General features: G+C 40.8%; 45 protein-coding genes (2 of these 45 running past the window's edge). 15 read left to right on the top strand and 30 right to left on the bottom strand.

From position 1 onward, the window contains the following. Nucleotides 1-500, bottom strand: partial view of an alpha/beta fold hydrolase gene (locus N480_RS03485; protein WP_063371129.1) — the 5' portion only. 403 nt of this gene lie to the left of the window's left edge; 500 of the gene's 903 nt are visible here — the first part of the coding sequence; it begins with the start codon at nucleotides 498-500; the stop codon falls past the left edge of the window. 121 nt (nucleotides 501-621) lie between these two features. Between N480_RS03485 and rlmF the strand changes: the two genes are divergently transcribed. Next, a complete protein-coding gene (rlmF, locus tag N480_RS03490) occupies nucleotides 622-1,494 on the top strand; it encodes a 23S rRNA (adenine(1618)-N(6))-methyltransferase RlmF (protein WP_063371130.1) in 873 nt (290 codons plus the stop codon). A gap of 35 nt (nucleotides 1,495-1,529) precedes the next feature. Here rlmF and N480_RS03495 read toward each other — a convergent pair whose 3' ends face one another. The 5 genes from N480_RS03495 to N480_RS03515 form a co-directional block, all read right to left on the bottom strand. Continuing rightward, nucleotides 1,530-2,858: an ATP-binding protein gene (locus tag N480_RS03495; protein WP_063371131.1), complete on the bottom strand. Its 1,329-nt coding sequence runs from the start codon at nucleotides 2,856-2,858 to the stop codon at nucleotides 1,530-1,532. Between the two features lie 51 nt (nucleotides 2,859-2,909). Further along, nucleotides 2,910-3,491: a thymidine kinase gene (locus tag N480_RS03500; RefSeq protein ID WP_063371132.1), complete on the bottom strand. Its 582-nt coding sequence runs from the start codon at nucleotides 3,489-3,491 to the stop codon at nucleotides 2,910-2,912. Nucleotides 3,492-3,554: 63 nt separating this feature from the next. Continuing rightward, entirely contained in the window at nucleotides 3,555-4,340 is a 786-nt protein-coding gene (locus tag N480_RS03505) for a hypothetical protein (protein ID WP_063371133.1), read from the bottom strand. 205 nt (nucleotides 4,341-4,545) lie between these two features. Next, nucleotides 4,546-5,160 carry a superoxide dismutase gene (locus tag N480_RS03510; protein WP_063371134.1) on the bottom strand — a complete coding sequence of 205 codons (615 nt, stop codon included), beginning with the start codon at nucleotides 5,158-5,160 and terminating at the stop codon, nucleotides 4,546-4,548. A gap of 18 nt (nucleotides 5,161-5,178) precedes the next feature. After that, a complete protein-coding gene (locus N480_RS03515; protein WP_063371135.1) occupies nucleotides 5,179-5,685 on the bottom strand; it encodes a hypothetical protein in 507 nt (168 codons plus the stop codon). Between the two features lie 280 nt (nucleotides 5,686-5,965). Between N480_RS03515 and bfr (N480_RS03520) the strand changes: the two genes are divergently transcribed. Together bfr (N480_RS03520) and bfr (N480_RS03525) are read left to right on the top strand one after the other, a co-directional pair. Next, nucleotides 5,966-6,436 carry a bacterioferritin gene (gene bfr, locus N480_RS03520; protein WP_063371136.1) on the top strand — a complete coding sequence of 157 codons (471 nt, stop codon included), beginning with the start codon at nucleotides 5,966-5,968 and terminating at the stop codon, nucleotides 6,434-6,436. A gap of 12 nt (nucleotides 6,437-6,448) precedes the next feature. After that, nucleotides 6,449-6,913 carry a bacterioferritin gene (gene bfr, locus N480_RS03525; RefSeq protein WP_063371137.1) on the top strand — a complete coding sequence of 155 codons (465 nt, stop codon included), beginning with the start codon at nucleotides 6,449-6,451 and terminating at the stop codon, nucleotides 6,911-6,913. Between the two features lie 51 nt (nucleotides 6,914-6,964). Here bfr (N480_RS03525) and N480_RS03530 read toward each other — a convergent pair whose 3' ends face one another. From N480_RS03530 to N480_RS03555, 6 genes are all read right to left on the bottom strand, one after another. Then, nucleotides 6,965-7,159: a (2Fe-2S)-binding protein gene (locus tag N480_RS03530; protein WP_063371138.1), complete on the bottom strand. Its 195-nt coding sequence runs from the start codon at nucleotides 7,157-7,159 to the stop codon at nucleotides 6,965-6,967. Between the two features lie 178 nt (nucleotides 7,160-7,337). Beyond that, on the bottom strand, nucleotides 7,338-10,097 hold the full coding sequence (locus tag N480_RS03535) for an ATP-binding protein (RefSeq protein WP_081231724.1): 2,760 nt from the start codon (nucleotides 10,095-10,097) through the stop codon (nucleotides 7,338-7,340). A gap of 57 nt (nucleotides 10,098-10,154) precedes the next feature. Then, complete coding sequence (locus tag N480_RS03540; protein ID WP_063371139.1) at nucleotides 10,155-11,045, bottom strand: cation diffusion facilitator family transporter; 891 nt, start codon at nucleotides 11,043-11,045, stop codon at nucleotides 10,155-10,157. 143 nt (nucleotides 11,046-11,188) lie between these two features. Then, nucleotides 11,189-12,388, bottom strand: a complete 1,200-nt coding sequence (locus tag N480_RS03545; RefSeq protein WP_063371140.1) for an NERD domain-containing protein — start codon at nucleotides 12,386-12,388, stop codon at nucleotides 11,189-11,191. Between the two features lie 71 nt (nucleotides 12,389-12,459). Next, entirely contained in the window at nucleotides 12,460-13,446 is a 987-nt protein-coding gene (locus N480_RS03550; protein WP_231102218.1) for a hypothetical protein, read from the bottom strand. A 144-nt stretch (nucleotides 13,447-13,590) separates the two neighbouring features. Then, nucleotides 13,591-14,589 carry a hypothetical protein gene (locus N480_RS03555; RefSeq protein WP_063371141.1) on the bottom strand — a complete coding sequence of 333 codons (999 nt, stop codon included), beginning with the start codon at nucleotides 14,587-14,589 and terminating at the stop codon, nucleotides 13,591-13,593. Nucleotides 14,590-14,893: 304 nt separating this feature from the next. On the opposite strand from N480_RS03555, the gene N480_RS03560 reads away from it, so the two are divergent. Next, a complete protein-coding gene (locus tag N480_RS03560) occupies nucleotides 14,894-15,127 on the top strand; it encodes a hypothetical protein (protein WP_155730455.1) in 234 nt (77 codons plus the stop codon). Nucleotides 15,128-15,379: 252 nt separating this feature from the next. Further along, nucleotides 15,380-16,735, top strand: coding sequence for a hypothetical protein (locus tag N480_RS03565; RefSeq protein WP_063371143.1), 1,356 nt, complete (start codon nucleotides 15,380-15,382; stop codon nucleotides 16,733-16,735). A 98-nt stretch (nucleotides 16,736-16,833) separates the two neighbouring features. Here N480_RS03565 and N480_RS03570 read toward each other — a convergent pair whose 3' ends face one another. From N480_RS03570 to N480_RS03580, 3 genes are all read right to left on the bottom strand, one after another. Beyond that, on the bottom strand, nucleotides 16,834-18,321 hold the full coding sequence (locus tag N480_RS03570; RefSeq protein WP_063371144.1) for a trehalase family glycosidase: 1,488 nt from the start codon (nucleotides 18,319-18,321) through the stop codon (nucleotides 16,834-16,836). Nucleotides 18,322-18,334: 13 nt separating this feature from the next. Then, nucleotides 18,335-19,570 carry an MFS transporter gene (locus N480_RS03575; RefSeq protein ID WP_063371145.1) on the bottom strand — a complete coding sequence of 412 codons (1,236 nt, stop codon included), beginning with the start codon at nucleotides 19,568-19,570 and terminating at the stop codon, nucleotides 18,335-18,337. A 151-nt stretch (nucleotides 19,571-19,721) separates the two neighbouring features. Continuing rightward, nucleotides 19,722-20,729, bottom strand: a complete 1,008-nt coding sequence (locus tag N480_RS03580; protein WP_063371146.1) for a LacI family DNA-binding transcriptional regulator — start codon at nucleotides 20,727-20,729, stop codon at nucleotides 19,722-19,724. Between the two features lie 425 nt (nucleotides 20,730-21,154). On the opposite strand from N480_RS03580, the gene N480_RS03585 reads away from it, so the two are divergent. Together N480_RS03585 and N480_RS03590 are read left to right on the top strand one after the other, a co-directional pair. Further along, nucleotides 21,155-23,416: a TonB-dependent receptor gene (locus tag N480_RS03585; RefSeq protein ID WP_063371241.1), complete on the top strand. Its 2,262-nt coding sequence runs from the start codon at nucleotides 21,155-21,157 to the stop codon at nucleotides 23,414-23,416. Nucleotides 23,417-23,622: 206 nt separating this feature from the next. Next, entirely contained in the window at nucleotides 23,623-23,814 is a 192-nt protein-coding gene (locus N480_RS03590) for a hypothetical protein (RefSeq protein WP_063371147.1), read from the top strand. 55 nt (nucleotides 23,815-23,869) lie between these two features. Here the strand turns inward: N480_RS03590 and N480_RS03595 are convergent, their stop codons facing one another. From N480_RS03595 to N480_RS03605, 3 genes are all read right to left on the bottom strand, one after another. Further along, complete coding sequence (locus N480_RS03595) at nucleotides 23,870-25,564, bottom strand: hypothetical protein (RefSeq protein ID WP_063371148.1); 1,695 nt, start codon at nucleotides 25,562-25,564, stop codon at nucleotides 23,870-23,872. A 145-nt stretch (nucleotides 25,565-25,709) separates the two neighbouring features. Beyond that, complete coding sequence (locus N480_RS03600) at nucleotides 25,710-26,402, bottom strand: aspartate/glutamate racemase family protein (RefSeq protein ID WP_063371149.1); 693 nt, start codon at nucleotides 26,400-26,402, stop codon at nucleotides 25,710-25,712. 248 nt (nucleotides 26,403-26,650) lie between these two features. Then, complete coding sequence (locus N480_RS03605; protein ID WP_063371150.1) at nucleotides 26,651-27,241, bottom strand: hypothetical protein; 591 nt, start codon at nucleotides 27,239-27,241, stop codon at nucleotides 26,651-26,653. Nucleotides 27,242-28,030: 789 nt separating this feature from the next. Here N480_RS03605 and N480_RS25565 point away from each other — a divergent pair. Both N480_RS25565 and N480_RS03615 read left to right on the top strand, forming a co-directional pair. Then, entirely contained in the window at nucleotides 28,031-29,212 is a 1,182-nt protein-coding gene (locus N480_RS25565; RefSeq protein WP_063371151.1) for a hypothetical protein, read from the top strand. 100 nt (nucleotides 29,213-29,312) lie between these two features. Then, on the top strand, nucleotides 29,313-30,146 hold the full coding sequence (locus N480_RS03615; RefSeq protein ID WP_063371152.1) for a hypothetical protein: 834 nt from the start codon (nucleotides 29,313-29,315) through the stop codon (nucleotides 30,144-30,146). Between the two features lie 325 nt (nucleotides 30,147-30,471). On the opposite strand, the gene N480_RS03620 is transcribed toward N480_RS03615, so the two are convergent. From N480_RS03620 to N480_RS03645, 6 genes are all read right to left on the bottom strand, one after another. Further along, nucleotides 30,472-30,930, bottom strand: a complete 459-nt coding sequence (locus N480_RS03620) for a hypothetical protein (RefSeq protein WP_063371153.1) — start codon at nucleotides 30,928-30,930, stop codon at nucleotides 30,472-30,474. Between the two features lies 1 nt (nucleotide 30,931). Continuing rightward, on the bottom strand, nucleotides 30,932-37,909 hold the full coding sequence (locus tag N480_RS03625) for a SpvB/TcaC N-terminal domain-containing protein (protein WP_063371154.1): 6,978 nt from the start codon (nucleotides 37,907-37,909) through the stop codon (nucleotides 30,932-30,934). A gap of 351 nt (nucleotides 37,910-38,260) precedes the next feature. Then, nucleotides 38,261-39,277: a low-specificity L-threonine aldolase gene (gene ltaE, locus N480_RS03630; protein ID WP_063371155.1), complete on the bottom strand. Its 1,017-nt coding sequence runs from the start codon at nucleotides 39,275-39,277 to the stop codon at nucleotides 38,261-38,263. 108 nt (nucleotides 39,278-39,385) lie between these two features. Beyond that, nucleotides 39,386-39,853 (bottom strand): cupin domain-containing protein, encoded by a 468-nt coding sequence (locus N480_RS03635; protein WP_063371156.1) that lies wholly within the window; start codon nucleotides 39,851-39,853, stop codon nucleotides 39,386-39,388. Nucleotides 39,854-39,864: 11 nt separating this feature from the next. Then, nucleotides 39,865-40,377 (bottom strand): DUF2938 family protein, encoded by a 513-nt coding sequence (locus N480_RS03640; protein ID WP_063371157.1) that lies wholly within the window; start codon nucleotides 40,375-40,377, stop codon nucleotides 39,865-39,867. Nucleotides 40,378-40,522: 145 nt separating this feature from the next. Then, nucleotides 40,523-42,772: a response regulator gene (locus N480_RS03645; RefSeq protein WP_063371158.1), complete on the bottom strand. Its 2,250-nt coding sequence runs from the start codon at nucleotides 42,770-42,772 to the stop codon at nucleotides 40,523-40,525. A gap of 308 nt (nucleotides 42,773-43,080) precedes the next feature. Here N480_RS03645 and N480_RS03650 point away from each other — a divergent pair, with 308 nt between their 5' ends. Then, entirely contained in the window at nucleotides 43,081-43,512 is a 432-nt protein-coding gene (locus N480_RS03650) for a BLUF domain-containing protein (protein ID WP_063371159.1), read from the top strand. Nucleotides 43,513-43,696: 184 nt separating this feature from the next. Beyond that, on the top strand, nucleotides 43,697-45,112 hold the full coding sequence (locus N480_RS03655) for an EAL domain-containing protein (protein WP_063371160.1): 1,416 nt from the start codon (nucleotides 43,697-43,699) through the stop codon (nucleotides 45,110-45,112). A 40-nt stretch (nucleotides 45,113-45,152) separates the two neighbouring features. On the opposite strand, the gene N480_RS03660 is transcribed toward N480_RS03655, so the two are convergent. After that, nucleotides 45,153-46,301 (bottom strand): hypothetical protein, encoded by a 1,149-nt coding sequence (locus N480_RS03660; RefSeq protein WP_155732749.1) that lies wholly within the window; start codon nucleotides 46,299-46,301, stop codon nucleotides 45,153-45,155. Between the two features lie 586 nt (nucleotides 46,302-46,887). Next, nucleotides 46,888-49,698, bottom strand: a complete 2,811-nt coding sequence (locus N480_RS03665; protein WP_063371162.1) for a tetratricopeptide repeat protein — start codon at nucleotides 49,696-49,698, stop codon at nucleotides 46,888-46,890. A gap of 184 nt (nucleotides 49,699-49,882) precedes the next feature. Here N480_RS03665 and dgt point away from each other — a divergent pair, with 184 nt between their 5' ends. Further along, complete coding sequence (gene dgt / locus N480_RS03670; RefSeq protein ID WP_063371163.1) at nucleotides 49,883-51,355, top strand: dGTPase; 1,473 nt, start codon at nucleotides 49,883-49,885, stop codon at nucleotides 51,353-51,355. Between the two features lie 245 nt (nucleotides 51,356-51,600). After that, the gene (locus tag N480_RS03675) at nucleotides 51,601-53,511 is read left to right on the top strand and encodes an alpha/beta hydrolase family protein (protein ID WP_063371164.1); all 1,911 of its coding nucleotides are present in this window, start codon (nucleotides 51,601-51,603) and stop codon (nucleotides 53,509-53,511) included. 42 nt (nucleotides 53,512-53,553) lie between these two features. Here N480_RS03675 and N480_RS03680 read toward each other — a convergent pair whose 3' ends face one another. Continuing rightward, nucleotides 53,554-54,444 (bottom strand): LysR substrate-binding domain-containing protein, encoded by an 891-nt coding sequence (locus tag N480_RS03680; RefSeq protein ID WP_063371165.1) that lies wholly within the window; start codon nucleotides 54,442-54,444, stop codon nucleotides 53,554-53,556. Nucleotides 54,445-54,555: 111 nt separating this feature from the next. Here N480_RS03680 and N480_RS03685 point away from each other — a divergent pair, with 111 nt between their 5' ends. Further along, complete coding sequence (locus tag N480_RS03685; RefSeq protein WP_063371166.1) at nucleotides 54,556-54,861, top strand: hypothetical protein; 306 nt, start codon at nucleotides 54,556-54,558, stop codon at nucleotides 54,859-54,861. 407 nt (nucleotides 54,862-55,268) lie between these two features. Here the strand turns inward: N480_RS03685 and N480_RS25205 are convergent, their stop codons facing one another. Next, entirely contained in the window at nucleotides 55,269-55,409 is a 141-nt protein-coding gene (locus N480_RS25205; RefSeq protein WP_155732750.1) for a hypothetical protein, read from the bottom strand. A 230-nt stretch (nucleotides 55,410-55,639) separates the two neighbouring features. Between N480_RS25205 and N480_RS25210 the strand changes: the two genes are divergently transcribed. Continuing rightward, on the top strand, nucleotides 55,640-55,792 hold the full coding sequence (locus N480_RS25210; protein WP_155732751.1) for a hypothetical protein: 153 nt from the start codon (nucleotides 55,640-55,642) through the stop codon (nucleotides 55,790-55,792). Between the two features lie 65 nt (nucleotides 55,793-55,857). Here the strand turns inward: N480_RS25210 and N480_RS03690 are convergent, their stop codons facing one another. Continuing rightward, on the bottom strand, nucleotides 55,858-56,277 hold the full coding sequence (locus tag N480_RS03690) for a LodA/GoxA family CTQ-dependent oxidase (RefSeq protein ID WP_063371167.1): 420 nt from the start codon (nucleotides 56,275-56,277) through the stop codon (nucleotides 55,858-55,860). A 330-nt stretch (nucleotides 56,278-56,607) separates the two neighbouring features. Then, nucleotides 56,608-57,671, bottom strand: partial view of a DUF1570 domain-containing protein gene (locus N480_RS03695; RefSeq protein WP_063371168.1) — the 3' portion only. Its footprint extends 85 nt past the window's final position; only the last 1,064 of its 1,149 coding nucleotides appear in the window; its start codon lies off the right edge, out of view; it ends in the stop codon at nucleotides 56,608-56,610.

The following is a 57,671-nucleotide window of genomic DNA, read 5'->3' on the forward strand; positions in this document are numbered from 1 at the left end:
AACCAGTACCATAAAAGATTCGCTTTAAGTAGTTTTTCTGGGTGGTTGTTGTAAAGGCTCCGCTTCGAACCGAAATAAACACACGCATCAACATTTTCAATCTCATCGGGAAAGCGTGCAAAAACGCTGTTCATAATTACTCCCCCCCAAGAATGAGCAACCCAAAACTGTGGCTTTTTGCCCGTAAATTGATTTATAAACGCAAGCGCCGCGGGGACATCCTCTAGAATGGATTCTGTCTGACCATAGTCATGCCCTGCCCCTATGATTGGAAGACTGCCTCCTCGTCCCCGCAAATCTAACACAAAGCATCTAAAGCCATTTAGTGCCATATAAGGCGCAAGACCTTTATTGCTCTCAGTGTAAAAAATCTTGCCATTTTCAATTGCACCATGCAAAAACAAAACAATCGGACCCGCCTTTTGCTCATGATAAATGTGTCGTAAGTGCAATGAAGTTCCTTCAGCCAAAGGAACCGATAAAGATTCTTGTATGATCATGACTGTTCAAAGTTATTTTTTCACTCATCGTACCAGTTAAACTAACAGAAAGTAAACCTCATAGTTGTGTCGCCTAATTTAAGGTATAATAAGCACCATTATTTCGCGCCAATTTTTATATATGCACCCTAGAAACAAACATCTATCCGGCTACGACTTTCCTTTGCTGATAACGCATGTACCCGAATTAAAAAAATACATAGTTGAAAAAGAAAACGGAGAAAGCACATTAAATTTTGCGGACAAATCTGCAGTGCTTCTGCTCAACAAAGCACTGCTGCTAGCGCACTACGGCATTAAGTTTTGGGACTTACCAGAGCAGTTTTTATGCCCCCCGGTTCCAGGAAGAGCTGATTACATTCATGCACTGGCCGATCTGTTAGCGGATGATAATAAAGGCAAGATCCCAACAGGAAAGTCAGTTCGTTGTCTAGATATCGGTACCGGCGCGAATTTGATCTATCCAATATTAGGACAATCATTATATAAGTGGCGATTTGTTGGGTCAGATATAAATAAAGTTGCCGTTAAAATTGCTCAAAATATTTCAATGGCAAATAGGCTAGATATTAAAATAAAACACCAAAAACAGGCTAATGCGATATTTTCCAATATCATCGATAAAACCGACTATTTTGATATTACGATGTGTAACCCTCCCTTTCACGCAAGTGCAGAGGAAGCTCAACAAGGCACACAGAGAAAGTGGAAAAACCTTGGCCTAGAAAAGGTAAAAGGTAAAAATGCTTTGAATTTTGGCGGGCATGCACCAGAGCTTTGGTGTGAAGGCGGTGAACTTGGTTTTATCAAAAATATGATTGTAGAAAGTGCTTCTTTCAAAGAACAGGTAGGCTGGTTTACGTGTTTAGTTTCTAAGAAGGAAAACATCAACCTTCTAACGAAAGTACTCAAGCAATACAAAGTAAAAGATTTTAAAACGGTGAAAATGCTGCAAGGAAACAAACAAAGCCGCTTTCTAGCATGGCAATATTAAACTGAACTGTTAATAGGGCAAGCAGGATGCTTGCTCTAGCCTTCCTTTGGAATACAAACCTCAAATGAACTTCCTAAACCCTGTTCAGACTCCACTTTAATTTCCCCATTATGGTGCTTAGTTAGTACAAGAGCGATAGTGAGTCCTAAGCCTAAGTTCTGACCAACGGGTTTGGTTGTGTAAAATGGGTCAAATACACGGTTAAGATTGGATTGTTCAATCCCCTCTCCTTTATCTTTTACTGATAACCTAATACTGTTCTGACAAGACATAACGTCGAGCTCAATTTCATTGATATCAGACCCTGCCTCCACCGCATTTTTGTGTAGAATACCCACAATTTGCAGTATCTGGCCCGGACAACATAACACTTCCCAGCAAACTCCTTCTTCGAGCAAAAATTTAACCGATAAAGGTAACTTTAAGTCAGCTGCATATTGTTCAATGACCTTTTTGAGGTTGATAGTGGCCCTTTTTTCACCTGATAAGCCATTAAAAATAGACAGCGCTTTGACTATTTTTTCAATTCGACTCAAATCCACACGGGTATCGTCCAATATCTCTGTGATTTCCGCTATATCTAAATCCACATCGCTAGTACCAAGTCGAGTTAAGTTTTCCTTGAAGTCACGGATATAATCACTCAAAACGTCAAAGTTGCACTTTATCGCACCCAATGGATTATTAATTTCGTGCGCTACGCCAGCGGCCAACTGACCAACTGAAGCCATTTTCTCAGATTGTAAAAGAGATTGCTGCTGCGCGATTATTTGTTGCTTAGCTTGGATCAACTCGAGGTTTGCCAGTTGCAACTCTGATGTTCTTTCAGCGACTCGCTCTTCTAAATTATCATTCAAGTCTTCAAGTGCAGAAATAAGTGCCGCCTTTCTCTCAATATCTTCGAATGCTCGTAGGGCACTGGTCATGACGATATACAAGCGAGATTTGGTCAAATCAACCTTATTTTTATAATCATTAATATCGTATTTGAGCATGACTTCATGCTCTGGAATAGTGCTTGGTTGACCGGTTCTCAAAATTATTCTTACATCTTTGTTATTCAGCGAGTGCCTTATCTCCCTCACACAATCCAAGCCCGCCGTATCAGTTTCCATGATCACATCGAGCAAAATAACGCTGATCCCCTCAATTTCTTTGAGAATTTCTATTGCTTGCACTTTAGAATATGCATGATGGAACTCTAATGCCCTATCGTCGTAGGTGAACCGAGACAAGGCCATTTTAGTTACTTGATGTATTTCGGGCTCATCGTCAACGAGGAGAATTTTCCAAGGTGCTTTCTTGGGGTTATCTAACGTATGCCCTGATTCGCTGGCTAGAAATGAGAAAGAAGAGTTAGACATGGCTACCAATTATTTTGACTGATAGCCTAAGCATGGCCAAAAACCGCAGAATTACAACTTATTAAGCTCTGATTTATAATGTTTTCTACACACTGAAACGTACTTATCGTTACCGCCAATTTCAACTTGATTACCACCAGAAATGGCATTTCCATGTTCGTCTAAGCGCAGAACATGATTTGCTTTGCGGCCACAATGACAAACAGTTTTCAGTTCAATAAGTTTATCCGCCCAAGCTAGGAGGTACTGCGCTCCCTCAAACAGCTCCCCCATAAAGTCTGTTCTTAGACCATAACATAGTACAGGAACCCCTAAACTATCCACAACATCTGTGAGTTGAGAGACTTGCTCTTTACTCAAGAATTGGCTTTCGTCCACTAAGATACAGTCTAACTTTTGCTCACTGTGATGCTTATTAACTAACTCAAATACATCCGACTTTGGCTCAAACGTATGGGCATCAGCCTCTAATCCGATCCTTGAAGCCACTTTACCAACCCCCGAGCGGTTATCTATCGCAGCGGTCAAAATAAATGGCGTCATTCCCCTTTCACGGTAGTTAAATGCGGATTGTAACAAGGTGGTGGATTTTCCAGCATTCATCGCTGAATAGTAAAAGTAAAGTTGTGCCATAACAGACTCATGGAGTGTAACGATGCGCGTTAGTCTACATAAAGAAAGCTTATATGACCACAATCAATATCTTGGCAGTTTATGATTTGTCGGGTTATTTACATAGTCAAGGTAGAACTGGTGCAGCGGCATGCTGCCAAGCTTATCCCAAAGTGTTTGTGCTACCAATGGGTTTTGCGCCATAAAATCTTTTGAAAGTGCCAAGTAGCCGTAACTAACATCAATGGGAGGAAATATGGCTTGTAGCTTGTCACTATGAGGAAAGCCTGCGACTTGTTCATCATAAACTTTACAAAGCCCTAACGAGCCATCGACCAGGCTTTTTAACACTAGCTGATACGCATCTTCTTGCGAGTCCGTTAAAATCACTCGGTATAAGTCTTCTTGCAGAGTACTCAGCACAGCGTACCCTCTCGGTACGGCTAAACTTACAGGAAAATTTCTGTTCGCCACGTCTATGGCTAGCCCTTGCTGCCCAACCAAGCATGTTCCCAGCATACTGATTGCAAGAGATAAGTTTATGCTACCATCTAAGTTCTTAGGAAATCTCAGGAATTCGCTCCGCTCCGAGCGATAAGATGCGATAACCGCATCAACTTTATTTTCTTTAATATTTTTCAAACAACGTTGCCACGGTTTGCGGACAAACACAAAACGAACCGTTGAAACTTGCTTCTCTAAGCTTTTTAAAATCTCGATTGTTGCACCTGGCCGCTCTTTAGGTACGTCAAAGCCACTTCCTAGAAAAAATGGCGGAGCGTTCTTATCTTCGTAGCATACCGTGATAAAAGTAGTGGCCGAAGCAAACGAAGAAAAAACTACAAAACAAAAAGTGGCGATAAGGCGCATACTATCCACGTCAAGAAATTAAATTTAGCATTTTACTACAAAAGCTTAAATGCCAATGGCTAACCTATACTATAGCGCACAGTTTTAGTGACGTCTCTTTAAACAGTTTAATATTTACCAGATGCATCGGAAGGATTTTACGCTCATTGCCTATGACGTTAAAAGCACTGTATAACCTTAGACTACACAGTGCTCAACATGTAGGTTAGTTGGCTAGTGCTGCTTGATAGCGCTTTTCAACTTCTGCCCAGTTGATTACATTGTAAAATGCAGCAATGTACTCAGGGCGACGGTTTTGATATTTCAGGTAGTATGCGTGCTCCCAAACATCTAAACCTAAAATAGGCGTTTGGTTATCCATTAATGGACTGTCTTGGTTTAGTGAACTCGTTACTTTCAACGTGCCATTCGCATCAACTACGAGCCAAGCCCAACCACTACCGAAACGACTTACAGCAGCCGCCGTAAATAGCTCTTTAAACTTGTCAAAATTGCCAAACGTTTCATTAATCGCAGTCGCAAGCGGACCTTCGTGCAGTGTACCACCATCTGAAGACATAATGGTCCAAAACAAACTGTGATTATGATGACCACCGACATGGTCACGAACAGCGCCTTTCAAATTTTCTGGCAAACTGTCTATGTTTCTCAATAGATCTTCAAGATCGCGGTTTGCATGCTCAGTGCCTTCCAAAGCAGCATTCGCCTTGCTGACGTATGTCTGATGGTGCAAAGTGTGATGGATCTCCATTGTTCTAGTGTCAATGTGTGGTTCCAAAGCATCATACGCGTACGGTAGCTGTGGCAATGTAAAAGCCATGGTTTTTCCTCATTTACTTTAGTGGACTATATGTGGACGGTTAAAACCACCTTCCATTGCTGCATTGACTTTCTCAATTAACTCCGGAAGGTGGGGATGACAAGAAGCAAAGTTAATCAGCTCTTGTCTTGTTCTGTGTAAGTGGTGACAAGCAATCTCAACTATTTCTACCGAAGCATGCTGTACTAAACTGAGCATTGCACTATGCACTTCTATTAATTGCTCGCAGGCTCTTTCTGGATTTGACAAAGCGATGAAGCAATCAGCTAAATTGTGAGCTGCTACAACTAATGCAGGGCAACAATGCTCAATGGCAACTAGCTGTTCGTCACAAACTTCGCTGTTCACAAACCGTTCTAGCAAGTGACCTGCGAGGTTTAAAGCACTCTGGTATCGATCTCTTGCAGAGTTAAACTCGCCATGTTGGAAAGCTTGGTTTCCAGATTTTATCGCGTATTGCCACGGCGCAAGCGCATACTCCAAAGGAGTGTCAACAGAAGTTTCTATTTGCTCAATTAGGGCCATTATGCTCCCCTTAGATTGCTTTACACTCGACAACTATAAACAAAACCAACACCTTAATGCAAATTGTTTTTATTTGCATTATTGGGATCATTTCTATTTATAGCGATATCTGAGCAAAAAAGTATGTAACCTAAAAGCACAAAAGTAAGCTAATAGCATAAATAACAACGAAAATGAGAATAAGAATCAATTGATAAACTATTGATTTATAAGGAATTTATTGACTTTACAATCTACATGGATAAAATAGCCACATCAGTCAGAGTTTGAGGAAAGACCTATGAAAGGTAAACAAAAGATCATTGATGCATTTAATGCGCTACTGGCAAATGAGTTGGCAGCAATAGACCAGTATTTCATCCATTCTCGAATGTATGAGGACTTTGGGCTTGATAAGTTGTATGAACGTCTTAACCACGAAATGGAAGAAGAAACAACGCACGCAGATTGGTTAATCAAACGTATTCTGTTTTTAGAAGGCGTGCCAAATATGACTAAGCGCCGCGACCTGCTTATTGGTCATGACGTAAAATCAATGATGGAAAATGACCTCAAACTTGAATTAGAAGTTGTGGCTTGTGTTAAAGATGCAATCAAAGCGTGTGAAGAAGAGCAAGACTATCAATCACGTGCGGTTCTAGAAAAGCTACTATTTGATACTGAAGAAGATCACGTTTATTGGCTTGAGCAACAACTTGGCCTCATTGAAAAAATTGGCATTCAAAACTATCTACAATCTCAACTAGGTTAAGGAGTATTCTCAATGAAAGGTGAAAGAGAAGTAATCGTAGCATTGAACAAAGTACTCGCAAACGAGCTAGTTGGTATCAACCAGTATTTTTTGCATGCCCGCATGTTCAAAGACTTTGGGTTTACCAAATTAGATAAAGCTGATTACAAAGTGTCGATTCAAAAAATGAAGAATGCAGACAGACTGATTGAGCGTATTCTGTTCTTAGAAGGACTACCAAATCTACAAGACTTGGGCAGGCTTAATATTGGCGAAAATGTACCAGAGATGATCAGTGCAAACATGCAATTTGAAGAAACATCTCTAGTCGACCTTCAACACGCCGTCGCGTTGTGTGAAGAAAAACAAGACTACATTAGTAGAGAAGCACTAGAGAATATTCAAAGTGAACAAGAAGAGCAAATTGACTGGCTTGAAACACAGTTGCAACTGCTTAAAACAACTGGCACAGAGAATTATCTACAGTCTCAGATGTAAGTATTAAATAATAAAAAAGGGCCTTAAGGCCCTTTTTTATTATTTAAACTTTTACGCGACTTGCTCTGTCACATCTACAATCTCAATAAGCTTTTCATTCAGTATTTTCTTTGTGCAATTACAACACTTGCCGCACTGAGTACCAACCCCAAGATCTTTACTTAGATCTCTCATGGATCTTGCACCCTCATCGATTGCTTGTGCGATTTTTTTGTCAGTAACTCCGTGACAAATACAAATATACATGAATGAAAACCAATCTCAATTACATCAACTGGGACTAAGTTTAATCTAAACAAAAATAGTTATCAACAAGCATAAGCATAAAAATGAGAATAATTACTAATAGCATTGATCAATAAGGAGTTTTATTTTCCTTCAGTGCTTCGATGCTGTCGATTTTCGCAATAAAGCAACGCTACTTTTATCGTCCCCAACTTTTAAGGCACGAGTATAATGCTTTAGACTCAATTGGCTTCGCTACAAAATCATCCATGCCAGCTTTGAGGCACTTTTCTTTATCTTCTGCAAAAGCATTGGCCGTAATTGCAATAATATAGGGTTGTCCATAGATATCTGGGTTTTGGCGAATAGTGCGTGTACACTCAAAGCCATCCATATTTGGCATTTGGCAGTCCATTAAAATGATATCGAAATCCTGACCCTTGAGAGCTTTAAGCGCTTCAATGCCATCCATTGCTTTTGAGATAAGCCCACCGGTTTTTTCCAAAAACTGAGTCGCTACAATCTGGTTAATCGGGTTATCCTCAACCAATAGCAGTCTCACATTTTCAAGATTCGGAATCTCCGCACTAATCGATTTTGGTTTTGGTGCATCGCCACGCTTTACGGGGATCTCCACAATAAACTCACTGCCAACGTTTTCTGTGGAGTGAAAGGTCAATTGTCCACCCATTAAAGCGACTAAGCGTTTACAAATTGTCAGACCAAGTCCTGTGCCACCATACTTTCTTGTCGTGGACAAATCAGCTTGCGTGAACTCATCAAATAAATCTTTTTGAGCGCTTTTTGCAATACCAATCCCAGTATCTTTGACCTTGAGTCTAAGGAAGCCTTCACTGTAATCCACCGTAAAGTCTATTTTGCCCTGTTCGGTGAATTTGCCTGCATTACTAAGTAGATTGTTAATAACTTGACTAAGTCTAAGGTCATCAAGTACTAAAACTGTAGGCACCTGCTCATCTAACACATGATTAAACTCTACGTTCGGCTTAGATAGAGACTTTTCGAAAGCAGTAGAAATGGCGATAACAAAATCGGATACATCCGTATCGTGCAGAGAAAGCTCCAATGCACCCGCCTCTATTTTTGAGTAGTCTAAAATATCGTTAAGGATCAATAACAGTTTATGTGCAGACTGGTGAATAATATCAAGTTGTGTTTTGGAGTTTGCTTCAAGCTCATTGCTAATTAATTCTTCAGACATACCTATAATGCCGTTTAGAGGTGTGCGAATTTCATGACTCATGTTAGCTAAAAACTGGCTTTTAGCTGAGCTGGCTTTATTCGCTTGATCTAAAGCTTTAATAAGCTCTTCCGTTTTTTCGCTGACCTCGATCTCCAGGTGTTCATTAAAATCTTTTAGCTTTCGGTTGAGCTGTGCGTTTTCCTCGTTTGCACTATTTAATTTTGCGAAGCTCGTTGATAGTTTAAACGCCAATTGGGAAAATTGTTGCTGCAAAGTAATGACCTCTAAGCAACTTCCCTCTTGAGTGTTACTGACTTCAGACATTTTTTTACTGGGGTCGAACGAGTTAATACTGTGGCTCAAATCAACAATCGGCTTGGTAAATACCCTCGTCATTCGGTTCACTAAAAAACTACTAATCGCAATGATAAACAAAGCTAAAACAAAAGACTGTATCCAAGCCGAAGCGACTGCCAAGTTTACGTGCTTACGCTCTATTAGGCTTATAACACGCCAATTAAAAATGTCCGATTGTACGCTTTGTCGATAGTACACATCTCGGTTATTGCTAATATAAACTTGGTCTGTCGATTCAGTAAGTGCAACTAGCTGTTCATTAGCTACATTATCCAGAATGTTAAAATCAGATTTCAAAGAACTAAATACGATATTGTTTTCATGATCAACAATTAGCAGGTGCCCTTTTTGCGCGAGTACTTTGGGAATAAACTGCTCAAATGATTCGAAGAATAAAGAGCTCTCTACTATCCCTTTAAACTCCCCGTCTTCATACAGAGGTGCAGACACCGCAACGACCGGATCATTACCAAACCCCCTGCCTTGAAATATCCCAGATACATAGCCGTTAGGATAGTAAGGTGCTTGAATAAAATACTCTCTGTCTGCAACGGAAGGAACCTCACCCACAAGGCTTGTTTTTAAAGCGTTGGGGTAAAAATGGGTCACATACGCACTTTGATCAGCAACAATCGCGGTTCTGAAGTTTGGATAAGTATCAACAAGCCGATTTATAACTTGTTGCTTATCTACGCCAGACTGTATATCTTGCGCAGCAATATTGATAGCTCTGCGATAGCTTTCAAGATAATCATCAATTTGTTTCAACGCACTCACAGAAGCATCGTGTAGTTGAGCGGTGACTTCAAATTCTATGCGCTTATAATGGCTATTAGTCAAAACGATTGTTGTGATCAATACAACCAATATGATGAGATGACTAATCATATAGTTTAAGATTTGGTACAGAGACTTTGCTTGCCAAACACGTTTAAATAGAAAAAGCGACGTAAGATCGACAATGGCCAAATATACCGCGGCATTTATCATATATTTTGCAAGGGCGGTGAAAATTACTAGCAGGGTGAGCCCTAACACAAATTTACCCATGATAAATAAGATGGGAATGCCAAAGAGCACCCAAAACCCTAGTCCTCTTATAAACAGGGGCTTGTTAGCGCGCACACAAAAAACTTGCAACCACAAAATTTCTATAAGAAATACGACGGAAGGTAGACAATGCCCCCAACGGTACAATAAGAACATTGCACCAATCCCAACAGCGAGAACGGCATATTGCCACCCTAATGCTAATAAGCAAAGAATGACAAACAACTGCCCAAATAGGAACTCTGAGCTATCTAAAAACCAAATTGGTAGTAGGTTGGCAACCCCACCCAACACGCCCAAAAAGAGCGCCACAACCAGTTTTGGTAACTTTGAAATGTGATTTAGCAATACCAGCTCCTTTTATATTCTATTAAAAAATAAAGGAAAGCTGGGTATTTGCCAAGTTTAATGGTGGGGACAATCGTGACTTTCTATTTGCAAAACGCACTTTTCGACTGAAAAAAGCTGTTTTAGCCTTGCTTCAACTTGATAGCGACAGGCATCGTCATGCATTTCAATTGTACAATGGTGCTTTAAAACAATATGCGCACCGACCATCAAGGTGCTTTCAGTATTTGAGACCGTGACATTGTGCACACTTTCAACATGTTCAGTATTTACAATAGCTTGCTCCACACTCTCGACGGCTGGTAATGAATCACTTTTATCAAACAATCCAACAATACAGGTCTTTATTACTTTCAAACCAGTAAACAATACAAAGCAAGAAATCAACATGCTAGAAAGCACATCAATTATATTCCATCCAGTCAAATGAATTAAAATACCAGCAACGAAGGTCGATACTGTTGAGAGTAAATCAAAGAAAGAGTGCAAAAAAACCGCATAGACATTGATACTGTCTTTTCGGCCTTTATACAAAACCCAAGCAGCTAAGCCATGAAACAAAAACCCCACACCAGCAACCGTAGACATGACAAATGTATTAACCTCATGAACATGCCCTTGAGTATGCAATTCAATTCTTTCTGTCGCTTCTAGGAGAATTATAATTGCGATGGACAAATACAGCACACCATTCAACAGGCCGCCTGTGTACTCAGCTTTTTTATACCCGTCATTGAAGTTTTTAGCTAGTTTTACCGCTACAGTAGACGCTACCAATGCTATGAATAAAGAACTATTGTGCACAAACAAGTGCCCAGCATCTGCTAAAACAGCCAGTGAGTTAGCGTAATGAGCCGCAACTACTTGAATTAGCATGAATGTACATGTCAAGGCAAGCGCGATGAGTAAGCGCTTACGAGAAGCCTCATGAGTTGTAAGATCGGTCATTCGAAACTTGAGAAACCTTTGTAACTAATAATTAGAGGGTACTAATGATAAAAGACGGCAATTGTAACCCTATTTTTTATCAGACGCACCAAAAATCATAATATTTAGCAAATAAATAAGCAATTTGCCCCTGTTAGCCAAATCTATGAATTACTTACCAATGTAGAATCTGGATTTAACCGATTTTCGGCCGAATACAATCGTTGTTCAAAATATCTAAGCTGTTCGTAACTAAACATAAACTGCGTATAGCGCATTACCTCTAGCGGCACCTCTTTACTGGTGAAGCAGTTGAACGGTTTACCAGGGAAAAAGTCAGTTTGCTCGTCAAACACAACTAAATATCTCACTCCACTTTTGGCACCTATACAACTTGCCAAATTCGATACTCGTAACTTAGCTGCATTGACAGGGTTCAAAAAGAAGTTAGAGGATCCTTCTTGAATGACGTTCCACATTTCACCTTGAATGTCTGCTTCAATGACACCTGTTTGGGGGCAGTAAACAAGCACAAATACTCCAAAGGGAGACAACACGATGCCATCAATATCCAGTTCCTCCAATAGTGGGCTCATACTGCGATACAGAACAATATACTTTTTGTTATCCAATTTACTTGTTAATGATTTATACGTTTCTTTGAATGTACGCTTGCGCACGATATGTGTTGTTTGCTTGGGGCGAAGTAAAAACTTCAAAATCTCAATAGAGACATAACCTGCAATAATCACACTAAGCCACATAGTAAATCGACCAAAATGCCCTCTATCGGGCTCTTCGTATACGATATCTAATGCTTTATCATCGAAATCAGCCTCTAATATTGGATCAACGCGCGGGCTTTGAGCTTCCTCTGCAGTAGTAAGCAACTCCGCTCCTTGAGTATCTTTTTGCTGTAAAGCTTGAACCGTGTTCTTTTTTTGCATCGCTTCTTTTCGAAGTAGCTGTTCAAAAGCTTCTCGTTGCTGTGCTACTTGTTCAGCACATTTTACCGCACTGGCAAAGTCTTGCTCACCATGGTGACAAATCATTGGTTTATGGAAAAACCTTTGCCATCTTTCACGGGTCGCTTCGTCCATAAAAATGGATACACCAAAAGAACGGTTTGCGTTTTGGTCTACTTGAGAAGTTATTTGGCTGCTTGCACGGGGAGATTGGCAGTATGTCTGTAAACGCTCGATCAGCCTTCTTAATCGAGCATCTTCGCCTTCTTTTAACGCATTGTTTTGACGTAAAAACTGGAGCTCAGAAGCGAAACGAGCACACTGTCTTTGGTCAAGCTGCTCTGTATTAGCAGCAACACTGCTTGAAAATATGATAAAAAACAAAATCCATCTGTTCATCGTCTCTATACCTAATTGTAAAATGGTACCAAGCTTATAAACTATGCCTAAGCTTGCGTACCTCGCGATGCCTATTTAGTTGCAAGCATATTTAATGCCCACTCCTCTAATAATCCATCGCTACTCAATGTTACGAGCTTTTCCCGACTTGGCGCATACATATCAACTATGGTCGCTCCAGCATTGAGCGTATCAATTTGCCAAGTGCCAAGCTCATTACCACTTTTGGTGTCCCATATGGTGAGGTGGGACTTTGAAGATGACGTTGCTAAATAAGCACTTTGTTCGATAAACAAGGCTTTACGAAAAACTTTAAACCTAGCCATATACTTTAACTCGCTTTTATTCGCACCATCCAAAAGCGAAGCGATCACTTGATTATCCAATGCATCTGAAACAAAGAACTCAGAAAAATCACGTCTTACGGCCAGACTAGTCACGCGATGGTTAAATTCCTTCGTGAATAACGGTTCTGGCGAGCCAAACTGCCAAAGCGCTAACTTACCGTCCTGAGCTGCAGTCATCACCATTTCACCCTTGTCATCCCACTGGACATGCATAACAGGTCGAGAATGAGGTGCGAACTGGTTATTCACTTGGGTATGTAAATTAGCCATGTTTACCGTACCATCAGACATAGCCACAACAATTTTATCCATTGTTGGTGCTAGGGCAACCGAGGTGATATACGCGTAACCTGATACACCATTAAAGGTTACTTTCGTGACTAGTTTTTGCTTTGGTAACGACCAGAATTGAAGCTGGTTATCTCCAACAACAATGAGCATAGTATTGTCCTGAGACAGCACAACTTCCCGAACTAATTCAGGCATTTTTTCTTGGGGGACTGAAAATTCGGACGTGCGGCTATTCATTTCCCACACATGCAATGAATTAGTGCTGTCGACAGTCACCATTTTACTGCCGTCAGCCGAGAAGTGGCCAATTAACACACCGTTATTGCCTAATTTGTCTAGGGTTCCCTTGCTCAATGCGACGTCTTCGTCACACCCAACTAGTAACACAGAGGCAATAATTACAATCAGTCTAAACAACATGGCTTTAGTCACTCTAAATCTGCGGCAAGATAAACCGACTGGTGATAGTATAGTCTTTTATGCGATTGTACAGTTTAATCTTGCAATTTGTTTGCGCGTTTGTCATCACACGACAGGTGAGCTGAAAAAGCAAAGTTCAGGCCACTAATGCTGTGTGCTCGCTAAAGTGTTGATATCCCAAAACTCAACAATTCCGTCACTGCTCAAAGTTGTCAGAATGTTGTCTTTACTAAAGTGCATATCTAAAATCATAGCGGTGGAAGTTGCCGACTCTATTGCAAATGCGTCAATTTCTCGGCCATTATTTGCATCCCACAGTGTCCACCAATATTTGCTCGAACCAGTTGCCAAATACTCTCCATTTGGACTTAGTGCTGCAGCACGAAACCAACGAAACCGCTCTCGGTAAACCAACTTAATGGGCTCACTCACATTTGAAAATGGCCTAAGCAATACTTGTTCGTTCAAAGCATCTGATACGAATAAAGTTTCGTTTCTCAATCCGGTCGCTGCACTCGTCACGCGCTTGGATAAAGAGTAGCTATATTTTGGTGATAACGAGTCTATGTACGACAGTTTGACTTGACCATCATGCCCAGCAGTCATTACTAATTGCCTGTGCTCTCCCATCTCCAAATGGCTTATCCGCGCATCATGCAACTTGGCTTGTTTTGTTAGATTATTTTCAAAATCGATCAAATTTAATGTGCCGTCAGTCATGCCTACAAGTACACACATTGGGTTTGCATAAATGGCAACTTGGGATATTTTGGCAAATTCCGAGTGACCTGCCACAGTAAACTGACCTACTAAGGAATTTTTATCCAAATCCCAAACGCTTAACTGCGTATCAAAGCTAACCAAAAGCAGTTTATTGTCTTGCGATAAAGAGATACCACTTACTTTTGTATGTTTGTGTAACTTAAACTGGTGCTTTACCTCAGCAGTATGTACATCAGATACCGTTACCAAGCCTCCATTTAAAAATGCAACAGTAGCGGCATCACTTGAAATTACGCCAAGGTCAATAGGAGCCTGTGATAAAAGGTTAAATTCATTCTGGGGATCCTTTTTAGCTTCTGAGCATCCCAAGAGCATGATATGCAGAACGGTAATAACCAAAACGATTAATTGTTTATTCACTCATTTCACTCTTTATCTGGTTAGGACTATGTACTACTTAAATATTTAGATCCCTAAAACTGTACTTAGTTCACTTACAAGTGCCATGCCAATTCAAGATAAATGTGAGAGTATAATTTTATCCCTGCCACAAAGACAATCTAGTCTAAAAGTACTATACTAACATTTATATAGCTTGCCGAACCTTTCGACTAAGAATCAGTGTATTAGCAATGTTCGCAGTGTAGGTCTTGAATGAAGTAAGTGGTATGAGGTTGATATGTGTAGTGCACCCAGAGTCAGACAACCTTCAAGGGGTAAACCCTTGGATTATCAAAGCTCAATGAATGAAACTTTAAGCGCGGAAAAACGCACCGCTTTTGCTAAAAAAGCAAATGCTGCATACGAGCGACGACACCCAAATGAGGAATATGAAGTGTCATCTAAAAAGAACAAAACCGAAAAGAAAACCAAGGCTATCGTACATCGAGTAGAACTCATACTTTTAATAGTCGTTATCGCTGCAATAGGTATCCGAGTACTGTTTATGACTGATTAACATTAAAAACTCTATCGCTTCAGTCATCAATGAAACTGCGCCCTTTCCGTAGACACTCGACACGCTTTACCGCTAAATTAGTTTCCAATTTTAATACATATAACTTCAATAAATTGCAATTCCCTCTTGCACGCCAGTAACGTTATAGTATAACATAATCTTAATTTGTTACTTTATAACATCTCCAAAGCAGCTGTCTTGTAAGGAAACGCGCAAACCTGCTGAACATTACTCTAATAATTGAAAGTAAAAATGAAACACACATATAAATTACTCTCTGTTGCGGTAGCAACGGCGCTACTTACAGCTTGTGGTGACACAAAAACCACAATCATCGAACATGAGCCTGTTGTTGAGGAAGTTAAGAAAGATGAAGGCAATGATCATAACCATGATCACGACCACGATCATGACGCAGTAAGTTCTGAAGGCCGTTTATTGGTTACTTCTCCTGATTCAAACTCAATCCACGTCTTAGATTTGGAGCACAAAGAAGTTGCAGGTGAACTAGCTAGCACGAATTTCCCTAAGTATGTCTATGCGACCGAAAATAGTCGTTATGCAGTACTTGTTCAGTCTGACCATAGTCGTGTTGAGTTTGTGGATGGTGGCATTTGGGAAGAAGACCACGGTGACCATATGCACCCGTACGAAGAAGCGCCTAAATTGAGTAGTGTTTCATTTGATATGGTAAAACCTGCCCATGTAACTAATGGCGAACATAACACAGCCATCTTTTTCGATGGTGAAGCGGGTAGTACTAATGCGCAAGTTGCCGTTTTCTCGGAAGCATATCTAAACGGCGATACTTCAAAGCTTGCTGAAATTGAGTACAACACCAATATGCACGGTGCAGCACAAGCTCGAGGCGAGTTTACGCTTAGCACGATTCGTGATGCTGATGCAGAAAGCGTGCTACCAGACAAAATCGGGCTTTTCCATAAGCATGATGATCATTTTGATCAAGAAAAAGTATTTGAAGAAACGTGCCCAGCTTTACATGGCAGCGCACAAAACCATGAACACATCAGTTTTGCGTGTGGCGATGGTGTTGTTGTAATCACTGAAGAAAATGGCGAGTTTACAGCGACTAAAATTGCAAACCCTGAAAGCTTCACTGAAGGTCAACGTATTGGCACTTTAAGAGGCCATGAAGACAGTCATCAGTTTATTGGCATTGCCGGAACAGAGTTAGTTGTAATTGACCCTGAACACAACGAAATCGAAAAAGTGGAGTGGACAATTACCGAAGGTCATCGTATTGCAGGCGGAGACTTCAATTACGACGGTTCTCACGCAGCCGTTTTAGACTCAGCTGGCGTACTGACTATTTTTGAACAGCACACAGAAAATGATGAACACCACTGGGAAGTAGCACACTCTGTAAAAGTACATGAACATGAGTTGGACGCACTACCTGAAGGTGCATCATTTAGACTAACTTTCTCTAAAGCTGAAAACACAGTATTTGTGGTCGATTCTACTGCAAAGCATGTTTTAGGTTATGACTTAGAAAGTGCTGAATTGAAAGTAGAAATTGAACTAGATTTCACACCAGACAGAGCTGTTTGGTTAGGTATTGAAAAAGGAGGCGAGCACGCACACTAATACTCCCGAGTATCACGTGTATGTCTCTTGATTGTGAGCCAAAGTGCCTTTTTTAAGGCACTTTTTTCGTTTAAGGTGTTTCTAATTAATTATCCAGATTAGCTGCGCTGCAACAGTTGATAAAAGCGACTTACTACTCCATTTGTCCAGCCAAATCCTTGCTGAACGATATACTCCCCTCCCTTTGCAATTTTGCTTGGCTCAACGACGTTGTATTTCTCAAGTAAACAGCCAGTATGCGTAAAGTTTTCCTCGACCGTATTTATCCACTTCTTCGCGACCTCGCATGCCTCTGCGTTAAAGCCATAATTTAGCAGCCCCTTAACCCCAAACCACTGCAAAGGAGCCCAACCATTTGGACTGTCCCATTGTTGCGCAGTGCGACTTAATGTCGTAACTAACCCACCAGGTTTTACAAACTTCGACATCAGGCGCTCAGTCATACATTGCGCTTTGTTGTTGTCTACCAGTTGAAAAAACATTGGCGTAAACCCAGCCATAGATTCCGCAACGCTCTGACGCTGCTGAGAAAAGTCATAGTCATAGTACCAATTCGAATTAGGCTGCCACATGTAGTGCTCAATAAGACAAGCTCTGCTTGTTGCTTTACTTTTAAAGGAGTCTTTTAACGATATCTCTCCCAATGCGTCATAACAGCGGGATAGCTGACGCTCCAAATAGTACATCAACCCATTCAGGTCTACAGGGACAATTGCCGTTGTTTTGATTGAACTTAAATCGTCTGCGTTTTCTAGCCATCGACTGCTAAAGTCCCAGCCCGACTCACAAGCAGCGCGAATATTTCGATAAAATCTCAGCTTTTGCTCTTCACTTAATGTGCCTGCATCCGAGATATCTTCTTTGTAAGACTCAGGCCTTGGCGCCGCTTCATCATCCCAGTATCGATTAAGTACGCCACCACATGGCATTTTAACAACTCGACGATACGCATTTTGTTCAGTAAGGTGGCTATCAATACCAGACATCCAAAACTCATACTCTTGTACAAGTGCTTTGGTTACGTTAGTGAGCCAAACTTGATCTGCTCTCTTTGCTTCCCACAACAAATCAACCATTAATGCTGTCACTGGGGGCTGAGAACGTGTTGCATAGTAGCTTCTATTCCCATTTGGCACGTGACCTAACTTCTCTATTAAAAAGCAGAAGTTAGCGAGCATACTTTGTACAAGATCATCACGACCTGCGTCCATCAGTCCCAAAGCGGTGAAGTAACTATCCCAATAATAAATCTCATTGAAACGACCTCCTGGCACAATATAACGCTCTGGCAGCGCTAACAAAGAGCTAGTATCTTGTGCCTCAGGCGCTCGAAGTAACCGCTCCCAAAGCAAATCAATATAAGCTGGCACGGTGTGTAATTCAGGTAAGGTCTCGAGTTCAGGTTGAGGTCTAAACTTAAAATGAGACTGAACAAACGCCTTTAAATTTGTGGGCTGCTCGGTGTCGTAAAGATCACACACGGCTTGCCAGCTGGTTAGCGGTATGGCATCTGCAAACGTCTTACTATCGGTATAAATACCGCTTAATTGCACATCTTTGAAAAGCTTGCTGTGCTCAAACTTCATGATACTTCCTCGACTAAACTGCTGACGAGCACGCTACTTGCTGAGCACGCTTTTTAAACAAAAATAGGGTTAGAACAATAATACCCATTGGAATTAATGACATATAAAAGGCGTGTTGACCGCTCATATATTCAAAAACAAATCCGGTTATAAGCGACCCAGTAGTGCCACCCAATGCAGAAAACACCACGATCAGGCCTGTCATAGCCGCATGTCTGTGTTTTTCCAAGCTACTTAACATAATCGAATTTATAACCGGGTAAATCGGTGCCATCAGTAACCCAATCAAAGGCATTAAGTAGGCGGCAAGCGGTGCGTCAAATATGCTGTTAACCGGTTCAGACGATAGATTATTTGTCAGCGGTAACGTCAATATGACCAACGTTGCCATACCTGCAATACACACATTCAAAAAGAGATACCAATCAACCTTTTTAAGTATTTGCCCAGCCATCAAACGTCCCAGTGCCAAGCTTGCAGCAAAGATACTGCTTAGTTGCACACTCACATCTACTGGTAAATTAAGCACTTGATTGTTAAACGTTGGAAGCCATGTCCCTACGCCCTGCTCTATTAAAACGTACAAAAATGCGCTGATAACAAATACTAAAACCAGCGGCTGATACGTTAGACGCAACATATCAATAAAGTCATTCTTTGGACTGTGTTCAGGTTTAATTTGTGGCTTTTTAATTTCGGCGCTGGATACAAGTAAAAATGTGAGCAGAGAAAGGCCAGCCAATAAATAGTAAACATTCAACCAATTATTTGAAGAAACATCATCACTCAAAAATGCAGCGAACACCCAGTAACCACTGAGTACCCCGACCATGAAAACGCCTTCAATTGTGTTGAGCAAACTAGAATGGGACTTTGCAGAGTCTGTGACCTGACCAATCAGCGCATAAACAGACACTTTCACAATAGCAAACGCACATCCAACCGCCGCAAACAGTGCCTTTAGCGCCCAAAAGTTGCCTGCAATCGGTGTGACCAAGCACATTACGATCACCAGAGATAATGCTATCAATAGCGCGACTTTATACCCTATGCGAGGAATAAATGACGCGACGATAAACGACACAATCGCAATCGGAATATCTTTGAAACCTTCTAAACTTGCTGCTTGCGCCTTTGTGACACCAAAGGTATTGATCGCTTGCAAAATTACGGTGCCAACACTGTTTAGTAATATTGCAAATAAGAAATAACTGACCGCCATGGCCATAATGATTCGCATGTTCTGCATTACATGACTCATAAATACGCTAGATTTATTTCAGTCTAGCGCTCAAAAAAGCACATTGCAAACGTTTGCAATTTTAATTTTAAGAGGCGACTGATTTTGGGTTGCATTTGTGCGCTTCGCTAATCGAGGGGCGCACATATACTTTTAATTCTTAACTTGATTGGCGCTCAACCAGTGAAATAGCCAGCTGGCTTGAGCTAACCTCCTCTCCAACTAATTGGGCCAGTAGCTTTTCGACCAGCAGCTCTCCCGCCTTTTTTGTGTCTTGCTTAATGGTTGTTAGCGACGGAAAACTAACATCAGCCATGGCAATGTCGTCAAAGCCTACGATAAGCACGTCATTGGGAATACTTACATAACGCTCTTTAAGCGCTTTCATGGCCCCTAAAGCAACCATATCGCTACATGCGAAAATACCATCAAAATCAAGCCCATCACTGCGAAGTTTTCTATTTATACTGTCGTATGCAGCTTGACTTGTTATGTCAATTTTTAGGAGCTGAGCTTGTTCGGCTAAGCCAGCTTGCTCTATGACATCGCTAAAGCCCTTATAACGCTCGCCAAGTTCGGCATGTTCAGGCTCTCCTAAAAACAAAGGTTTTTTACAACCTTTATCGAGTAGGTGTTGAGTTGCCACTTTGCCACCTAAAAAGTTATCGCTGCCGACAATAACATAGTCAGCTTCGGTCTTTGGGTCACCCCAAACGACAAGCGGCATACCCGCTTCTGACGCTCTATCTATACGGGCTTGTTGCTTACCTTGTCCAACCACAATAACACCATCGGCTCGTCTTCCGTCTATAAAATATCCATGCCAATCTTCACCCGCCATATATGAGTTTGACAACAATAACTCATAACCTTGGCGGTTAACTGCAAGATTTATATCGCTTACTACTTTAAGTAAAAATGGGTCATCTATTGATTGCTCTGTTTCAGCGTCAAGATTAATCAACACCGCAATGACTTTGGTTTTTTGTAACCTAAGTCGGCTCGCAGCGGCGTTTAGACTAAAATTGTGCGTTTTAGCTAATTGCTGAATGCGCTCTCGCGTTTCTTGCTTGATAAGGGGGTTATCATTAAGCGCCCGAGAAGCAGTAGAAGTAGACACCCCTGCTAACTTTGCTAAATCGGCTAACTTTAGTTTCTTTTGCGGCATTACAAATCCATTACATCTTGAAAAATATCGACTTAATTAAAACTGTTATGCGAAGGCTAATGGTTTACGAGTAAGAAAATACGCACATCTAACGGTTCAATTGGCGTTGTTTATTTTCTTACTATAATTCAGTCTCGTCTATCAGTTTCTTAACTCTTTGTTTTTAAAATACCTTAGTTCTTAATCATAGGTAAAAAATATCTCGGCTCCTACTAAATTAGGTAAACGCTAGGTAAAAAAATATCTCTCCCCACTATTGCAAACGTTTGCATTAAGTTCTATTTTAGAATAACGCCCAGTGCAAACCAAACAAAATTATACACAGTGAACTTAAATTTAAGTCGCTTTGTAACGTGGCGAAAAGCAATGCTGACTTAACATCAGCCATTATGACAACACATGAAACAACCAAGGGAGCAGCTCCTGTGAACTTAGGCAAGAAGTATTCTGCACTTACAGCAGCAGTTTTATCTGCGCTCGCATTTTCTAATGCAGTAAGTGCTGAACAAAATAAAAAAACTGACGAAAAAGTAGAAACAATCATCATTTCTGGTACGCCAGGTGGTATGGGGATCCGTAAGGTTGATGCGGCGTATGCTGTAACAAATGTAGACGAATCACTCATTGAACGTCTCGCACCTAAAAGCACCGCAGATCTATTCAAAGCCATACCTGGTGTTTGGGTAGAAAGCTCAGGTGGTGAGTCTGGTGCAAATATCAATGTACGAGGATTTACCTCTAGTGGTGATGCTCCTTTTTTGACTGTTAGTCTAGATGGTTCACCTGTTTACCCAGCTCCCACACTATCGTTTCTAGAAAATTCATCAATCTTTCGTATCGATGAGACCATCTCAATGATGGAGGGCCTGCGAGGCGGTCCCAACCCAGTGCTATCGAACGGCCAACCAGGTTTAACAACTAACTTTCGTTTAAAACGTGGTCAGGAAGATACTGAGGGAACTTTCAAATATACCACGTCAGATTATGGCTTGCAGCGAGTCGATGGCGTGCTTAGTGGTGAGCTAAGTGACGACTTGTACTACATGGTAGGCGGCTACATCAAGCGCTCTTCTGGGATCCGTGACGCAGGTTTTACTTCTGAAAGAGGCCACCAATTTACAATCAAGCTTACTAAAGAGCTAGAAAACGGCGAAATTAACGTATACACACGTCAAACTGACGACACAGGTGCCTGGTACTTACCAACACCGTTAAACGAGCAAGGTGTAGATGCAGAGTTCACACAACTAGGTTCATTAAATAGACAAGCGACTATTTATGCTGGCAATGGAAAAGCTGACATCGATTTGGGTGAAGGTCGCGGCTGGAATGGCCACGTATCCGGCGGTAGTATCTCGTTCGAATTGGGTAACGACTGGCACTTTATAGATAGATTTAGCCTAACCCAAGGTGACGCAAATACCTATGGGTTAGTACCGGGTGGTAATGTCGTTAACCTAGCTGACGTAGCAGATAACGGCACAAGCGCAATCGGCGCGGCCACAGGAGCAGTTTATGATGCAAACACTCGAGTTCAAGATTATGGTCGATGGGTAGTACTAAAAGACATCGAAGCATTTACCAATGACTTGGCATTTAGCAAGGACTTTGGAAAAATAAGCAGTGCCTTTGGTATGTATACAGCCACAACCTCAGCAAAAGACTGGTGGAGTTTGGGCAATTCAGCTTACCATGTACTTGCGCAAGGTGGCGAAATGCTCACAGGCATTGCGTGTAACGACTCAACCGAAGGCTGTGGCTTTAATTACGACATAAATAGCTCAGGTGATGCAACAACGGTAGCGTTTTATACAACGCAAAGTTACAAAGCTACAGACGCACTTACAGTAGACCTGGGACTTCGTAGCGAACGCCATGAAGTAGATTATTCAGTCGACGAAGGTCTAGACGGCAAGATCACTAAAACCGTCGACTACAGTGCAAGAAAAACTTCTTGGACCATCGGTGCAGACTACAAGCTAAATGACATTAGTGGTGTTTTTGTACGCTTCAATAAAGGCTTTAAAATGCCTTACTTCGACGACTTTAGGGATAATTACGATACCTACACAAGTGGCGATCAATTAATCAAAGAAGTATCGCAAAGTGAGATCGGTTATAAGTACATGGGCGAGAATATGGATTTCTTTGCAACGTTCTTTGCAAATGAAGTCAAAGGCGAGTCTTTTTCTACACGCCCAGATCTACCTGCACAACGTTTCACAACGGAAGCCCATGGCATTGAGTTAGACTTTAACTACAACCATGACTCAGGTTTTAGCGTCAACCTAAATGGTACTTTACAAAACAGTGAAATTGCGCAGAGCCCTGATAGCACGCTAACTGGTAACAAGTCTCAGCGAATTCCTGATTGGCAGTTGCGGATCACACCAAGTTATGAGTTTGAACTGGGCGATATGTTCGCGACAATTTACGGCACAATTTCAGCGGTAGATTCACGTTATAGCGATATTCAAAATACCCCAAGCGCAGTACTAGACGGCTATGAAAAGGTGGATATTGGTTTAACGCTAGAACCAATGGAACAGGTTCAACTGCAACTCGCGATAGACAACCTAACTGACGAGCAAGGTCTCACTGAAGGCGACCCTCGTAACCCAGCAGCTGCAAATGGCCGATATATTTTGCCTCGCAGCATTAAGTTTAGTGTCGCTTATAGCTTCTAACTGCTCCAATTTTACACGGAGTACATACTTCGTGTAACCCGAAAACTAACACCAAAGCCCAGCAGGATCACCTTTAAAACTGGGCTTTTTTCCCCCTTCCTTCTACACTTTAATTTAACTATCTCTGCAGGTAATAACCGTACTTCGGCATCTAACTCATAACACAATATATGCTCAACAAATGTCGAAAGCTTGGGAGTTTTATTATGAATATTGAAGAAATCCGAAAAGGCGAGTGGCTAGAATATCACGAACACCCTGTTGAAGTTTTGTCTGTAGACAGGCAGCACAGCATGGTCACTGTTTGGGATGAAAGAAATCAGAGTAAAGTTGACTTACACGTTGATGAATTAAAAGCAGATCCACAATGCCATTGTGACTCATATTTATACTACTAGCTTCGCCATTGCAGTGAAAACCCAAAGTGCCTGCTGCACTCTGGGTTAACATCGTTTAGAGTGACTTTAACTGCCACTGCGCGTTGGTGTTACCTGCTTTTCCAGCTCGTGTCAGATGTATTTGACGTGTTGACGGATTTGCCCAAACATACTGTTCCCAATATGTGTTTTTCAAGTTTACTGCGCGCCCCTGTTGCTGCAAGTAAAAAGCGGCTTGATTTGGTGAGGTCCAAAGTTTTGCATCACCACTTGAGGTACTTTTATAACTCAAAAATAACTCCGCATTATCCCTTGTACGGAAGTAAGCTGTATTTTCCCCAGCCTCTACTTTGATAAAAGCCAATGGTGATCGGTCACTAATAACTAGCGCCTGGTTTTTTACTGTGTTTCCATTATCGCTGATTGCTTGACCGTTTAACATGCTCGTAATGTGTACAGCTTCGCCTGTATCTGCTTTGAGTTGGCTTGGTTGCCAATCTGCAGGAGGAGTTTTCCATGTGAGAGACTTCCATTTCCAGTTATAAGGCATATTGATCAGTGGATCGTTGACATCAGAATAGCCTTCCTCTGCTTCTATATTGTACAAACAGTGCCTACGCTCTTCTTCTAGTTGCGCGACGCGTGCTAACTGATCAGTTGTACCTACATTCAACTCCTCCATGCATTGGATAAGTGTTTTACCCTTGCCCGATTCACCCGGTGCAAGTACGTAGGTATGATCTCGCTTAGCTTCGTCTGCATACCAAGCCAACATAGCTTGCTCGTCAAATGATAGCCAGTTGTTTACTAATTGCTGTGCTTCAGTCTGCGCTTTTACACGGCGCTCTTCTTCAGGAAGCGCCATTGTACGAATAAATGCAGCCCAAAGATCTTTACTTGCCTCCAGTGAGACAAGTGCAACTGGCTTAATATTACTCGGTTTGTAAGCTTGCCATCCAGTTTCACCTCGAGATTCTGGTTTCCAAATCACGTCTCCACTTTGATAATTCAAAGCTTCTTTGGTGTCATGGGTATGCTGTTCAGCACCTTCTGAACAAAGATATGCTTTCACCTGCCATATCTTTTCATAATTATCTGCAGGTAACCTTACGGTATGTTCTGGGCTAAACGAGTCTTGGAATAAATGAACGGCACGGCCAAACAAGAAGTAATTTTGGTCTACTTCAACCGCTTGTGCATAACCCCCGCCATCCCAAACTTTAATTTTTTTAGCCTCGGCTGTGGCTGCGTTAACAAAGTGATTGATAAACCTAGCTTGCGCTCTTTTCGCAGCATTTACACCACCTATACCGCCAATATCGTCATATCTGCGCATAAAGTGATCTTGTTGTAGATCTGCCGGCTCTTGTGCAACTGCATTGAAGCAGTTGGGTCCCGTCGGGTCCGTGCTCGCATTAGTTACATTAAACCCAGCAATGTCTACCCATCTTTCACCGACTATTGCAGCATAAATCGCGTCATACTCAGACCAATATGTCCCATCATCATTTGTGTTAGACAAGATTTTGGTCACTTCAGCTTGCGCCACATTTAATTCAACAGCTTTGGCTAGGCCACTGCTCCAACCTAGTCTGGGATCACTACTATCCGATACCTTAGTATCTTGTCCCATTACTTCAAGCGCTGATGTACGCGTCAACCACTCATGGCCTATTGGCATAATCCCGGCACCGCCTAATTGTGTAAACGCGGTAGCCGAAGAACTGATGGTCATTGTCGCTAAAATGCTGCATAGATATTTGATTTTCATAATTACTCCTTTTAAAACGGAGCAATTCTTACATAAAAATTAATAAAGATCACATTTTAATGAATTATTTATTGCATATATGTTATAAAATAACATTTATAATTCATCCATAAGCCAAATTAAGATCAAAAAGATACTGAAATCTTTAATTTAAACATAAATCAACTGCCCGCTGCGCATGTACCGTCGTGGTATCGAAAAGCGGTAAAGTTGTATCTCCATCATTAACAAGTAACGCAATTTCCGTGCACCCTAAAATCACAGCCTGTGCACCTTGCGCAGCAAGTCGGTCAATAATTTCAATATAAGCTCGTTTCGAGTTAGCTCGTATTTTGCCAACACATAACTCATTATAAATAACGTCATGAACGGTATTTTGATCTGACATATCAGGGACCAGCACATCTATACCGTACAAGTCTTTTAACCGGTTTTTATAAAATGGCTGTTCCATGGTGAATTTAGTGCCAAGTAAGCCGACTTTATCCACTCCATTTTTTTGTAACTGCGCTCCCACTGCGTCAGCAATGTGTATTAGTGGCACTTTTACTTGAGAGGCGATTTCATCGAAAACTAAGTGCATGGTATTAGTTCCAATAAGGATAAAATCAGCACCCGCACGCTCTAAGTCTTGAGCCTCTTTTCCAAGCATTTGTGCCATTTTCTGCCACTCGCCTTGCGCTTGTAGTTCGGCGATGGGCGCAAAATCGACACTTTTCAAAGCAAGTTTGGCTGAATGCAGGCCGCCTAACCGCTGTTTAACTCCTTCATTTATGTAGCGATAGTAATTTGCAGTTGACTCCCAACTCATGCCACCAATTAGACCAATTGTTTTCATATCTAGCTCCTTTGTTATTCGTTTTAATAATAGTTAGCTTGGGGTGCATTCCAATATTGCTCATACAGACCTTATGAAAATCCTACCGAAAATGGAACAGCAAAAATCACGAAAAGTATCACCCTTGCTTTTAGGTCAGAGTAACCTGTTTGGTATTGGGATTGGGATTATTATAAGCATAAACTTAACAGCCCATATGGAATGAAATCACCCCATACAGGCCCAATGAAATACACTATCGCAATGATTTAAAAAGAATATCTATACATCAATGCAGACTGGTCGAAATCTCTTCCTTTGAAATACTCCAAACTAACACTTGAAGCGCCAAAATGCACTTTAAGCCCGCCTCCATAGCGAGCTCCACTGCGCTTTGACACATCTGTTGCGTCATAATTTTCATAGCCTAACTGTGCAAAAGCCGAAAAGTATTTGTTGAAACTATGTTCGTACTCCGTATAAAACCTCGCTAGATCAAAATCTGTGGTGCGATTATCTTGCTTAATATCCAGCTTGCCCATATTGGCTGCAATAGAAAATCGCCCATTTTGTGCTTCATGTATGATGTAACCGATTTCGAAAATATTCTCATCAAATTCGACTTCTGTTTCCCTAAGAAAGATACTCAATGTATCTTTCTGTCTTTTATAGTTAAAACCAACAAAAATACCATTATCGAACTCGTAACCAGCCCCAGCTTTATAACCTGTCGCATCATATTCCGTATCGTCTAGCTCAGTTTGAGAGTAACCAACCTCCAAATATGTTTTATTTAAATTGGCCGCCTCTGCATTGAGGCCAAACACAGCTAGCATACCGAGTACTAATTTTTTCTTCATAACTTTCTCCAAATAGTTTATGAAGAAAATCTTAGCGGTTTTCAGTTTTTTAGTCCGTAATAAAGCATTACTGAACACATTAAAATTTGGCCAAAATCATTTAACTATCAGACAACCCATTTACATTTATTTACGTAAGAAGCACCTCAAGAACGCAAAAAATAACGCCCAACATCGCTTTATAAGCAATAAATACAACAACTTAAAAAAAACCCAATGACACTCATGAGTTTAGCCATTTTTTGTCTTCGTATTTTTTCAAGCCTGATATTTGCAATCCAAATTATTTAAAAGCCACACAAAAATAACTCATTTATAACTCTATTACTTTGCAAACCCCATTTAAAACTATTTTATACGCAACCATTAAATAGATTTTGACAACCGTATTAAACACATTATTTACTAATTTAAAGCGCAATCATGCCGGCTTGCTTTATATAGAGTAACGACTACAAACCTATTCGAAAGAGACACTTGCTCCTTACAGAGCACACTGGCTTTATAACAATCTACTTCATTTCTTAGCCAATATGGCGTGTAACAGAGTGTAATAGAAGTTAACAAAAACCCACCTACCTTTAGTCGTCAAAGTGAGTAAGTTACATGAATGGTGATGGACTATCGTCTCTTCTTCTTAGTTACTTACTCCTTTTTGAAGGATCCTCATTTATTTAAGTGATTTTTATTATGTTGTCATTTGGGGGTTAATGATTACCAATTATTAACCAATAGATTTTAATGAAGATATTTATTGGATTGATATTAAATTAAAATTAAGGAACCGCGATGTCTACTAATTACAAAATATACTTAGTTAATCAAAGTGCTTCAGGAAAAAACATGTGGTGTTTTTTGAGTGAGCCGGAAGGGTTAACCGGAAAGGAAGTGTACGCCAATTCAACCACCAGCTTATATGTAGAGCCTAACTACGCTGGGCTAAATTACTTCACAGTGCCTGTTCAATACTCGCTGCAAGCTGGTGCCTCTAACAAAGCTGTCGGACTTGATATTAAAATTGATTCAAATATTAGTATCGATGCTGATTTAAAACAATCGTATGATGCAGATTATGCAACCGCTCCACCTAAGAAAGGCCCGAATCTTTCACGCGATCAGTCTGGGTCAAGCCCTGATGGAACTCTCAGGTTTGTTACAAACAGCTTTGATAAAGTAAAAAATCAAAATCAAAATTGGTTTGAGAGCGCAACGTTTGGAATCGAAACAGCTGACGGATTTATCGGCTCCACTTGGGCACCCGATCCAGATGAACAAACAACCATCACACCTAAATTCAAATTCTATGTATCAACGGGAAGCTTTAAGTCAGGCACGCTAGCTGATTTCAATACAATTTCCAATAGCTCCGCGGTGATAAATTTAAGTGATTTTGAACGTCTTGAAGTGACTGTGACACTCACAAGCCAAGGCACATTTATTGTCACACCAGGAAAACCAGCACAACTGTCAACTGCTATCAAAGGCGCTGAGTTAATGGACAGCTATTCAAAGCTGATAAATTCGCATAACCAGCTGGTCAATGCACATTCAGAACTTATATATTCTCACCACAGAGCTTTATCTTATTTGATGGAAAATGATCAGATAAGTGAAAGCCCAGCGCACGAGAGCGGGGTGAAAGATGTCGTTGTTAAATCCAAAGGAATCACCTTCAACAAACCTCAAGGTGACAAGTTAGATAAAAGCAACGAATTAATTACTGGAACAATCACAGTAGGCGCCATTGTTGCAGTAGGCTTTCTTTACATGATTGCATCTGGCATTAATCTAAGAATCACTAATCGAGGAACTGGCGGTACTAAGTTTGATTTCTCTTACAATGGTGACAAGGGCAGAGATGCAATTGAGTCTGCTTTTAAAGCAGGAAAAGATATTAAGTTTTCTCAACACCGAGAACAACTTAATACGTTAGATCCAGTTGAAAAGGTATTTAAATCTTTAGAGGTTTAATGCTTTATATAGAGCTCTCCACTTAAAGATTTTTGAGTGGAGAACTTCTCAGAAAATAACACCGATTGAGTTACAAGCTTTGTAAAATCAGGGATTTGATATGTCTATTGACTACAAAATATACTTAGTAAACGAAAGTGCCTCTGGTAAAAACCTGTGGTGCTTTTTAAGTGAACCTGAAGGCTTAAATAAGAAAAGTGTATATGCCAATTCGAGTACGGGCATATTTGTCGAGCCTAACTATTTGGGGTTAAATTACTTTGTAATTCCCTATAAATATGCGTTGCAAGCTGGTGCTTCTAATAACGCCGTGCAGGCCAATACAAAAATTGAATCAAGTATTGAGTCAACTATAAGTATCGACGTGGAATTAGGCAAAGTATACGACACTCAATACGCAACCGCCCCTCCAAAAAAAGGGCCGAACTTGACAGTAAATCAATCAGACTCCAGTCCAACAGGCACGCTGCAGATACAGACCAATAGTTTTGATAAAGTAGAAAATGAGGAACAAAGGTGGTTTGAAAACGCCACTTTTGGTATTGAGATGTCCAATGGCTTTATAGGCTCGACTTGGGCCCCTGCCCCAAACGAAGCAACAACTATCACCCCCCAATTCAAATTCTATATAACAACGGGAAGTTTCGAACCTGGTACGTTGACGGACTTTAGCATTATTTCCAAAAATGCAGCAGTGGTCAATTTAAGTGACTTTAACAGCCTTGAAGTAACCGTTACGCTAACAAGCGAAGGAACGTTTCTTGTCACACCAGGACAGCCAGAACAAAGCTCAACGTCGATAAACAAACTCGGAGTAATTGAGCACTATTCAAAGCTCGTAAATACACATAATCAACTCGTTGAAAAACATGCTGAAACTATATATTCACATCATCAGGCTTTGTCAAAGTTGTTTAGCGCCCGCATGTTTTAGTTATCCGTGGTTTCAATGACATCCACCTAATCCCAAATCCAGTGTAGAAGTGTAGTTTTGCTTCCTAATTTACAAAACTTTTTTGAAATTTTTGCCTATGAAAAGTTTTCCAAAAACGGGGCTAAAACTACACTAATGCACTCTAAACTACACTGGCATTATTAGCCATTGCAAAACACGGTCAGATTGCTAGTAATGCTGAAGTAGGTTTGAAACTATGATGATGAATCGACAATATCAAAACTCTCAACCATTCAGGTTATTTAACTTTGGCTGAGAGTTTTTGACTTATCAATTACCAGTGACAGTTCTAGTTGATTTGATTTTAAGGTGCCTTTAAGTTCTGTTTAAGAACACTTGAATCCAATTTAATACTAAAAACCTTACTAGGTATTGGGCTGCTTTTATTTCCGTAACCAAACTCCAATTGTATATTACCTATTTTTTCTTTATTAACCCTTAAAGTAGAGAAGAGTAGATTCTCATCTATTAAAAAGGGGATTGAAGGTGTACTTATGAGTAATTGGTTTTTGTGCCACAAAGCGACATTCATAAATTTAGCCTCTAAAACCGCACCGCTCCCCTCGATAGTAATATTTTTTGCATATTGCAGACTGAATACGTACTCATCACCATCAGCTAAGGTTTCTATGATTTTTAACTTTAGTTCGTCTGAAATTAATGGGGTAATTTTTTGATGAACATCCGTATCTGCCATAGAATATTGACAAGTAAGTATTGAAGCAATTAACACTAGTAACTTTTTCAACAGGCTGTTTATCATATTAACAGTCTCCTTTTAGACATGTAATGCTGCCTAATAAATCATTATGATTGTTACTATTAGACTTCAGACCTTGCATGTTCAACTTAAGCAAATTATTTTGTCTGTACATATAATAATCATATGACGAATGAGCACTTCTATAGGTTGCACTATATCCATTATTTCTAGCAGTTCTTATATCGCTCGCTGAAAACTGGTTTATTAAATAGCGCGACTTTCCGTGAGAGTGCCACGCCCCGTAAAGACTTGGTTTTCCTGTGTCATTCAATTTATTAGAATTACTTAAATCAACCTTACCACTATGATATGAGGTAACTATATTTCCTATGCTATATTTTTTGCCTCCATTTACGGAGTATTCATATATTTCAGCGCCAACTTCAGCGCCATACTTTTCAGAGAGGGGATGAGCATTGTCATGTAACCATTTAGCAGCATCATCAGATTCATCAAAAAGCTCTAAACCTGAAGCCTTTTCGTTTAAATCTTTAAGTGACTTATTGAACTCAGCGTCATTAGAGTGTTGATAACTATTTACCTCACCACTTTCGTGTAATTTGGCATTAACACTCTGATTGGTACCACTACTAGCAGCGATGCTCTCCTGAGATCCAAAATCAAAGGTCACAGTTCCATTAACTAAGTCAATATTTTGAACTACTCCACTTGCACCACTTCGCTTAATTGAATCCACCTTGATAAGTGAATCACCACCTTTGTCAAGGTAGAGATTACCATCGCTCATTGCGATAAGCTTGTCGCCATCACCAACATCATAGTTCATTGCACCGCCGCAGCCTGGCGCAGCATCACCACTCACATCAGCACCCTTTGATTGGCATGCTGATGAATAACCCGTTGGATCTGTGCCACCTAGTGGGTTATTCATAATATATGAATAAGGATTTATCGATTGCGAGTTGCCTGGCGATTGAATTACAGGGTCCACACTCATAAATCGCCCTAAATTATAATCGTACACTCTGCCATTCATATGAATAAGTTCAAGTTCATCGAGGTGTTCGTGCTCTGTAAACCCGCGCTTAGTTTTTGTCGATTCTAAATCACCATTTTGAGCAGTAAATTTCAAACCGCCAGAACGTGCCCTTGGTTTACCAAATGCATCGTAGTTTCGCTTGGCAACGACATTACCGCTTGCATCAGTAAATAATCTAGCACTACCCAAACGATCTTTATGCAGATAACGAATGTGTGGCGTACTGCCGGATTTAGTCGAAATCAGTGCAATATCGCCAATATAGGCGCGCGTGGTAACATCGTTACCCTCTATTTCTAATTCATAATGCTTGCCGGCATAATAAGTGGTAATGCTCCCTTGTACCTGCTTAAATCGCATATGGTCGGCACCATAAGTAAATTGTGCTGTAATGCCATTTTTAGTAATTTGAGTCGGTTTATCCATTGCGTTGTAGCTGGCTGAGTTTAGGCCATCCCCTTTGACCATATTTCCGCGTGAATCGTAGCTAAACCCTACCCACTGACCGTTTTTATAGACTTTTTTAACCGCATTTGCCCCGCCGCCACTGTGGCCTGACAAATGGTCCGTATAATTATATTGCGAAGCATAATCCGATTTGCTTATGATATTACCAACAGCATCATAGTCATAACTTACCGTTGTATGCCCAGCAATTTGATTGGCCTTAAGGCGATGTAAGTGATCATAATCATAAGACTCTGTAAACTGATTTTGGCTACCTAGTTCACCTGATGTGACTGCGAGCCCTTTTAAGTTACCAAAACCATCATAAGAAGTGTACTGAATAGACAGCAAGTTAGTGTCATTTTTAAGCGTATAATGCTCAGTCATCTGCCCACTTTGACGGCTGTAATAATTATCTATTTTCAGGCCGTTACCCAAAGTTTGTGATTGCACATAGCCAAATACATCACGCGCAGTCGCGTTACTGAATACATAGCCACTGGCCTTGTTTTTAAGTTCAGTCTGATACCCTTTATCATCGTAAATATATTCAAGGGTTAGATTATTTGGATAACGCATTCCTTTTACACGGCCGTAATTGGCATCATAAAACGTGGTTGTCGTAAAGCTACGGTTATCACCGCTTATCGTGTGATCTACAGGGCGGCCTAACCCATCGTAGCTATAGCTATGTGTAACGCCATTGCCTATAGCACTTGTAAGCTGGCCATAAGATAACGTATCAAATATATAAGTTAAGGTTTCTTCTCCGGTTGCACTTCGGCTAGTAACACGACCCAACTCATCTATGTTTGAATTTATCGTAGTTACCCCATTGCGCAACTCTTTTTGTGGTTCTCTGAAACCATTATAGATAAAGTCGGCTACACCCTGATTGGGATCATTAACACGTACTTTATTACCAAACGAATCGTACTTTGCAATGATACTAAGACCCTTTGCATCACGGATAACAATTGGTAAGCCTAGACTATTATATGCATAGCGAGTATAACCCCCCAACGCATCTTTTGTTTCCATAAGCTGCTTACGACTATTATAAGTTCGGGTCATCTCACCCAACTGAATCCCGTAACAGCTCTCTGAGACATTAATGGTTGTTTTAAGCCGATTATGCTTATATTCAGCGGTCATTGTACCCGTTGAAAATGGTGTACACTGTTGGTCTGTTGTTTTACTTAACAAACGACCAAGCGCGTCATACTCACCATAACGCACACCATATGAATCTTGTCCCTTTATGTATGGCTGTGACTCAAAAAGCGGATAGCCTTTGTCGTTAAACGTCGAGTCTTTAAATATCCAGCTACCACCTTGGTTTTCTATTTTCGTACGGATAGTACGGCCTAGTTTGTCCATAAAAGTAACTTGCTCTGGAGCGCCGGCAGAAATTGTCGCCACCTGTAAAACGGCGTCCCTTGGCGCATCACTACCGGCATTTTGCATAGCAGTATATATCGTTGGGGTTCCCTCTGCCTTTTTGCTATATGGTCTTAAATAACGGTCATAGCCATATTCAGTGGTCAGGTAATCTGTAGCATTGACTTGTTGATGCACACTCAGTTTTAAGCCTGTTTTAGGGTCAGTATTAACTCGTGTTATATGCCCTTTGGCATTTTTAGTTTCGTACACATAGTATCCACTATCTGCAACAGAAGCACCGTCAAGTGTATATGACGTAGACGCCGAGCGGCTTTGACTAGTCCAAACCCCATTATTAAAGACTTGCGCCGTTTTGGTTAATTTTGTAGGTAAACCGTAACTATTAAATTCATAAACAGTTTCATTCCCTTTTCCAGATGAGCCTGATAGCTTGACATTTCGAGCCTTTCTAGATGAGTGGAAATCACCGAATACAGATGTGATAGTCGTTTGAGAATCTAATGCGCCTTCATTGCCAGTATATAGCGTCAATGCATCATTTTCATGGCGTTCTGACACTGCCGAACGTGTCACCACTTGTTTTACCAGTTTATTGATCCACCAGTTAGATGTGCTGTTTTCAAACGTTTTTTGTGTTGTAACCGTTGTCGAACCATAGTCGTCTTTATGCGTTTTTTCCGTTTTAGTAACATTGCCAAATGCGTCAATCGCTAAGTTGTTAGTCCAAGTCTTGGAAATAACATTATAACGGAAACTGAGCACTTGGAGATGCGCCTCATAAGTGGACTTAGCATACACACTATATACACCCGAAATATTATGGGAGCTATTATCCGCCCACTCTATAACGGTATGGCGATTTGCATTTTCGGTGGAGTTTAAACCTCTGCCTTGCAATACATATTTATCGCTTTCAATGACTATTTTATTCTTCACTTTACCGGTATACGGAAAATGCTGGTGAAAATCAGATTGAGTAGTTAGCCCGCGAGTTACATCGGCTTCAATAACACTCCTAAAACCCGAAAAACCACGCCCTTGAGTATTGTACATAGCTCCACGATAGGCATAGCGACGTACAAAATCCCCGCCAATACCGTTATCTTCTTTAAACTCCTTAACGACATACATACTTGAGCTGAAGCGCTGATATCCTATCTTTCTTTCAGAGTTATTGTTAGCCTCATAGAAATTATCAATACCTTGGATATTGGTTGCAAGCGATGAAGAAAGCGGACGATACTCCCATTCACTCTTTAAGCCGAAGCCGTTGGTAACCGAGTCTAAAATATCTAATGGCCTATATTGACTACCACTTGCTCCAGTGCCAGTACCATAGTTACGACTGATATTAACTTTACCTTCTTTAAAACCACTTGGTGCTGCATCTAAAAATCTACAATTTGAGCCGCTTGTACCACTTTCACACCCATAGTTAAATACAAGATCTGGTAAGCCATCACCTTGTGCATCTACCATTGCTGATTGGTAAATAGAGCCAATAAAGTCAGTATCTGTGCTAATGTACTGGCCGTTTTCCAGTTCTACCTTCGCAAAAGAGTGCAAGCTTCTGTCATAACTTCCCGCAATAGATTTAAAGACTCCCGGACCGCTTGGAATAAGCTCTGTGTAAATTTCATCACCACAAAACTCAGTGACACTCTCCCCTTTGTACCTTACATGGCTAACATTGTGACAACCTCTAACCAGTAACCCATTAGGGACTAGTAACTCTTCTTTACCGTCAGCGTCTATATCCCTCACTTTAATAGCATCACCATACTTCGGAATGTAGGCACTTCTGCGAATTTCATTATTACCTTGTAAGCCGTAACTTTCTTCAAAAATGAACTCGCGACTTAGGGCTTTAACCCCTGTATTGACTGGTGCTGTAAACGAACCATCCCCTTTACTATACCTGACAAAAATATTACTACCATTTACTTTGGGGTTGTACCAACCAAACCAGTCTTTTAGGCCATCACCATTTAGGTCCGCAAATCGATAAAAACGGCTCCAAGCTTTAACAGGTGTAGGTAAGTAGTCATTTTCATCATCCCAGCTGATAGATTTACGGCTGTAGTCAAGTAGTTTGCCATTAGTAGACATTAAGTAGATAGCACTTAACTTCCCCTGGCCCATATCAGTTGATTTTAGGGAAACTTTGTAAAAATCAGGAATACCATTACCATCAAAGTCGCCACCTAACGCATATGACTCTGAGGGGGTAGTTGAATTTAATTGCTTACTCACTTCAAATAACTGTTGTTTGTGAGACGTTTTATATGGGGTATCAAAGTCACCTGTATGATAATAATAGTTAATATAATCTCGGTAGTAATTCAGTGACTTTTCATAAATTACAATATCCGGAAGGCTGTCTCCGTTCATATCACCAATATGGAGAAAAGAAGACAATTGCGGAACTTCTATATTTGTTGGTATCTCTGTAGACCACCCAAACTTGCTGCTCTTATGTACAACAAGTTTTTTCACTGTACTACTTGAGCCTTCCTGAAAGTTAAAGTCATCGGTAATTCCATCTAGGTCGTAGTCAGCCGTATCAGAGTGACAGTTTACTTTTTCACCGCTGGTGCCTGAAAACTCACACTGAGTCACTGGGTGACTATTTGTTGTAGTTTGACCCTCAGCATTGATATAAAAACCGGGCCAATCCATCGCGCCGTCACCGTTACGGTCCCCATTTGGCAAAACTGAGGATATCGTTTTACCAGCATTGATATTTACATATGTGCCCTTAATTATGGCAGCCTTATCTTGCCAGTCAAAAGTCGTTTGCGGTAAGCAATCACGCCCTGAAGGTCCGTAGCACAGCTCAATAGATGATAAGAGCTCTGTGCCAGACGCCTTACTTTGAACATAACTCATTGTATACTCTCGAGTCTGAGTTGAATAATATTGAGTTATAATGTTCTTTAATCGTTGGGTTTTTTGATACGAAAACCCATGCATGTACTTAGTTGTAGAGTCAATAGCACGCTCATATTTGAAGTAAACGTTATGCATGCCCGAGTTAGCTATACTGTCACTTGTGTAGTTTATTCTGTCCAGTAACTTTTCGTTTGTTCCATATTCTTTATATTCATAATTGATATAGTTTTTCCCCGAAGCATCTCGCGTATGGTCAATTAACCAAGCATAGGTTCCTTTTGAGTTAGAACGAATATCTCTACTGTTTGCCGTATAACCATAGTGACTGACGTGGCCATTTTTTTGTCTAACCACAAAATAACTCCCCGTTGAGCTAATGCTTCCACCGTGCTGAGTTATTTTGGCAAAACTGTCAATTTCTGTTCTATATTCAGCACCACTGTTACCATAAGTGCCACTAATCGCGATAAGTTTCTGCCCGTTTAAACATAAACGATCATCTTGAGTATACCGTGGGTTTTGACTCTGACCATCTTGTGCATAGGTTGCAGCACAACGCGTGATTGCAGCACCAGCAGACAGCGACCAGCCTTTACCAGCAATTCCGCTTCCAGAACGAGAAGAATAATTAAGTGAAACATTCGGTTGCATACCTGCTCGGCCAGGTGTCAATTCAACTGGGATATTGTAAGTTGCACCACCACCACTAACACCTGCACTGCCCTTGATTGAACCCACTTTATCAACATAAGGTGCACTTGGTGTAATATAAGAAGCATTTGCTGGAATTAAAGATGTTACGTCAGCAAACTTAGTATTAAAGACATTTTGAATAACGCTACCTTGTGCAACCTGCGAACATGAATCGCTATAACAGGCCGCTACACGCACCTGCGTATAATTTATAAACCGTGCATCTAACTTAATTGAGTTTTCAGTTGTGTATAGTAAGTTTTCCCAAACGCCATTTTTATTAAGCACCTGAATTGCATACTTTTGAGCGCCAAAGTCAGCATTCCATGTTAACCTTCGACCATTAGCGTCATCGATGACTTGCGCATTGTATTCCGTTGCGTCAACTGACCTAGGAATGACGACAAACATATCCCCAACGGAAATAGGTATCAGTAGGCCAGCATTATTTGCATAAGCAGGTGAGGCTATCGCCATCAACTTTATAAAGCAGGCTAATATAAAAAATAACAATGCTTTCGATTTATCAAGTACGTCCCTCAAAAGGTCAAGCTCCTATAAATTTTGGGTAGTAACAACCAGAGATTAGTATCAAAAATCACGCGCAATAGATAAGATAGAGGCTCTAAAAATGCCTATTAAGAACCGCAGCCATTAATGTTAATACATGTATGGATCGATAACTGCGCTGAAATTTCAAGCGGCGAAATATACAGCAAAACGCAATTTTGCTCAATATTAGCATTCACCATTATTTACATTTTGAGGGGGATAATTGAGGGTAACATACCAATAAAGCCCCCTCTATCCAACCCACTAAACTATTGAATAGAGGTACTTTTTGGTAAGTAAAAACTCAACAATAAGCTGATGAGCATTGGGCTAGTTCAAGCCTCAACGCATAAAATATTCTTTGGCTTTATCAATGAACACATCGATATCACCTCGGCAAATCCCAGAATGGGTCACCAAGCGCATGCCCTGATAGCCTGGTGTAATGTTTATTCCGTGTTCAAACATCGTCTTAGCAAAGTCATCGATTTTTATCTCTTCGTTAACATCGAGAAATACTAAATTGGTTTGCACTTGGTAAGCGCTGCTGTCAAACCCTGGTAATTCGTTTACTCTTTGCGCCAAATATTTTGCATTGGCGTGATCTTCAGCTAAGCGTTCAACATTGTTCTTTAACGCATATAGTCCAGCCGCTGCCAATATCCCCGCTTGTCTCATGCCGCCACCCAACATTTTCCTGATCCTGCGGGCTTTAGCGATCAACTCTTCATCACCCAGCAGCAAAGACCCTACGGGCGCCCCAAGTCCTTTAGACAAACACACTGTCATGGAATCAAAATGCTTGCTTATTTCTTTGATATCTACACCCAAGGCGACTTTAGCGTTATATACTCTTGCACCATCTAGATGGAGTTTTAGCGCATATTTTTTAGTACAAGCACGAGCTGACTCTAAATAATCAAGGTCTAACACCTTACCCCCTATCGTATTTTCCAAGCTCAGCATTTTTGTTTTTGCAAAGTGAAAATCATTGGGTTTAATTGCTGCTCGAACTTTCTCTAAACAAATGCGCCCATCGGGCTCATTCTCGATGGGCTGAGGTTGAACGGAACCTAATACCGCTGCGCCACCAGCTTCGTATCGATAGTTGTGCGCACTTTGTCCACATATATATTCATCTCCACGCTCGCAATGCGCCATAATTGCCAGTAGATTTGCCTGTGTTCCTGACGTGACGAAAAGCGCAGCGTCGAAACCATGTAATGCAGCACTGTAGTTTTCTAATTCATTGACAGTTGGATCATCTCCATACACATCATCACCAACCATGGCATTACTCATTAATCGGCGCATGTTTTTGCAAGGCTGAGTAACTGTGTCAGAGCGTAAGTCGATCATAAAACTTCCTTAAATTTTTCAGGGAACTTCACAATATATATGGACTAAATACACAAAACAAAATAGCGAAGCCCCTCTCGTTGATTGCTTATATAAAAATAGAATATTCTACTTTTCTTCAATACCAAATTGTTTGTTTAGCGCGGGACAAGCTATCTTTCTCGCTTTCGTATGATTTTGATAGTCCTCCAGAGTATTTACGGAAGTACCGTCCATTTCTATCATGTTTTCAATTCCAGATGGCGTGTAGAAAATTAACATCTCGACGTCCTGCTCAGTGTCATTTCGAAACCCTCTTATCGCGCCTTCAGGACAAAATATAAATGACCCTTCAGACGCCTTGGCCTCAGTTTCTCCATCAAAAACGGTTAGTTCGCCTTTTGTTATGTAAAACGATTCTTGTTCATTTGAATGTGTGTGTGCGGGCCCACCTTGACCGGGTTTTAAAATTGACACGAGCAATGAAAAACGACCGTTAGTTTGTGAACCTCTGGCAATTATTCGATAAAGGTTACCTGCTGACAGTGTGTATTGTGCATCATTTGGGAAATCTATTTTTATTGATTCAGTCGTCATTTTTTTACCCTTTAAATTTCAATGTGTATATACGGTAACAATAAAGCCGAAACGTATATTCCAGTGCCGTACATCACATGTGCTGCTACGCTTTTAAGGCGGTTAGTAAAAGGTGATGGAGTATTAGAAGCCGCTATACCAAAGCCAAAGCAAGGCTGCATAATAAAAAATGGGAGAGTGACAGTTATAAGGCCAAACACTGCGCTACCAGCAAAGCTCTGAACGCCCACATTGAAGTATTGGCTCAAGAATAAAAACATGGCACCGAATGCAGCACCTATCACATAGTGACTAGCCCAGCCCACAATGCCTTCATATCGTTTTTTAGGAGATTGCGTGATATTACTATGCAGAAATTGGCAATTGAAATGTAAAATCCAGCGGCCGACTAATGCATAATCAAGAGATTGGACGTGGAAAATCCGCTTTAGAGCAAAGGTATACAAATCCATAAATAGCGTTGCGCCAATTCCCAGCACAGCTGCATACCAAAAGAACAGGTTAAAATCAGTGGTCAAGAACATCTTGCTTTCCTTCAAGGTTTGTTAAATAAACTTCTAGATGGCTAAAAGTACTATGCCACTTGAAGTCAACTTGAGGTCAAGCCCTTTTTTGAGGTAACTATGTAACAGTAAGTGAAGTTTGATAAATACTATGAAAAAAGTGATATTACACTTCGGCGAATGATAAATATTTAGAAAGTGCACTCACTAAACTTTCCAATTGGATCGGCTTAGTTATGTAATCATCCATTCCAGCTTCTAGGCATGCTTCCTTATCTCCTTTCATTGCGTTAGCTGTCAAAGCCAAAATGGGAATATCCAAATAACGCTCACCACCAAGCCCTCTACGGATCCGTTTTGTTGCCTCAAAACCGTCCATCTCTGGCATTTGACAGTCCATAAGTACTAGCGCAAAGCTACTTTCACCGCCATGGGCAGTCAAAATTTGAATAGCTTCTTTACCGTTACTTGCCAACTCGGGTTTGAGCCCTAAAGAATCTAACATTTTTTTCGCCACGAGCTGATTAACGGGGTTGTCTTCGACTAACAAAACACGCTGCCCTGCAAATCTGTTTTCATCACATGAATTGTCATTTTCAATGTTCTGCAACTTGCTTTGACGACTCTCTATCATCTTCTCTAAATCATGCTGGGTAAAGGGCTTGGTATATTTACCCGAATACCCCAATTTTTTGAAGTGTTCACTGTTGTCTTTGTCGTTAAGCATGGTCAGCATGATAGCTTTAGTTGTGGGTTGCAACGCCCACTTTTTAAACCAATTGTCTGTCTTGCGGCCACTAACGTGACGGCTCACAACAATCAGATCGACATCATTTTCAAATAGGTGTGTTTGTGCGCTTCTGAAAGAATTTTTAACATCAACTTGAGTTGAGTAACCCTCAAATAGATGTTTTAACATATTTGCAGACGCGGCTTGGTCTTCGACAATTAATACACACTCAAATACAGGCCTTCTCGGTGGTGCCACTCTATCCGCCTTACCGAGCAATATATCAAAGCTAAAGGTACTGCCCTTACCGAGGCTACTCTGTAGCGAAACTTTTCCTCCCATTAATATTGATAAGGTTTTAACTATCGCAAGCCCTAGCCCTGTTCCACCAAATCGTCTCGTGGTGGTGGCATCGACTTGCGAAAACGAGTCAAATAATTTGGCTTGTTTGTCATCTTCAATGCCAATACCCGTATCCCTTACGATACCAGAAAGGCGTATTTTGTCTCTTTCACAGGCTGTTTCAATGGCGACTACCACCTCTCCACTTTGAGTAAATTTGAGTGCATTGCCAACTAAGTTTCCGAGCACTTGCTTAAATCTAATGGGATCGCCAACAACCATACGATTGTCAACTAAATGTGTTTCAAGCAACAACTCAAGGTCTTTTTCGTGTGCCGCATGGGCATGTGTTTTTATCAGCGCAGCACTGTGTTCAACCACATCAAATTCAACTTTATCAATCTCTAGCCGGCCAGCTTCAATTTTTGAAAAGTCTAAGATATCGTTTATCACGACCATTAGCGCATCAGCACTAGACTTGGCGGTCAAAACATAGTTTAACTGGACTTCAGTCAATCCCTCTTTCTCTACAAGATCAAGCATGCCAATAACACCATTCATTGGTGTTCTTATCTCGTGGCTCATATTAGCCAAAAACTCGGATTTATGGCGGGATGCTTCCTCTGCTTTTTTCTTTGCAATGCCTAGTTCATAATTAGAATTAAGTAACGCTTGCCTCGCTTGTTTGTTTGCGAAGTTATGAAGCTCACCCACCATAATGGCAAAGCCAAAGTTGAAAATGAGTTGGGCTACCATAATAGTTATAAAAAACAGTTGTATATAAATACTTGAATCATCAAGAATGCTTGACGCATTTTGACTAATGGGTGCGCTCACCCTAAATATACCTGCGGTATTTAGGCATCCCAACCCCAAAACCACGAGCGCTCCAGATACCTCAAATCTGTTTCTGCGATGTTCGACCAAAATGGCTACAATCCAAGCTGATGTGATAAATATCATCGAGACAGCCAGTTTTAGACGATAACTGTAGGAATCGTGCCAATAAGTAAACAATGACAGTAGAATAAGAAATGCGACCAAATACCCGGTAAGCACTCGCCAAGGAGGTCGTCTATCCACGGCGTAATAGAGGCCTACAAGCATCATTATCAAAGAGAGTTGGCCACAAAAGTTTGACGCTATATGCTTAAAAAAGTAAGGCAATGATTGCTGCGCTGCAAATAAACCAAAGTTTGTAACCAGCAACCAAGGTCCAACAGCCCAAAACACCGTTGCTTTTATATCCCTGTTGGCCATCCATAAAAACGTCAAGGCGGTTGCTGACGCTACAATCCCGACGGCACACATAAGGAGTATTGTCTGGGTTGAAAGCACTAACATCGCCACCTGCTTATTGTTTTCATTATGAACCTCTGGATTTTCCTTACTAAAAAGTAGGAGACAGGTGCTTTAAAGTAAAGAGTGAACACTTGAAACTTCAATTAATTAGTTGCGATTGATGCTTACGGCTATTGAGGTTAAAACAAATGCTCGTGCACGTTTTAAAATTCATAGGAGGTTTGTCTTTGAAGCTCGCCGCTCAGTTTTGTGAGCGGCTTAACATCCACCCACTTCCAAAGGGCTGCTAACTAGGCATTATTGCAAATTACCCACTATGATAATTTAAAAACACCGTCAGCAATTTAAAAATGGACCTTATTGAGCTCATCTATATTAGTACCGTAGCTGCACCACTTAGTGATGAAGAGTTAGAGCTTTTACGTCGGCAATGCGCAGCGGCAAATCAGTTACAAGGGATATCTGGCATGCTGTTATACGATAGGCATCACTTTATGCAGGTTATTGAAGGCGACAAACAAAAAGTTGAGCAACTGTTTGAGCGCATAAAAAAAGACCACCGGCATCATGATATTTCTGCATTGATCTGTAACCCCATCGAAAAAAGAAACTTTCGTCGCTGGGCAATGGGTTTAATTGACTTAGATAAAAGTGAATCTTATCGAAAAGTTCGTAAAAACCGACCTCATAGGAGGCTTCCGCTAAGCTACAAATTACTCAAGTCATTTCGTAATCACGAATTTGAAATAGAGGACCACATTGAAAAATCATTTGGTAACTAGTTAAACGGCTCGCTAGCCACCGCTACGGTTATCATTGCGCTTTTGTGCTTAAATACCAGCCGAAAAGTAGACCTAGTGTAATGGACTGTAATGTAAAAACATGAATTAAAGAGAAAAAACACATATTTCGTCCATTTTTGTGGTTTTTAATCTAAAGCGTACATTTCCCAACTATTTTTCTTTTATGAACAATATTTATTTAAGCATTGCAATACTTATTGCAGCGATGAGCTTCATCGCACTGATAAGGACCAATCAATTACGTAAAAAGGATTTGAAGGTCTTAAATGAAATTAAAAAAGCCAAAGATGCTCTGAGCAAGTCGGTGCTCTACCATGGTAAAAGCGATATACCGAACTATATGTTTTTTATGCAGCGGCTAATGAAAGTCGACCGTAAGCTTTCTCGCTTCCATGTGTCCTTGATAAAGTTGGGCCGTACGCCAGTGTTTGATTCAATAGAGGGGAATATTGATTCTCTCTCAGAGCTATTTAAGGACATCAGTAAATCATGCCAACCGTTTGCTCTAGCTTTGCATGATTCTGAGTACCTTGTCATGGCATTTGTGACCCATGATACCGACTCGAGTCAGCGAGATGCACAGTCCAAACAGTTTGAGATTTTAGAAAAGCTACCAAAGCAAGTCTGGGTCAATAACACCCAAGTACCTATCGATTATGCAATTTCTTCTATGAGCCTAACAGGTCAGTCATCACTATATGGCATCGACAAGGTTCAACGTAGGCTTACTTTCTCTATGAAATTCGCACTAGAATCTGAAAATGGTGCCTTTTACCATAATGAAAAATTGTACCAAGCAGAAATGTATCGCAAGCATGTGCTGTTAAAGCTCATGAATAGCATTTCATTCAACCCCGACGATTTCTATCTTGTATTTCAACCCATGTTTAAAACGTCAAATTTAGATAGACCAAAGCGTTATGAAGCGCTGGTTCGATGGCGAAATACCAAAAACTTGGGACCAAAAATGTTTATGCCTATGATCCAAGATAAACCTGAGTTACAAAGTGAACTGACAAAAATTGTCGTCAATCAAGTTTACTCAATGCTCAAGATCAAGCTCGATGCACAAGAAAAGCTCAAGCCAATTCACTTAAACATTTCTGCCGCGATGCTTGAAAATGAACAATTACTAAATTATCTAAAAAAGGTTATAAGAGATACGCCGTCTATTGCTGCGTTTATCACTTTTGAGATAACCGAAGGCAGTGAGCTAAGTTTAAGTGAAAACGCACAAAATACACTAAGAAAAATGTCAAACTTAGGCTTTAGTTTTGCCGTTGATGATTTTGGTAAAAGCAATGTCGACACCAGTAGCATACTCAATAGTAAGTATTTTAATTCTGTTAAAATAGACAAAGCTTATATTTCAGATATTCAGAGCAAAGCCGACCAAGCGCCAAAACTAGACGCGATTGTACAAATCGCCAAAGAAAGTAAAAAGACAGTGATTGTTGAAGGCATTGAAAACCATCATCAATACGAATACGTGAAACGATTTCCTAATGTTTACCTTCAGGGCTACTACGCTTCGGTACCATTGACAATGAATGAGTTTCTTTCAAATGAAGCTGCGTAAAATTAGGCTCCCTCGCATGTAAATACATGTGGGGGTATCTTCAATCATTTGACTTTAGCCAAAATAGACCACCATTAACCGAACACCAAGCTTTTTTGCCGCCTCGATTAATATATTCATTAACCGTATCTGCGCATAATTCGGAATAGCCCTTTTCACCACTGTTGCTCGGATCAAATAATAGCTCTACAGCAGGGTATGTCGTTTTCAACTTAGATTTTAGCTTCCTCGCACTTTGCGTATTACCTTCCTTAGCAAAAGCTAGTAAGGTACGCGTCGCCAAGTCACCAAAACTCCCCTCACTTTTAGTGAGAAGCAATTCATCTAAAGAGCACCAGCTTTTTTGTTTAATGTAGCAGTTATAGAGTTGGTATCGATTTTTATAAGCATCGTTTAGAGTTAGTGGTAACAGCGTTTCTAACTCATCTGTCGCTGCATCAATATCACCCATATTAAATTGAATTTGCGCCTTTCGACTACGTAAAATCAAATAAGGCTGGGCCTCATACAACTTATCAAACTCCGACTTGTGTCGAAGTTTAAACTGCTCTGTAATAAGTTCTCGCTCAATAACAAGAATCAAGTCATTGATCAATGATAAGGTAGATTCATCATCTTTACTGAGTATACTTTGCAAGTGCGATTCCACTTCTGAGCGATTAAATCCTTCAAAAGTGGCTGGCTCTTGTGCATGCTCTAAGCACTGCTCTGAAAATCGCATTTCGTGTATCGTGCTACTCAGTTGCGTAATTAAAGACCGCTTTGCTTCTTGCACATCTGTTTCTAAATTGCTCTTTTCAGCGCCAAATATATTCCGCGCATTTATATAGCTACTAAGCCCTTTTAGAATATGACACAACCAATTGAGTTCTTTTAATTGCTCATTCCTCAACTCGCTTCGGTCAATAAAACTCAATGCAGCCAGCATACCTTTACAGTAGCTTGGCAATGGCATACTTTCTTGAAGTGCTGATTGAAGGTTAGACGCTGGCAACACACATGTTTTGGGTAACTCAAGTGTATTGCACATTACGCGGTCCATACACATATTGTAGAATTCCATTAGAGATTTAAGCTGCGCTTCCTGATTTGGTTCAATTTCACCAAACAATCTCTTAATCCATAAACTAGGTAGTACTGTCTGAGGTGTGACCCCAAGCCCCATTATGTAGCCTTCAATAAAAAACATATTAGGCTGGAGCTCTGATTGGGAAGAGAGCTTAGTTATGATTTTTTTAATGCTCTGCAATAGTACTAACCACTATATTCAAAATTTATATAAATAGCATACATGATTCTTAATAATGTTTACACATAAAAATAATATCACAAGGCTATTTATACTCTGACAACTCACTTCAAATCAAAGAAATTTCATTTTCAACTACGATAATAGAGCACTAACACCAAAAAACAAAAATCATATAAATACAACAACTTAAGAAAATAACAATAAAAAACATGGAAGCGCAAGACATTTAAACACTATTACTAAGAATTTTTACGTATGTAAAAATGGAAAATTAAAACACTAAAATGATACGAAGAACACCCACTCAAACAGCACTGTCAATTATTTTAATTTCCTGAATACAAAGAATGAAAAATAGATTTATTTATCTATATAAAATAATTAGCGCGCTATTCTTATCTCAAAAAATAGCGCGCTAACTCTCTAATTTTATAAGTGTTAAATTATTTAAAAAGGAAACATAGAAATAAAGCTAACGTAGCTGCTTATAATTATTTTTATTTACAACAACAGAAAAGATTGACTAATTTTCATACTCGACAACAGTGTTTACCGTGCTCAATTCGCTTACAGCAGCTTCATGTCCACTTTTTGCTGCAGCTTCGAGCCATTTAGTAGCCTCGGGAGTGAGTTTATTACTATTTTGTTTTTTCAGTAACATGGCCAGTTGATACATCCCCTCTGGTAACCGGATATCCGCGGCCAATTGCAACCACTTTGCCGCTTCTCTTTGAGATGCAAGGCTAGCGCTATGGCTTGCGTAGTACTCACCAAGCAACAGGTAGCTCTGCGTATAGTTCTGCTCAGCCGCTTTTAACAGCCACTCTAGCCCCATTGACGCTTGTTCAAGTTGTAAGCTCAATGCGCCAAGGTTATACATGGCATCTGCCAGTCCTAGCTCTGCCGAACGTTTGAAATAGCCTATCGCTCGTTCTGTATCTACTTTAACTTTTAACCCGTCTCGGTAGATAATCCCCAGATTATTTAAGGCAATATCGTCATTTTGTTGTGCGGCTTTTAAAAAGTACTGCCGCGCTTTACTCACGTCCTCGTCTACGTTTACCCCGTAGTAATAATGTTCACCTACAAATGACGCCACATTGTAATCTCTCGCTTCTGCCAATTTTGAAATTGCCTGTACGGCAAGTTGCTCGTTCTGATTGGTCCCTTTGCCGTGCCAGTGAAACTCAGCGACCTTGTTTAACGCGTCAACTTGTCCATTTTCAACTGCTTGGAGGTACCAATGTAAGGCCGCTTTATACTCCTGTTGAATCAGCTCACCGGATTCATATAACTGTGCAAGTTTAATTGACGCAAGTGCGTTACCTCGTTCACTTGCTTGTTGCAAAACCTGTAGAGCGTATAGGTCAGTTTTCTCCTTTATCTTACCAGCTAATATTATTTCAGCTTGCGAGACAACACACGGCTCGCAGCCTCTTTTTGCCCCCTCTTCCAGTATCGTATGTGCCGCTTGTGGATCCTTATCTAAATCGACTAAGCATCGACTATATTTCGTTACAACTCCATCGTAGTTGAGATCATAGGCTTGTTTGTAAAGTTCACAGGCACGTTTTGAAGCATTCGGCGTTTTCTTGCCCCAATAAACGTCCGCTAAATTGACCATAGCCAGCACATTGCCCCCCTCAGCGGCTTGTTCGTATAACTCAATTGCTTTGTTTGTGTCTTGGTCAAATACAACACCTTTCAAATAAAATGTTGCTAGGTTATTTTGTCCAAGTGCAGAGCCCAGCTCTACGGATTTAACATACATAGAAGCAGCCATATGGAGGTCCTGAGAAACCATAACGCCCTCTTCATAAAGATACCCCAAGTTTGCATATGCTAGACCTTCTCCAAGTTGCCCAGCTCTTAGGTAATACTCTTTCGCTTTTAAGACATTAACTTCTTCCCCAAAACCGCCATAATGAAAAATGACGCCAAGTTCACGGTGCGCAACAGCGACGCCTCTATTCGCGAGGGAAACAAGTAAAGTGACGATTGGTAAGTCTTGTTCTTGCCTAATTCTCATGTAATTCGTTAGCTTTTCTGCGCAGTCCCCATTTCCGAGTTTTGCACCTTCAAAGTAATACGACTTGGCTTTTGACCAATCCTCAGCCAGCACTATATCCGCAGCCTGACAAAAGGCAGGGGCGTAGCCTAACTTGGCAGACTTTAAATAATACTCTAGTGCTTGCTCATTGCTTTGCGCTTTACCTTCACCATAAAGGTAGGCGTTTGCGAGATTAAATGCAGAAAAGCGGTTGCCTCGCTGTGTGGCTTGCTCAAACAAGTCAAGTGCCTTTTCTCGGCTTTTCTTTACCCCGTTTCCTTCATTGTATAAGCTCCCCAAATTATGCATAGATTGGGCGTCACCAAATGATATGCCTAGCTCATAGTACTCAATTGCTTGCTCTAGGCTTTGTTCAACACCTTCTCCCATTTCATACAAACGACCCAGGTTTCCAAAGCTCAGCTGACTTCCAAGCTCTGCGGCTCGCTCAAAGTATTGCTTCGCTTTGACAAAATCGAGGTCTGTTCCCTCACCGTTGTTGTACATCATGCCGAGGTTGTTCATCGCATCGGCAGAACCTGCTGACGCGGCTTTGCCATACCAGTGATGAGCCAATTTAAAATCATTGGTAATTTTGTGATGCAAGTACCCTAATTCGAATGCGCAGGCTTTGTACCCTCTGCTATAGCTTACTCTGAAGTATTCAGCTGCTTTAACTACATTTTTCAGTTTACCAGCATTTTGATACACTCGCCCCAAGCCACAAAATGCTTTTCCTTCACCATAATAAGCAGCATTGAGCAATAGCTTTTGGGCAGTTTCATACCCTTTATCAGTTCTCCAGTGATTCAGAAAGATATAACCTAGTTCAGTGGCGGCACTGGGCTCACCCAAATCAATCGCTTTAGCGTAGAGCTCCATTGCTTTTTTGAGATCAATCTCAACCCCCTCGCCACCATATTGATACCATTTGGCCAAATACAGAATTGCAGGAATATGGTCATTGTCGACCGCTTTTTGTGCCCATTCGAGTGCAGAACCATTCACATATTGCGCGCCATGTCCAGAGATTAACTTCTTAGATATTTCTAGCTGCGCAGGGGCGTATTGGTATTCAGCTAACTCATTCAATAGCGCAAATTCTTGAGAATAGTTTTTAAGGCGAAATTCTTCTTTTGATAACAGTAAGTAGCTTTGGGCAACTAAAGCATCACCAGAAACATCATCACCCTGTACAAACATCAAATCGGGCTCAACATGCTTCGATACGGATTTACAACCTGAAAAAAGAACAACAACTAAAGCTAACGCTAGGAATTTCATATAAAAATCTAATCAGTGCGCAAAAACCAAAGACTGCCAGCATTAAAATAGCCTTGCAAGTCACCTAGTTAGATTTTAGTCAAGACCGTCGTAATTGGCAGGCATTTTTACAACTTGATGACCTATTTGCAGGTTTGAACAATTTGATTACAATGGGTTTAGTGTTCAACTTCTGGACAAATAAATGGATTTTTCAATAAAAATAAACGCTAAACGCCCATACAAAGAGAACGATAACTTATTCGTAAGCATCGAGAGCGACAGAGGACGCATTATAAATTGTGCAGCCCTAAGAAGATTGCAACAAAAGACGCAAGTATTTCCGCTTGAGCGAAATGCAGCGGTCCGCTCAAGGTTAACCCACTCTTTAGAAGTACAGCAAAACGGGCGATTTATAGCTCAGTCCATCATAAACGAGCTAACACAAGCTAATGGCCAAACACCATTAATAAACGCAGAGCAATCAAATGCATTGGTAAGTTTAGTCGAAATGGCTTGCATCATGCACGATATTGGCAACCCCGCTTTTGGGCACTTTGGTGAAGCCGCCATTAGCGATTGGTTTAGCAGTTACTTTTCAACACACCCGGTATATGCCTCCACCTATTCACAAAGCTACGGATGCGACTCTGACGAAAAAAACTTTATACTGCGTTTAATTAAAGATTTGTGCCATTTTGAAGGAAATGCACAAGCGATTCGAATTGTGAGAACGCTGTCTAATCTGAACTTAACATACTGCCAAACAGCTGCAATTTTAAAATACACTCGCTGTGGTGTAGAAGAAAAGCCATTGCAAGACGATGATAAAAGCTATCTTAAAAAGAAAGTGGGCTACTACTATAGTGAACAAAGCTTTGTTAAAGAACTTTGCGATAAACTAAATATAACACTTGGTAATCGCCACCCGATTTCTTATATCATGGAAGCCGCTGATGATATCGCATATTGCCTCGCAGATATCGAAGACGCCGTAGAAAAGGGGCTACTTAGCGTAGAAGCGGTCAACAAATTACTTACTGATGAGTACGCCAAACAACTAAATCGCCTTAACATTAGCCTGCACTCTGACTTTATTGAAGCGGCATGTTGTAAAGCCCTCGCACGTGCACAAACGAACCTTGAAAACATTGCGAATGAATTTTTTATCTACCTGCGTGTCGAACTCATCCACCCGCTCGTAAAGCATGCAACGCAACGATTTATCGATAATATAGACGCGATATATCATGGTCGTTTTAACGCCGCACTTTTAGAAGATAATAGTTATCTACACGCTGTAACCGAGGCATTGAAGCAAGTGGCAATCAAGCACGTTTTTTGCCACAAAGAAGTCGAAGAGTTGGAGTTACAAGGTTATAAAATTACCGCAGGCATTTTAAATGAATATCAAAGGCTGCTGGACTTAAAACAGGAGCAATTCAGCGATCTATTGCAAAATGGCCGTCATTACCCAATTGAAGTGCGGCTGTTAAAACGAATCCCCGGCCAGTTTATAGGCGCATATAATAAAGCCATAAAACAGCTTACAAATGAACAACGTTCGCAACCTATTTACGAGTTTTATTATCGCTGTCGTCTAATACAAGATTTTATTAGTGGAATGACGGATCAGCTCGCATACGATACGTACCGAGCGTTGCTGGTCATTGATTAAAGTCTACTGATTCGAACGCGGCTCAAGTAACCAAAGTTTAAAATCGCCACACAACAAAGTGAATCAACGACAAAATTAATATGAGCTTTTCCATTAGGTTATAGTGCATACTGGTATCTCAGTTGCATTTTGTAGTAGCTATAGATACATTCAATTACTGCCTCAGTATACCCGAGCAATAAACGGTAATACTGTTGTTTTTGGAGAGCGACTCTAACAAGCAAAAATGTTTAATAAGGAAAATTATGATAAAACAGACAGCAATAGCATGCGTACTACTCGCAACGCTTGGTGCTTGCACACAAACAAATCAATCGGTAAACGAATCGGGCCACACTCAGCCAGTAGCAAACTTCAACACTTACTCAGCAGAAACCTTTTACGACACCACCAGCATTGTTGGCAGCGCGTTCAGCCCTGACGGTCAAAGCATTCTAGTAAGTTCAGACGAATCTGGCATATTTAACCTTTATGAAGTCGACATAAAAACCGGTGATAAAGTGCAGCTGACAGATGCGTCGGACTCCACATATCCACTTAGATATTTTCCTAACGATAACCGTATTTTGTTTACACGAGACAAAGGCGGCAACGAGTTGATGCATGTCTTCGTACGCGATGAAAATTCGCAGGTACAAGATTTAACACCGGGTGACAATGTCCGAGCACGGTTTATCGGCTTCTCTAAAGATAACAATGCTTTTTACGTGCTGAGCAACCAGCGTGATCAGCGCTTTATGGACCTCTATCGCTATGATGCGAAAACATACGCCAGTGAGTTAATTTACAAAAATGATAAAAACCTTAATGTTCAAAGTGTGAGTGAAACCGATCGTTATCTCGCCCTCATCAATTCGCAAGGTAATAAAGACAGCGACTTGTTCTTGCTCGATTTAACAGACCCCAAAGCGCAACTTATTGAAGTTTCCAATGTGTCTCATGAAGCTAACTTCTCAGCCTCCGCGTTTTCTAAAGATGATAAATATCTATATTACGGAACTGATGCACATGGTGAGTTTTACCAAAATTGGCGCTACGAAATAGCAACAGGTCAACACACGCCATACATTGAAAAAGACTGGGACGTACGATTTTTATATTTTTCAGACTCAGACAGATACCGAGTAATCGGGGTAAATGAAGACTCTAGCATCAAAGTGACAATCACGGACTTGAAAACCAATAAAGATATTGAGCTCCCGAAGTTACCAGCTGGCAGCATAAAACGCGTCAATTTCTCTGACGACGAAAAGCAAATGTCTTTTTATCTAAATTCAGATACCTCTCCTAATAACCTCTACGTGTGGCAAGTTGGTTCAGACTCTGTAAAACAGTTAACCTCAACTTTGAGTGACCAAATCAACCCAGAGCATTTAGTTGAAAGTACCATTGCTCGATTTAAAAGTTTTGACGGCCTTGAAGTACCAGGGGTGCTTTACAAACCAAAACTAGCAAGCCCGACCGCTAAAGTCCCCGCAATGATTTACGTTCATGGCGGTCCTGGTGGACAAAGTATGACAGGCTATAGTGCGCGCGTTCAGCATTTGGTGAATCAAGGCTATGCTATTTTTGCAGTTAACAATCGCGGCAGCTCAGGCTATGGCAAAACATTCTACCATTTAGATGACAAACGCCACGGCGAAGATGACTTGCAAGATATCGTATGGAGTAAAAAATATCTTCAAGAGCTAGACTGGGTAGACCCAGCTCGTATCGGCATTATGGGAGGCAGCTACGGTGGCTATATGACAGCCGCGGCGCTGGCTTTTGAACCTGACGAATTTAAAGTTGGCATCAATGTGTTTGGTGTCACCAACTGGGTAAGGACCCTAGAGTCTATTCCACCTTGGTGGGAGGCATACAAAAAGGCGCTGTATGAAGAGCTTGGAGATCCGGCCGTGGATGGTGAGCGTTTACGTCGTATCTCTCCGCTTTTCCATGCAAAAAATATTACTAAGCCACTCATGGTTGTTCAAGGTGCTAATGACCCTAGAGTGCTTCAAGTAGAAAGTGACGAGCTAGTAGAAGCAGTACGCTCAAACAATGTGCCTGTTGAGTATGTTTTGTTTGAAGATGAAGGACATGGTTTCTCGAAAAAAGAAAACCGAATCGAAGCATCGCAAGCGTATTTAGACTTCCTTAAAAAACATCTCTAATTATGCATTAGAATCAATATGACAAAGCACAGTTGCGCAGCGCTATTGCGGATCTGTGCTTTTTAACTCAGCCATAATCCAATCTCGAAAAGCCTTGATTTTTGGCCACTCAAAATGTCGTTCAGGGGCAACTAAGTAATACCGGTACTCGCACTGCCAAGCAAACTCAGGATGAACTTCTAACTGACCTAAGGCCAAAGACTGCGCTACTAAGCGCCGACGAACAAGTGAAAACCCCTGCCCAGCAACAGTTGCCTGTAAGACAAGTGCGGCATTATCAATTTTGAGATTGCTCGAAGCATGGCCGCTAAGCCCTAATTGATCACAAAGCTCAAACCAAGCTAATTCGTTATCTCGCCCTTCATCATAAATAAAATTATGCTTGGACAGTTGAGCTCGAAGAGGCTTGTGAGGGTCAATTAGCCCTGGCTGATAAGCAATAACAAGCTCATCATCCGCAATCAACTCGCTTTTTAAACCACTGTATTCTCCCAAGCCAAAGCGGATCCCTATATCGATGTCATCTTCATCAAATTCTGCTAGTTGCTCAGTTGGGTCAATGCGTAGCTGATAGTCTGGTAAAGAATCATTAAAGCTCGCGAGCTTAGGAAGCAACCAACAAGAGGCAAAAGACGGCAAGACAGAGAGGTTTATTGTGCTTGGATTTGGATCTGCTTTTAGCGCCGATAGGCCCATTTCAACTTGTCCAAACGCTTTGTGCAAATAGGGAAGTAAACACTGCCCTTGCTGAGTTAATACGACCTTTCTCGTTTGCCGTTCAAACAGCGTACACCCAAGTTGTTGCTCCAATATTCTTATTTGCTGACTCACTGCCGCTTGAGTCACAAACAACGCTTCGGCGGCTTGCTTAAAGCTGCCTAACTGCGCCGCTGTTTTAAAATACCAAAGCCCTTTTAGTGGAGGAGATTTCATGACACTTACACTTAATTAAAACTTAACTATAAGTCAGATTTTCTCGTTTGTCAGTTTTGTGCAAGCGCACAATACTTAGCGGTGAATACAGACACACAAGGACTATTTATCATGAAATACGCAATTATTATGGCACTTTCGTTTGTTGCATTTGATTCGCTGGCTGCGCAGGTACAAACAGAAAGAGTGTTTACTAATGCAGGGTACCCCTATAAAAACTTAATTATGAAAGCTGAGCGAGTTGAGTTGATTTATTCAGAAGATGAGGATAAAACAAGCTGCCGAGTTAAGGTTTACAAATCCGGTAATCTTCATGAAAGTGCGCCTGTGAAGGTATCCTCTAAAGCATTTTCCAGTGATCCTGTACAAAGCTGTTTGGCGAGACAAAATGCTAAACAGATATTAAGCCAACTGTGAATTTTATCGCCCTGAATTTTCGGCGATGTATCAACCAAAAGCTTTTAAATACCAATCAATATTTAAAAGCTTTGACCTTTTTGATTCACATAACCCTATTAAGCAACGTTATCGACTTTTTGTAATCAAAGCCAATGGAGTTTAGCTTGATGCCGTGGTTAATAAACGAAGTGAATATTTGATTTAGGTTGGAATAAAAGTTGTTAAATGTAGAACGAATTTGAGCGTTGTCTAGCATAAGTAAAATGCTGACTACTCTAGTAGGAACAACAGTTTTTTAAGTTCAATTTACCTTGATCAGAAGACATAAAAAAGTGCACAAATGCCCAGCTTTACCAAGATATCGGCTTACATGAGCGCCATTTCGTTTCTGCCTCTATCGATTTATGCGATTCTATAACGTGACCTTACAAAAACTCATTACGAGAAACATGCTTGAAAGATGAAGCTTTACCAACTTGCATTGAGACATCTAGAAACTCAAAATACTCCACAAGCCCTTCATTTAAACAACGTGGTGAGAAGCCAATAACATCGAGACGCTGCATTTTTCCTAAATTAAGTATAATCATAAATATCGAAGTAACATTAAACTCAAACGAAAAACACTTGATAGTTGATCTAAGTGGGTATTGAAACGTAGCTAAAGAATAGCTACAAGATAATTAATTACCCATTATAAACCTTTAATCACCAGGAAATTAATATATTGCACCCACCATTAACTTTTGTTACTTTTATAGGGTTAGAATAATAACTGAAAATAAAGGAGATATAAATGAAAGTTAAGTTGAACAAAAAGCCATTAAAGCAACTATCAAAAAATAAAGTAGCATTATCGGCAGAGGCAACACCTCAAGTAGCTGGTGGTAGTTACAAAAACCAGACTATTGTGGGTGCTTCATGTCAAACTTGCCCTATTATAGTTTAGTCATAGGGATATGGATTAAGGCTAAGTAGCTGTTACTTGGCCTTTTAAATATAGCTTTAATAAGCTTATCTTTTAAGTCTCATTTTTATTCCCAATATGAGCCTTTGTAGCCACAATTCATTTAGGGCTGAGCACGTTATCGTGGCCCCCAATACAATTAAGCGGCCTTTATCGTCCGTAATGATTTCGCCTAAATGGGTAACTTCTTTACCAAATATAATCAATTCTGGGAATGTGGTGTTATAGCCAATTAGGTGCACTGTCTTTATCAAAAACTGCACTGGCATGCGTACCTGAAACCGTGGCGGGCCCGGATCTATGATCAGCTCACGACGATTTGGCGCCTTACTATTGCGCCAAGGCACCCCAAGGTTTGCGTAACTATTGTCATCACCAGACAGTGAATTGCCTTGCAACTCGTTAAACTCATACCAAGCCGCTTTTTTGTTGGCAACATGCCACAGTTCACGTAATGGCTTACACATGATCGCTATCGAGTGTCAGCTTATTGTTGTATTCATCGAGGATCTTAAATGGCTGGCTTTGCCTACGGTTCCGCCCTTCAGCATCTTTAAACAAGTTAACAGGGGCGTCCTTTCTTTGCAGTTTTTATCAGCCACAAATAGGTAAGCCACCAATTTGATCTGTCTCTAGGTAAAACTGACCAAAGCTGTTCCCATTAAGACAACATCAGTGGAAAGATAAGACGAATAGTTCATTATCATATCCTTTAGTCAAATTAACAACTACACGCATTTGTCCTTTTTTACATATCAAATTTCTTTGGTCTTAGGGAGATTGTGCAACTGCATAGGTCATAACCGCTGGGACTTAGCCTCACGATTTAAAAACATGGCGTATGCGCTTTGCATATTTGGGTAACTGCCGTTTAAAACACGCTTAACATTAGCGTAATCCAATGAGCTACATGGCTCTTTTTGTTCCTGTAGCATTAGCGCTTTAAGGCTTTGTTTTCCAGAACTAGTAGACATTAAAAAGTGTACAAAAGCCCAACTGCTTCTATACAGAAGAACAGGATCTGAAGTTTGCCATGTGTCCTCCGCACCAATAAGTTGGCTTGGTCTAAGCACTTGACCTTTGATGTATCCGCTCTTTGTAATGTGATTATTCGGTGTAACTTTACCCACCTGCATTGATATCTCTACCGTTTCAAAGTATTCAGCAAGCCCTTCATTTAACCAGCGTGGTGAAAAACCAATCACCGCTTGATTGATTGCATGTACAGCCTCATGGATTGCGGTCTGCATTGTGGCTTCATATGATGTTTGCTCGACAAAAGCGGTATTCTTAGTTCCAAAATACACACCAGCAGTGCCGCTTGGTGCTCCGCCATAGGCTTTAACCGTCCGCTCATAGAGCCTACGGGAGGGAAGAATTTGAATCCTGAGTGTGACTTTTCGCATAGCTTTGAGACCCACAATGCTGGTATAGCCTCTAAAAATGGCGTTCAATTTGGCGCTCAAGGTATTTTTAAATTGAGTAGATATAGTCTGGCCGCTGATTTCAAGATCAAAATAATCCAATACTCGGCTACTGCGGGGCTGATACGTTTTAGCATCGCGGGATGGTTTTTGGTCCGAGTAATTTATAACCCCATTACTGTCGACCCAAGTGTAAATCCCCTGCTCCACACGGTATTTTACACTCTCACCGCTGTGAGGCTGGCATCGACCAAAACGTCGCAGAACATCTTGATGGTCAGCATCGGTTCGATGCTTAGGTTGAGAAGCCTGCCGTTTCGTCGGACCCGCGTGCCCTGTAGTGTATGACGACCCGACGCGGCTACTGTGCTCTGATGACGTATCCGATTCTTGGGATAAAGAAGGCTGCACCTCGGCTACCCAAAACTGCCGTCCAT

The organism is Pseudoalteromonas luteoviolacea S2607, assembly GCF_001625575.1.
Taxonomy (GTDB): Bacteria; Pseudomonadota; Gammaproteobacteria; order Enterobacterales; family Alteromonadaceae; genus Pseudoalteromonas; species Pseudoalteromonas luteoviolacea_E.

What these genes read in the sequence shown, in the direction of transcription:
- N480_RS03615 (WP_063371152.1), top strand. Translation starts at nt 29,313, where the DNA reads ATGTCTATTGACTACAAAATATACTTAGTAAACGAAAGTGCCTCTGGT.
- bfr (WP_063371137.1), top strand. Translation starts at nt 6,449, where the DNA reads ATGAAAGGTGAAAGAGAAGTAATCGTAGCATTGAACAAAGTACTCGCA.
- N480_RS03690 (WP_063371167.1), bottom strand. Translation starts at nt 56,277, where the DNA reads ATGTGTAAGCCATTACGTGAACTGTGGCATGTTGCCAACAAAAAAGCG.
- N480_RS25210 (WP_155732751.1), top strand. Translation starts at nt 55,640, where the DNA reads ATGAAAGTTAAGTTGAACAAAAAGCCATTAAAGCAACTATCAAAAAAT.
- N480_RS03530 (WP_063371138.1), bottom strand. Translation starts at nt 7,159, where the DNA reads ATGTATATTTGTATTTGTCACGGAGTTACTGACAAAAAAATCGCACAA.
- dgt (WP_063371163.1), top strand. Translation starts at nt 49,883, where the DNA reads ATGGATTTTTCAATAAAAATAAACGCTAAACGCCCATACAAAGAGAAC.
- N480_RS03595 (WP_063371148.1), bottom strand. Translation starts at nt 25,564, where the DNA reads ATGAAAATCAAATATCTATGCAGCATTTTAGCGACAATGACCATCAGT.
- N480_RS03645 (WP_063371158.1), bottom strand. Translation starts at nt 42,772, where the DNA reads ATGTTAGTGCTTTCAACCCAGACAATACTCCTTATGTGTGCCGTCGGG.
- N480_RS03665 (WP_063371162.1), bottom strand. Translation starts at nt 49,698, where the DNA reads ATGAAATTCCTAGCGTTAGCTTTAGTTGTTGTTCTTTTTTCAGGTTGT.
- rlmF (WP_063371130.1), top strand. Translation starts at nt 622, where the DNA reads ATGCACCCTAGAAACAAACATCTATCCGGCTACGACTTTCCTTTGCTG.
- N480_RS03600 (WP_063371149.1), bottom strand. Translation starts at nt 26,402, where the DNA reads ATGAAAACAATTGGTCTAATTGGTGGCATGAGTTGGGAGTCAACTGCA.
- bfr (WP_063371136.1), top strand. Translation starts at nt 5,966, where the DNA reads ATGAAAGGTAAACAAAAGATCATTGATGCATTTAATGCGCTACTGGCA.
- N480_RS03685 (WP_063371166.1), top strand. Translation starts at nt 54,556, where the DNA reads ATGAAATACGCAATTATTATGGCACTTTCGTTTGTTGCATTTGATTCG.
- N480_RS25205 (WP_155732750.1), bottom strand. Translation starts at nt 55,409, where the DNA reads ATGCAGCGTCTCGATGTTATTGGCTTCTCACCACGTTGTTTAAATGAA.
- N480_RS03620 (WP_063371153.1), bottom strand. Translation starts at nt 30,930, where the DNA reads ATGATAAACAGCCTGTTGAAAAAGTTACTAGTGTTAATTGCTTCAATA.
- ltaE (WP_063371155.1), bottom strand. Translation starts at nt 39,277, where the DNA reads ATGATCGACTTACGCTCTGACACAGTTACTCAGCCTTGCAAAAACATG.
- N480_RS03550 (WP_231102218.1), bottom strand. Translation starts at nt 13,446, where the DNA reads ATGTTGTTTAGACTGATTGTAATTATTGCCTCTGTGTTACTAGTTGGG.
- N480_RS03515 (WP_063371135.1), bottom strand. Translation starts at nt 5,685, where the DNA reads ATGGCCCTAATTGAGCAAATAGAAACTTCTGTTGACACTCCTTTGGAG.
- N480_RS03580 (WP_063371146.1), bottom strand. Translation starts at nt 20,729, where the DNA reads ATGCCGCAAAAGAAACTAAAGTTAGCCGATTTAGCAAAGTTAGCAGGG.
- N480_RS03680 (WP_063371165.1), bottom strand. Translation starts at nt 54,444, where the DNA reads ATGAAATCTCCTCCACTAAAAGGGCTTTGGTATTTTAAAACAGCGGCG.
- N480_RS03675 (WP_063371164.1), top strand. Translation starts at nt 51,601, where the DNA reads ATGATAAAACAGACAGCAATAGCATGCGTACTACTCGCAACGCTTGGT.
- N480_RS25565 (WP_063371151.1), top strand. Translation starts at nt 28,031, where the DNA reads ATGTCTACTAATTACAAAATATACTTAGTTAATCAAAGTGCTTCAGGA.
- N480_RS03495 (WP_063371131.1), bottom strand. Translation starts at nt 2,858, where the DNA reads ATGTCTAACTCTTCTTTCTCATTTCTAGCCAGCGAATCAGGGCATACG.
- N480_RS03655 (WP_063371160.1), top strand. Translation starts at nt 43,697, where the DNA reads ATGAACAATATTTATTTAAGCATTGCAATACTTATTGCAGCGATGAGC.
- N480_RS03545 (WP_063371140.1), bottom strand. Translation starts at nt 12,388, where the DNA reads ATGAACAGATGGATTTTGTTTTTTATCATATTTTCAAGCAGTGTTGCT.
- N480_RS03540 (WP_063371139.1), bottom strand. Translation starts at nt 11,045, where the DNA reads ATGACCGATCTTACAACTCATGAGGCTTCTCGTAAGCGCTTACTCATC.
- N480_RS03660 (WP_155732749.1), bottom strand. Translation starts at nt 46,301, where the DNA reads ATGTTTTTTATTGAAGGCTACATAATGGGGCTTGGGGTCACACCTCAG.
- N480_RS03510 (WP_063371134.1), bottom strand. Translation starts at nt 5,160, where the DNA reads ATGGCTTTTACATTGCCACAGCTACCGTACGCGTATGATGCTTTGGAA.
- N480_RS03650 (WP_063371159.1), top strand. Translation starts at nt 43,081, where the DNA reads ATGGACCTTATTGAGCTCATCTATATTAGTACCGTAGCTGCACCACTT.
- N480_RS03605 (WP_063371150.1), bottom strand. Translation starts at nt 27,241, where the DNA reads ATGAAGAAAAAATTAGTACTCGGTATGCTAGCTGTGTTTGGCCTCAAT.
- N480_RS03635 (WP_063371156.1), bottom strand. Translation starts at nt 39,853, where the DNA reads ATGACGACTGAATCAATAAAAATAGATTTCCCAAATGATGCACAATAC.
- N480_RS03575 (WP_063371145.1), bottom strand. Translation starts at nt 19,570, where the DNA reads ATGCAGAACATGCGAATCATTATGGCCATGGCGGTCAGTTATTTCTTA.
- N480_RS03500 (WP_063371132.1), bottom strand. Translation starts at nt 3,491, where the DNA reads ATGGCACAACTTTACTTTTACTATTCAGCGATGAATGCTGGAAAATCC.
- N480_RS03565 (WP_063371143.1), top strand. Translation starts at nt 15,380, where the DNA reads ATGAAACACACATATAAATTACTCTCTGTTGCGGTAGCAACGGCGCTA.
- N480_RS03590 (WP_063371147.1), top strand. Translation starts at nt 23,623, where the DNA reads ATGAATATTGAAGAAATCCGAAAAGGCGAGTGGCTAGAATATCACGAA.
- N480_RS03570 (WP_063371144.1), bottom strand. Translation starts at nt 18,321, where the DNA reads ATGAAGTTTGAGCACAGCAAGCTTTTCAAAGATGTGCAATTAAGCGGT.
- N480_RS03505 (WP_063371133.1), bottom strand. Translation starts at nt 4,340, where the DNA reads ATGCGCCTTATCGCCACTTTTTGTTTTGTAGTTTTTTCTTCGTTTGCT.
- N480_RS03640 (WP_063371157.1), bottom strand. Translation starts at nt 40,377, where the DNA reads ATGTTCTTGACCACTGATTTTAACCTGTTCTTTTGGTATGCAGCTGTG.